The organism is Colwellia sp., assembly GCF_013215345.1.
Classification (GTDB): Bacteria; Pseudomonadota; Gammaproteobacteria; order Enterobacterales; family Alteromonadaceae; genus Colwellia.
In genome coordinates this window covers 6462-55134 of the sequence record NZ_JABSOV010000017.1, presented here as the reverse complement: position 1 = coordinate 55134, position 48673 = coordinate 6462, and the positions used below count along the sequence as shown (strand labels likewise).

The following is a 48673-nucleotide window of genomic DNA, read 5'->3' as shown; positions in this document are numbered from 1 at the left end:
GCATTAATTCTTCGCCCTAAGACAACGTGACGCTGTTTAACCTTATTATCTGCTCCGACAACTAAGACAAATTTACCTTGCTGATTTTCTTGTACTGCTGCTTGTGGTATTAACGCCATTTCCTCTTTATCTAACGTTTCAACAATCAAGGTAACAAATAGCCCTGGTAAAATAATATTATGAGGGTTAGGGAAAACGGTTCTCAATTCAACGGTACCCATACCTTGGGCAATTTTAGTATCAGAAAAGTTTAACTGACCCTTTTCTGGATATTCAGTATTATTTGGCAAGCGTAGAGATAGCTCAAATTCAGCTTCCTTGGCAGTTCTTGCACCCTGATGTTCTTGTAAGTAAGTAATATAGAAACTCTCTTCAACCTGAAAACTTACAAAAATTGGGTCACTGATAATCAAGGTTGCTAAGGGGTTACTTGTTGGACCAACAATATTACCAACGTTATAATTTACTTTACCAATTCGACCGCTAAAAGGCGCTGTGATTGTGGTATAACTTAAATCAAGTTCCGCTTTTTCAAGTGATGCTTCTGCCGCTTTAACCGCTGATTTAGCTTGCGACTCTTCAGTAGTTAAACGGTCATAATCAGATTGAGAAATATAACCATCATCAATAAGGTCATTGGCACGTTTTAAGTTACGCTGAGCATTTTCTTCGCCTGAGATTCTAGAGCTTAAGTCAGCTTTGGCTGCTGATAATGCTGCCTGGTATGCTGCGGGGTCAATTTTTAATAATACTTGTCCCTTTTCAACATTACTGCCTTCTCTAAAATGGCGTTCAATTAACTCACCTTCAACACGAGCGCGTAAGTCGGCTTCTTTGAAAGCTTCTGTTCGTGCAATAAACTCGCGATATCCGCCAATAGGTTGTGCTTTAATTGAGTATACCGATACCGCTGGCGCTGGTGGTTTTACCTTAACCTCTTCTTTGCTGCAAGCAGTAAGTGTGAGAGATAAAAGTCCAAATATTGCGAGTTTACTCGTTGTAATTTGGCAGGTATTGGATTGTCTTAAAAAGCGTTTGAGCATCAAAAAATTCCTTGTGAGGTTAATGCTTTAAATATTAATGGCTTTGATTATTACACAGCGAGTCTGCAATGCAGTAATTATTTGTACGAATTAAAAATAAGTTATAAATTTGATAAAAAAAAAGCTGCGAACAAGGTTCAACAGCTTTTCTAGTTTGAAGATTATAGGATTATAGGAGAATTATGATAGGTTCATCTCTTGCACCTTTTCATGGGCAATTTCAGGAGTCGTTGCACCTGGTTTGGTGTGCATATTAGCTTTCAATTGCCCTTTTCTATGTTTAAGGGCTGCATCGAGTTTTTTTGCGGCATTGGCAATAGCCGGATACATAACACCATCTAAACCGGTAGCTGAAATTCGTCCACCTTCATAGTTTGTCGTTAGCTCGACTTGATATTGATGATGTTCTTTAGAGACAATTACGTCTAGAGATATTAATGTTGGAAAGTGGTTGGCAATTTTAGAGAATTTTTCTTCGATATGCTCTTTGATTGAATCATTAACTTCTACATGATGACCAGAAAGATTTATTTTCATAGGTATTCCTTTTTTACTGTTACTTAATGACTATTTCATCTAAATGACTATTTTACCTAATTGATAATGTGTCACTTAATAATAGACCTGAGGGCAAGTGTTGATAAAAACAAGTAAGATGACTAAGTATTTTACTATCAAATTCATTATCCATCATTATCGGCACTTATGACCTAGTTTAAACGTAGCGTAAATGTGGTTAAATTACTATTGTTCTAAAGTAAAGAAAGGTGAAAATAATGCAGGATTTACTGAAACATTAACCTCTACCGTATGATAAAGGTTAATGATAAAAAGTCTTAATTAATTAGAAAATAAGGTGCATGATGGCAAGTGCAAAGAGACCCGCTAGTACATCGTCAAACATGATACCAAAGCCACCCGTTAGCTTTTTATCTGCTAGTGATATTGGCCAAGGTTTAGCAATATCAAAGATTCTAAATAAAACAAAGCCGACCAAGACACTCTGCCAACTCACCGGGACCATAAACATAGTGATAAAAAAGCCTGCAAACTCATCCCAGACAATTGCACCATGGTCGTGTACACCAACATCACTTGCCGCTTTACCACAGATATAAATACCCGCAATACAAACCACTAAGACGACTAAACCATAAATTAAGGGCGTTAAACCACTCATAAGTAAAAATAGTGGCACGGCAGCAAGCGTACCAAAAGTACCAGGAGCTTTTGGCGCCAAACCACTGCCAAAGCCTAAAGCTAAAAACTGTATTGGATTCGCCAGATTAAAATTAACCTGTGTATTTTTACCCGACATATAATTAAGTGCTTAATTTGTTAGTGGTTCATTTTTAATTGATAAGTAAATTGCTTAGGGTGCTATTCGGTAAAATGCTCGAAACCAGCAGTATTAATTGGAATAGGCTTATTGTTCAAGGTTGTAGTGATAGTTTGGGAGGCATTCAATTGTCCTATACAAGTAACAGGTGTACCGGCATGAGACATTGCCGTCTCCATTCCTACTTTGTTATCTTCAGAGACAGTGAACAAAAGCTCATAATCATCCCCACCCGATAGTGCCAAAGCGATAGCATCTTCGGAAAGTAAGCTATCACGCATTATCGTAGAAAGAGGTAGGGCATCAAGCACTACATTAGCACCGACATTGGATGCTTGGCATATATGTCCCAAATCGGCTATTAATCCGTCAGAAAGATCTATTGCTGCTGAAGCATATTCACGTAACGTTTGCCCGGCTAAAACTCTTGGCTTTGGATAATCAAGCTTATTTCTTATGATATTTATAAATTGAGGCTCAATATCGACTTTACCGGTAATTTGTTGTAAAGCTAAAGCCGCGTCACCAAGTTCACCGGTAACATAAAGCCAGTCACCTGCTTTAGCACCAGAACGTGACAAGTAACTACCTTGAGGGGTTAATCCCTGTGCGGTAATAGTTATACTTAATGGTCCTTGCGTAGTATCTCCACCGATGAGTTCTACATTATAAAACTCACATAGTTCAAAGACACCTTCACAAAACTCATTTAACCAGGCTTCATCGACATCAGGCAGCGTTAATGCTAAAGACAACCAACTTGGCTTAGCGCCCATTGCAGCAATATCAGACAAATTTACCGCAACAGCTTTATGGCCAATAGCTCTGGGGCTAGTCTCAAATGGAAAGTGTACTCCAGCTACTAATGTATCTGTCGTTACCACAATATTTTGATTCTCAATAGGCGCTAAAACAGCGCAATCATCACCAATACCAAGTTCAACGTCTTTACGTTTAACTTTTTGTTTGGTGAAGAAATGCTTAATTAACTCGAACTCTTTCATGCTAAGCCTTTAGTTGCTAATAAATTGGTACTAATAGGTTATTCTTCAGGACGAATTAATTTTACTGTTTTATCTAAAACACCGTTAACAAACTTATGGCTATCATCAGCTGCAAATGACTTAGCTAACTCTATAGCTTCGTTTATCACTACGCGATAAGGCACATCAGTGCAGTCTTTTAGTTCAAACACTGCTACACGCAATATCGCCTTTTCCACTTGATCTATATCATTAAGTGGACGGTCTACATACGGCGAAATTGCTGCATCTATATCACTAATATTGGCGGTAACACCACGTAATAACAATTGAAAATATTCAATATCAAACCGACGTTTGCTGTTATCGGCAATAAAGTTAACTTCAATATCATTTACTACGTTTTGACTAACTTGCCATGAATAGATTGCTTGTACGGCCAACTCACGGGCTTTTCTTCTAGGAGACGGTTTCACAATATGTTTCCACTTTTCTTATGTTGAGAATTAAGTTTAAAAATTAAATTTTAGCTAATACATTAACCATTTCTAATGCGCCAAGAGCTGCTTCAGCACCCTTGTTACCAGCTTTAGTACCAGCTCGTTCAATAGCTTGTTCGATAGAGTCTGTAGTAATCACACCAAATGAAACAGGGATTTCACAGTCTAAGCAAACTTGTGCTAAACCTTTGTTAGATTCACCAGCAACGAAATCAAAATGAGGAGTACCACCACGAATTACCGCACCAATTGCAATAATGGCATCAGCTTCGCCTTTTTTAGCAATTTTTTTAGCTGCTAGCGGTAACTCATATGCTCCAGGTACACGGACGACAGTAATATCGTCATCATTAACATTACCATGACGTTTAAGCGCATCGATTGCGCCTGCTAATAAACTATCAACAATAAAGTGATTAAAACGTGATACTACAATAGCAAATTTTTTGCCTTTTGCTTCAAACGAACCTTCAATAATATTCATTTAATTATTCCAATATAGTGTATCTAAAAAAATTGCCGCAATTCTACCAAATTGTTATCAGCATAGGTACTCGTTTATTTTATTTATTCTCTGAAATAATATGAACTAGTCCATATCATCAAACTCATCGAGAAAGGCATCTATTTCGTCTTCTTCCGCTTCATTAATTATAATGGGTGGGTTGCCATCAAAAAGTTTATAATTCATGTTTTGAAAGTAGGCATTTTTAATAAACTCATAAGGATCTTCAGATTCAGCAACAAGCTGCTCTTGATCTCGAACTGCCGCCCTTTTCTCCAAGGCTAATATGCCTAAGCGAGCAAGATTCGGCCAAAAATCAATAACAACCATGGGCCAATAAAGACTGTCAACATAATCACCTACCTCTTCTCTGACTGAGCTTGGACCTAAACCTGGAATAACAATATAGGGGCCATCGCCCACCCCGTAACTACCAAGTACCTCGCCAAACTCTTCTTGCTCTCCTGACCAATCAAAATCACTGGCGGGATCATAAAAACCAAAGAGACCTATGGTTGAATTAAGCACAAACCTGCCGGTATTTTTTGCTGCTGCTTCAAATTTAAGCTGCAAGACATTATTAATAATACTAGCCGGCTCGTTTAAATTTAACGCTATATTATATAAGCCAGCACGTAAAAATGGTGGTGTGTAAGTTGTGTAAACTTCTGATGAGGGTTTAGCAATATACTTATCTACATAATCCCAAGTAAAAGTCCAAAAAGGTCTATTGATAGCTTCAAAAGGATCTCTAGGCTCAGTTACGCTGGTTTCATCAGTAAAATCTGTTTGTTCTTGTTGACTTGGTGTCGACGAACAACCAGCAAGAGAAACGATGACAATAAGTATAAAGAGTCGAAAATATGGGGTTATGGCTGAGCTCACGGGGCGAAGGTCCTTGCCGTTACATAATAATGTATGAGAAAACGACGGCAGTCTAACATGAAATCAATTGTTGGGTGAATAACGTTTCAGCGCAGTTTCACTATATCTAGTTTCATTAAGTAAAAGCTGGTGACAATTATTTACTGAGAGCGAGCGCGTTGCTGATAGACAGAAAGCAACATTTCAACTTCTGCACGGGGTAATTCACATTCACTGATGATTTCCTCTATACCTGCTCCTTTTGCTGCTAGCTTAAAGGCTCGATTATAAAATTTATCTTGTCCTTGGTTTTCTTGCCATTGTGTCAATAACTGTTGTTGCTCACTTGCTTGGAGCGTAAGATTTTTAATACGATGTTCTAATTGTTTTGATACCTGACGATTTTCTATAGCAAACTGCTCATTGTCTGTCGCCAAGCGATCCAACTCTTGCTGTAGCTTACTATTTATACTTTGTAACTCATTAACTAATAAAACAGTACTTTGCATTTGTATATCCAGCATAGATAACTTACGTTTCAACTTAGTTAAAAATAGATAAAATATCGTACTAGAAAGCACTACTAGGAATAATGCTAACACTGAAATTATTGGGACAGCTAACAATGACATTGATGATTTTTGCCTTAAATAAATCTAAACGCGTAATTGAATTTAATTGAATGTAATAATAGTTAAGTCCGTATATACAGACTTAATCTTGGGCAAAAAACATTTCCCGTTTCGAAATAAGATAATTAGAACTGCTTGAGTTCATCCCACTCGTCGTCAGAAAGTAGTTGATCTAAATCAACTAAAATAAGTAATTCACCATCGCGGTTTGAAACACCTTGGATAAACTGAGCACTTTCTTCGTTGCCTACGTTTGGCGCATCATCAATTTCTGAGGACTTTAAATAAACAACTTCAGCGACACTGTCAACCAAAATCCCTATGACTTGTTTTTCTGACTCGATAACCACCACACGGGTATTGTCAGTAATATCACAAGGCTCTAAACCAAATCGAGAGCGGGTATCGATAACGGTGACAACATTACCGCGCAAATTTATAATACCAAGTACATAAAGTGGAGCACCTGGTACCGGAGCAATTTCACTATATCGTAAAACCTCTTGCACCTGCATAACATTGATACCATAAGTCTCATTTTCTAATTTAAAGGTAACCCATTGCAACACCTCATCATTAGCCTCACTTTTATCACTTGCACTTCGTCTTACATTTGACATATTACTTGCCTCTCAAATTACTTATTTTAAGCTGCCTATAAGCTAGACAGGAATAGTTTTACTGTGCTTGATAGATATCACTACCCTTATCAAGCAATTCAATCAAAGCACTTACATCGAGTAAGGCACACATTTTTTCTTTGACTAATCCTGCCAGCCATGGCCTTTTGTTCTGTGAATTTACCCATTTCACTTCATCTTGACGTAAGATGACGGTATCAATTAAGTTTTCAGCCATCAGTCCCCAAGGGCTGTCATTTAGCATGATAATATATTGATAGTTTAGCGATTTTTTTAAAGTTTCGTCACATTTTTCTGGCATTATCCATAAAGCAGTATCGACAACATTAATTTTTTCATCCCGATAAAGCATAACGCCTTTAAACCAATCGGGCTTGCCCATTAAACTATTAGTTTTCTCAACTTTGTGAATACCGCCTAACTCAATAAGAGGAACGGCAATAGTTAAACCCGCGACATCAAAAAACATTGCTTGAAAGTCACCTTGACGATAGCTTTTCGGCGTCTTAGTTATAGATTTAGCACGGCTTTTATCAGTAGAAACTGGGACTGTATTAACCTTTATCTCGTCAATATATTCAACTGTTTGACCCCTTACTTCTTTAGGTTCACTAACAGTTTTAAGTAATTTTTCTAATGATTTATTGTCGTCATTTACTTTAAGCGCTAAAGGTTTTCTAGCCAGCTTTTTTTCTATGCGCTGGTGTGATAACTCTTCAGCAACTTCGGGTTCTGTTAGCAGTTCTGATAGGTAAGTTTTCATTACCTTTTTACTCGCTGTTAACGAATTACTCATTTAGCGTTCAACCTCATTATGCGTCATACCTTGCTTGACTAAATAATTCAAAAGACTTTTGTAGGCTAATGTGCCTCGAGAGTTCGCAGCAAAGTCTGAAGGCACTTCTTGAGCGAGACTGGCATTTCTCAAGTTAGTATCAACGGGGACTACACCGGGCCATATCTCATTAGTATAGACTTCTTGTAGTTTTTTAAACGCTAAAATAGAAGCTTTTGTTCTTTTGTCAAACATAGTTGGCACTATTGTGTATTTAAAAGGACTATCTTGCTCGCCTTGCATGATTTCCATCGTTTTGACCATACGCTCTAAGCCTTTTAAGGCCAGAAATTCTGTTTGCACAGGAATAACAATACGATCTGCCGCTGCGAGAGCATTTACCATAAGTACGCCCAGTACTGGCGGACAATCTATTAATACATAGTCATAACTGTCTGTTAATTTTTGTACTGCTTTTTTTAATACTAAGCCCATACCACCTTTAGTGCCTAAGGAGCGATCTAACGTCGCTAACCCCATAGTTGCAGGTAAAATATCTATATTAGGGTACTTGGTAGGACATAAGGTTTGTAAAATTTGTTCTCTTGATGATACTTGAATAAATAAGTCATAAACACTCAAGTCTAAATCTTCTGATTCAATACCAAAATAGTAACTTAATGAAGCATGTGGATCCGTGTCAACCAATAATACCCGATGCCCTTGCTCTGCTAATACCCCGGCAAGAGCTATAGTTGTCGTGGTTTTACCCACACCACCTTTTTGATTTGCTATTGTCCAAACTATCAAGAGCAATACTCACTTACTTTCATTTAATATTATCATTAATTTTGATGGTTAATTTATTCGATAGCATCATTAGCTTTTTTTTCTTTTGAGGTTTTATTCTCTTCTAAGGTTTTTTCGGTGTCTTCATTATCACCTCGGGTAGTAATACGTATACCACCGCTATCAAGACGAATTACTTTGATTTTGTTCAACGGCTCAGTGCCTTTTTTATTTATGCCGTTAATTTGGGTGATTTCTTCAACGCTTTTTAAATCAATGGTTGGGGTTACCAGTAAATTAGCTCTCTCTAAACCATATTTAGAAATAGCGACAACAACTTTTCTATTTTGCGCCCTACCCTCTACGGTTAAATTATCAGCGCTTGGGTAATATTGGCCATAGCCTTCAATAGCCATACGAGCAGGGTTTAAACCGAGCCTTTCTAATACTCTTAATACAGCTGTTGCTCTAAAAACAGATAACTCCCAATTTGAAGAGAATATTTCATTATTTATCACTTGGTTATCGGTATAACCACGTACACGAATAAAGTTACTGGCTTTACCTATAACATCATAAATAACCGATAAAATCGCCTCGGCAGTATGTGTGGCTGAAGATGAACCACTGGGAAATAATAAGGCACTATTTAACTCTATCTCTAGCCAGTCACCATCTATTTGTAATTGTGCAAAACCCGACTCAACCAAGTCATATAAAGCAGTGTGTAACTCTTCTTCTAAGGAGGTTAAGTTGTTTCCTACTTGCGCATCGGAGATATTAGATAAGTTTTGTTCGTTATCCAGAACTTCAGGGCCAGCAACCTCTAAGATGCCATTACCAAATAGCTTTTTATTCGTTTTACTGGTGTTAACCATCAAAACACTATCACCATGGCCTTGATTTTTTGTTTCATCTTCATAAGCTTGGAACACACGGCCAAAAGATTCAGTAATAGTTTCAAAAGGCTTTTCGTTTACCATAGCCATTGCATACAACACCACAAACAAGGCAAACATTAATGTCATATAGTCCGCATAAGAGACTAGCCAACGATGAACATTATCATGCTCTACCGTGTGTCTTCTATTACGCAGTCGATTCATCTATCTAACCTAAATGCCGATAGCTTGTTCTCTATCGCATGAGGGTTTTCTCCTTGAGCAATGGATACCAGCCCTTCACAAATCATTTCACGATACATAGTTTGTTGATGAATAATAGCTCGAATTTTATTGGCTACCGGTAAATAGAATAGATTAGCGAAACCGACACCGTATATAGTGGCAATAAAAGCGGTTGCTATGCCCTGCCCTAATAATTCTGGCTCAGTTAAGTTGCTCATAGCATGAATTAAACCAAGTACTGCGCCTAATATACCAATTGTAGGACTGTAACCTCCCATAGCCTCAAATACATTGGCAGAACGTAAGTTATGCTCTCGATATATATCTAAATCTAACTCTAACGCGACTCTAAAACTTTCAATTTCAACGCCATCAACTAATAAATTGCGACCTTTTTTGGGGATAACTATCTTCTATTTCTAATGCGGTATCTTCTAAAGCAAGATATCCTGACTCTCTCGCTTTCGTAGCCCAATCGACAATCTCACTTATACCCCGTTCAATATCGTATTTAGGCGGAGAAAAAACCCACTTAAGTAATGAAATAGCATGGGTAAACTGCATCATTGATGATTGCAGCATAACCGCACCTAAGGTGCCGCCAAAAACAATAATAAAAGCCGGTAGTTCAAATAAAGCAGACAGGTGACCACCGTCAAGAGTAAAGCCAATGTAAACAGCTAAAAGGGCAATAAACAGCCCTGCGACACTTAGCTTATCCACGGCCAATTTCCTTAACTAGGGAAGCTGCCATTGAATCGAGTGGCAAAGACAACTGAGATAAGCCAGCCTTATCTATAGCTTGAGGCATACCATAAACGACACATGACTGTTCATCTTGCGACCATATGGTTGAGCCTTTAGCTTTTAACATTCTTGAGCCTTCTTTGCCATCAGAGCCCATTCCCGTAAGAATGATTCCTAAGACTTTACCGGAAAACGTTTTAGCGGCTGAGCCAAAACTGATATCAACGCTTGGCTTAAAAGTAATTTTGGGTGAATCATCATCGAGGATTTTTATTTTTGCGCTACTCTCGCTGCCACTAATAATCATTTGTCGACCACCAGGAGCTAAATAAGCACAACCAGGTTTTAATATGTCACCATCGGCAGCCTCTTTAATCGATATTTTACACAAGGTATTTAAACGACTGGCAAATGCAGCAGTAAATGCCGCGGGCATATGTTGAACAATAATAATGGGTAATGGGAAGTTCTGTTCAAGTTGCACCAATATTTTTTGCAGTGCAACGGGCCCACCTGTCGAAGTACCAATAGCTAGGAGTTTGTATTCCTTACCAGAGCTTCGATTAAGCGTTTTTCTATCTTTAGCTGTAGGGGCAAATGATGGCGTTGATAAGGTTGACGTTTTAGTAAAACGTGTTGTTAACCTGTTTTTTTGTAAAGGGGGGCGTGTTACTCCAGTTTGATTAGCTGCTCTTGGTTTTGCAAAGCTAGGCTTTCGTGCTATTTCAACAACCCGTTGACGCAATAAGCTACCGGCTTCATCAGTATTTTTTGCAATTTCACTAAACTTTTTAGGTAAAAAGTCTAAAGCTCCTGCATCAAGTGCATCTAGAGTTGCTTTAGCACCTTGGTGTGTTAATGATGAAAACATCAAAATTGCCGTGGGGGACTTCGCCATAATTTGCTTTACAGCGTCAATACCATTTAATACCGGCATTTCAATATCCATAGTGATGACATCAGGCTTAAGCAACATAGCTTTCTCAACCGCTTCTTTGCCATTCACTGCAACATCAATTACGTTTAATTTTGGATCTTTATTAAGAATGTCCGTAACTCTACGCCTAAAAAAGCTAGAGTCATCAACAACAAGTACCTTGTAGGCCATTTAACCTCTCTGATAACGCTACTTTAATTCACGCTAAATAGTCACAGTTGGTAATACACTAAAGCATATTACCTTAGAGAATCACTAACTGCGTAATTTCTTATTAACAGGTGATTTTTTTGCATAAAATTTTAGTAAATTCGCTATATCTAAAATGAGAGCAATACCACCATCGCTAGTAATCGTTGCACCAGCCATTCCTGGTGTGCCATGAAGTAACCTATCAAGTGGCTTAATTACAACTTCTTCTTGACCAATTAAGCTATCAACTACAAAGCCAACTTGTTGATTACCCAATTGCACGATAACAACATGGCCTTTATCACGAGATTGCTCAACAAAATTACGTACCAGCCATTTATCTAGATAAAATAAGGGTATTGCTTTATCTCGAACTATAATTGTCAATTGCCCATCAACACTGTTAGTGCTAGATAAATCTAAATGAAATATTTCATTTACAGACGCGAGTGGTAAAGCAAATGTTTGCTTACCTACAACAACCATTAATGTCGGCAATATAGCCAAGGTTAGTGGTACTTTGATTTCAAGTACTGTTCCTACACCTAACTCTGAATCAATGTTGACAGTACCGTTCAGCTGAGTAATTTTAGTTTTAACCACATCCATGCCGACACCACGGCCTGAAACTTCAGAAATTTCAGTTTTAGTGGAGAATCCAGGGGCGAAAATAAGACTAAACGCTTCCTTATCTGGCATTCTAGCGGCAGCTTCGACATCTAGTACACCACGTTCAATAGCAATGTTTTTTAATTTTTCAGGATCCATACCTGCACCATCATCTTTAATGGTAAGCAGTATATGATCGCCTTCTTGCGAGGCAGCAAGAACAACGGTACCTTCTCTAGGTTTTCCCATAGCTTCTCGGACATCCGGAGCTTCGATACCATGGTCGACTGAATTCCTGACTAAATGTACTAAAGGATCAGCAAGGGCTTCTACTAAGTTTTTATCTAAATCTGTCTCTTCGCCTTCTAAAACGAGTGATATTTCTTTCTTCAAACTACGGGCTAAATCGCGAACTACACGAGGAAAGCGACCAAACACTTTTTTAATTGGCTGCATACGTGTTTGCATTACAGCACCTTGAAGGTCCGTGGTTACCGCATCTAAATTAGTAACCGCTTTATTCAAGTCTTCGTCATCTGAAACTAAGCCTAAACTTGTTAGCCGGTTCCTTACTAGGACTAATTCTCCGACCATGTTCATTATTTGATCAAGTCGTTTAGTATCTACTCGTACAGTGGTTTCACCTTGGGGAGGAGGCACTGCCTTTTTAGGGCTGGCTTTCGAAGAGGCTTCTTTAGCTTTTACCGGCGCGGCTTTTTTAGGAGCAGCTTGAGGAGGACTTGCAGGTACCTCTCTATTAGGTACGGCAGCAGGCGTACTTACCTTCTGATTAGAGCTAGATGCATCGGTAGCTTTTGGTGCATTACCTTTGCCATGGAGTTCATCCAATAACTTTTCAAACTCTAAATCGTCAATATCATCACTTGAGCTAGTAAGAGCACTGCTTGTTGTATCTCCAGCGTCAGCAGAAAAAGCACCTTGACCATGTAATTCATCTAATAATGATTCGAATTCATCATCAGATATTTCATCACTCGAGCCAACAGAGCTAATAGAAGATGTCGACTCTGTTACCGTGGGGGTTGTCGGAACGCTACCTGAACCATGTAATTCATCTAATAGACGCTCGAACTCATCTTCACTCATTTCATCACTCGAGCTTTCGACCACAGCTTCATTTGCCTGTTCAATAACTTCAGGGGTATGAGTGCTAGTTTGCTGGGGTGTTTTTACACCTTCAGGTTCACTCAGTTTTTTAAGCTCAGCTAATAAACTATCATTTGCAGGAACAAGAGGTTCACGACTTTGTACCTGTACAAACATATCATTGACAGTATCAAGTGCCGATAAGATGGTATCCATTAGCTCAGGATTAACCGTACGTTTACCCGTGCGTAATAGGTCGAATATATTCTCAGCCCAATGGCATATATCAACTAATGCCCCTAGGTTTAAAAAACCAGCGCCACCTTTGACTGTGTGAAAACCACGGAATATCGAATTTAATAATTCAGCATTACCTGCATCATTTTCGAGCTCAACCAACTCTTCTGAAAGCGACTCTAAGATTTCACCCGCTTCAACTAAAAAGTCCTGTAAAATTTCTTCATCTGCTTCGAAAGACATGCAGTAACTCCCATTAAAATCCTAAACTTGACAAAAGATCGTCGACATCATCTTGATCTTCTACTACATCATCTCTATTTTCTGTATTTACAATTGGCCCTTCGACAAGGTTTTCACCCACTTTAGGTGTTGTTTTACCTTGTACCTTTTCAGCGGATATTCCGAAGGCCGTTAACATATTGATTAAACTTTCTTCCACTTCCCGTACTAGTTCAATGACTTTACGAATGACTTGACCGGTTAAATCTTGAAAGTCTTGCGCCATTAATACATCCGTCATTAAACTATGTATATGTTGGGTTTCTTTTCCTGTGTTTTTTAACAGGGTATCAATATCAAGGCACAATGATTTAAACTCTTTTAAGTCTAAATCATTGTTCATCAACTTAGTCCATGAGGGATTTACCGCTGCAACTTGTTCAGCAAGAGTATCTACAACAGGGAAAATAGCCTCAACTGCATCCATAGTTTTATTCGCGGCATCTTCTGTCATGGTGATAACATAATTCAACCGTTCTTTGGCATCGGGGATATCTGCTGTAGCTAGATCTGACAACCTAGAGTCTAGCTGGAAATTGGTCAATGAGTCATGAAGTTGGCGTGTTAATTTACCAATTTCAGCAAAAAGTTCTGAATTGATTGGGTTTTGAATTTCAGCAATAATAGCATCCGCTGCTGCTTGCTGACCTGATTCTAGAAACTCAACCACAGATTTTGCTTGCTCTAATGAGATCTGCCCTGTCATAGCTATAGTCATGCAAAATCCTTAATACAATATTTATCAAAACCTTACTTTAGCCAAACACTCATGTGCTAGCTAAAAATCGCAAATTAAGCTAAGCGCGCAAAAATCTTATCTAACTTAGTTTTTAATGTTGCGGCGGTAAAAGGTTTTACAATATAGCCATTAACTCCTGCTTGAGCTGCCATCACGATTTGTTCTTTTTTGGCTTCTGCAGTAATCAGTAATACCGGAATATGTGATAGGCTTGCATCTGCACGTATTGCTTTAAGCAAATCGATACCTTGCATGCCTGGCATATTCCAGTCGGTTACCACAAAATCAAAGTCACCACCTTGAAGCATAGGTAATGCTGTACTACCATCATCAGCCTCTTGAATGTTGGTAAACCCTAAATCACGCAACAAATTTTTCACTATACGTCTCATGGTTGAAAAATCATCAACAACAAGCACTTTCATATTTTTATCCAAGGCACCCTCCGGCGAAACATTCAAATTAATTAGTTTTTATGTGTTATTTTTTACCTAACAAGGTAGTTTTTATAGCAAGTTGTCTGTTGACAAGTCTGCTAACTTTGCCAAGAATGCATGCGTGCTTTTAGCCGATGCATCGCTTGACTATGTATTTGGCTTACCCGTGATTCACTCACATCAAGCACTTTACCAATTTCTCGTAAATTCAATTCTTCATCGTAATATAGAGACAGTACTAAAGCTTCTCTCTCTGGTAAAGAGCTAATGCATTGAGCTAAGCCTTTTTTAAAAGCGCTGTGTTCAATACTTTGATAGGGATCATCGCCTAGATAATCATCACCTACCTTTATCGCATCTTCATTAACACCTAAATCGTCAATACCGAGTATTTTTCCTGTACTGACTTCTCTTAATATATGATGGTAGTCATTTAATGAAATATCAAGTTTTTCAGCAACTTCAATATCAGAAACATCTCTACCAAATTGCGCTTCGAGTTGTTTAATGGCTTCACTTATCATTCGGCTATTTTTGTGTACCGAACGTGGTGTCCAATCTCCTCGACGTATTTCATCTAGCATAGCACCGCGAATTCTAATCCCGGCAAACGTTTCAAAACTAGCACCTTTACTGTTATCAAAATTATTGGCTGCTTCAAATAAGCCAATCATACCCGATTGAATTAAATCGTCTACTAACACACTCGCTGGCAACCTTGCCAATAAATGATAGGCAATGCGCTTTACCAAAACAGTGTGTTGTTCAAGCAAAGCTGATTTATCAATTAGACTATTGTAGCTATTTGCTTTTACCACGTATTATTGCTCTCATTGAAGACATGCTTAATTGGTCAGTTATTTAGTTCGCGAGTAACTGCTCAATAAAGAATTCTAAGTGCCCTGAAGCTTGCTTAGGAATTGGCCATTGGCTTACTTTTTTAGCTAAATCAATATAAGCTAACGCTGCTGGAGATTGCGGATAAGCTTCCACAATAACTTGTTGCTTACGCACAGACTTTCGCATATTTTCATCGAAGGGAATGACCGCGACTAACTCTATAGCCACATCTAAAAATCTATCGGTTACTTTTGTTAGTTTGGCAAACAGTTGTTGTCCTTCTTTTGGACTTCGAACCATATTAGCAACAACTTTAAATTTGAAGACACCGTGATCACGGCTAAGTAATTTCATTAAAGCATAACAATCAGTAATCGAGGTAGGTTCATCACAAACAACTAACATCACATCTTGCGCCGCCCGGGTAAAGCTCAATACCATATCGGAAATACCGGCAGCCGTATCAATTATCAGCACATCAAACTGTGCTTGCATTTCACTAAAGGCTCGAATGAGGCCGGCATGCTCTGATGGCGTTAAATCCACCATAGATTGCGATCCTGATGTTGCCGGAATAATGTTAATCCCGGCAGGACCTTCAATAATAATATCATCGAGCTCACATTCGCCTGACAATACATGAGATAAGTTACGTTTGACTCTGAGTCCTAGCATCACATCTACATTAGCAAGGCCTAAATCGGCATCAAGCACTAATACTCGTTTACCCTGTTGTCCTAAGGCAATAGCAGTATTAAGGGCGGTGTTTGTTTTACCAACACCACCTTTTCCGCCTGAAACTGCTACTACTTTAACTTGCTGTAGGTCTTGCATCTTTCTTAAGCCGCTCGCTTGATCTATCATTTAATTATTTCTTCTAATCATATCTGTTTAAGCTATTAGCTAGAACCTTATACTATTGCGGCGGGCGCAACTGGCATTGGCCGCAATATACTTACGTTGTTGTTAGCTGACTTAGTTGCCATCTTATCTGCAAGAGTAACTAACTTCTCAGCATTTGCAACTTTAATATCTTCTGGAACTCTTTGCCCATCAGTAAGATACCCTATTGGTAAGCCATTTTGAATCGAAGTTGTAATTATTTCACCAATACTGATACTTTCATCAAGTTTAGTATAAATACAACCCGATAATGGTACTTTTTTAAAGCGATCTACATTTTCTTGCATCACGCCTTGCTGCGTGTTAGCCGCTAGAACCAAGTAATTTCGAATTCTAACTCGAGCATTAGTCACTAATGCGGTTAATTGTTCTGCTAAACGTATGTCACGTTGCCCCATGCCAGCAGTATCAATTAAAATTAATTTCTTCTTTGAGTATTGCTGTAACAGAGCATCTAATGCTTGGCTATCTTTGGCAAGGCTCACCTGACAACCAATAATCTTGCCATAGGTTGCTAATTGCTCAAAACCAGCAATACGGAAAGTATCCGTAGAAATAAGAGCTACTTGATCGCTACCATGTACTTGAGAAAATCCTGCGGCAAGTTTAGCTATAGTAGTAGTTTTCCCTACCCCTGTTGGCCCAACTAGCGCAACAACACCGCCACGATTAATAATATCATTTTGTGTAGTATTAATTTGCTTAGCGATAAGTTGAGTTGCTTGTGACCATGCTTCTTTTTCATGACAATGCTCTGGTACATAGCCGGCAATTTGATCGGCAATTTGTTCATTCAGACCCAAAGCGAGTAATCGATTTACCAGTACTGCTCGTTGCGGGTCTTTCTGCGCCATATCTTGCCACATCAACCCTGAAACTTGGTGTTCTAGTAATGAGCGTATTGAGGCCATTTCTTGCTGCATTTTGGCAAAATCTTGTGATGACACCTGTGCATCATTATTAACATCCATAGCAATAGGACTAGCAGATAATATATTCTTTGATACGTTAGCGGTTATTTGGTCATCATCCTGGACATTTGCCGAGCTTCCCATCTGTTGTTGGTATGTTGAGGGTAAATTATTCGGATTCGGATGACTGAGGCGATCGGTAAAACTTTTCATCTGCTGCTCGATAGTTGATTCATCGAGATTGTTAGCAACTTGCTGATGTTGCTGAGTCGCTTGCTGGATTGGCTGCTGCTGAGCAGACTGTTGAACTTGACGATTGAGTAATGCTGATAAACTATCTACCGGTGCATGGTCAGCGCTATTATCGTTTTCTGCTACTGGTAATGCTGATGCTGAAATATTATTTTGTGGCTGTGTTCGTTGACCCAGGCTAACGACATCATTACTGACTTCTCTTGAGCTTGAAGCATTTAGCCTCTCTTGACTATTTTTTTCAGGAAACTTAGCAGGTGGCACGGCTTGGTTATAATCTACAGCAGCCATTAATTCCACACCTTCTGGAATCTTTTTATTAGACATAATAACCGCATCAACGCCAAGTTCTTCTTTGATCTGTGTTAATGCGGTGCGCATATCTTTGGCAACAAAACGTCTAATTTTCATAGCTAACCTCTACCTTTGCTCTTAGTTAAGCTATGACCTGCATAACTTTGACTTGTTGTTACTGCCCGATAGCACTAACGATTTTAATTTGTTTATCATCAGGTATTTCTTGATAAGAAATCACGCGTAAACTTGGTATTGTGTATTTAACAAACTTAGCCAATACCTGACGCAATATTCCCGACGTTAATAATATAGGAGTATCACCTGCCATTTCTTGCTGGTTTGCTCCTTCAGTTAATGATTTTTGTAAGCGTTCCGCTAAGCCAGGTTCAATACCAGCGCCATCATCTCCTGCCATCTGCATAGACTGATGCAACATTTGTTCCAATTCTGGAGCCAAAGTTATGACGGGCACTTCTTTTGCGCTACCAACTAGATCTTGGATAATAAACTTTCTAATACTAATGCGTACCGCGGCGGTTAGCACTTCAGCATCTTGGCTTTTTGGACCGTATTCAACAAGCGTTTGCACTATAGAACGCATATCACGTACAGCAACACCTTCGTTCATTAGGCTTTGTAGTACTTTAACAACCGTGCCCAAAGTAAGCGTATCGGGAACAAAACCTTCAACTAACTTAGGGTAATTTTTAGCAAGTAAGTCCAATAAGTTTTGTACTTCTTCATGGCCAAGCAGTTGAGCGGCATTATTGGTTAATATCTGACTTAAATGCGTAGCTAATACCGTTGCTGAATCAACTACGGTGTAACCTAGTGTTTGCGCTTGATCTCGCTGATTTTTATTAATCCAAGTAGCATCTAAACCAAAGGCAGGGTCTTTAGTGGCAACACCATCAAGGGTACCAAAAACCTGCCCAGGGTTAATGGCTAGTTCTTGGTCGTGACGAATTTGCGCACTGCCAACTACAACGCCCATAAGCGATATCTGATAACTGTTTGGATCTAAATCTAGATTATCTCGAATGTGTACTGCAGGTACTAAAAAGCCAAACTCTTGCGATAACTTTTTACGTACACCTTTAATACGACTGAGTAATTCACCACCTTGCGCTTTATCTACCAGAGGGATTAGACGATAACCTATTTCTAGACCAATAATATCGACATGATTGACATCATCCCAGTCCAACTCTTTCACGTCATCTTCTTTTTGTTGATGCTGTACTTGCTCATCTTGTTCTATTTTTGCCAATTCAACCGCTTTACTTTCTTTATTTTTAGCGCCGAAAAAGGCAGTGGCAGCAATAAGAAATGCAAATAATATAAAGACAAAATGTGGCATGCCAGGTATTACGCCCATAACAAACATGATACCCGCGGCAATATAAAGCGATTTCTCTTGGCCTAATTGGCTGCTCACTTGCTCGCCCATATCTTGGGAGGTATTTTGACGAGTAACGACTATAGCCGTACCAACCGATAACAACAACCCAGGAATTTGCGCAACAAGACCATCTCCAATAGTAAGTAGAGTATAAATTTCAACCGCATTACTGAATGTTAGGTCATGCTGCACCATACCGATTATTAAGCCACCAACAATATTAATAAAAAGAATAAGAATACCCGCTATGGCATCACCTTTTACAAATTTACTGGCACCATCCATTGAGCCATAAAAATCTGCTTCATTGGTTACTTCAGTACGGCGCTCTTTTGCTTCCTCTTGGGTGATGAAACCCGCATTTAAATCGGCATCAATTGCCATTTGTTTACCCGGCATGGCATCTAAAGTAAAACGGGCTGTCACTTCAGCAATCCGACCCGCACCTTTAGTCACCACAACGAAGTTAATAATAATTAAGATTAAGAATACCACTAAACCGACAGCATAATTACCTCCAATAACTACCGAGCCAAATGCTTCAATAACTTTACCTGCCGCCTGAGGGCCTTCATGCCCTTCTAATAGCACTACTCGAGTACTGGCGACATTCAGGGCTAAACGTAAAATAGTTGCCACCAGTAAAACGGCCGGAAAGGAGCCAAAATCTAGGGGTTTCAAGGTATAAACGGTAATCAGTAACACCACAAGAGAGAGTGCAATATTAAAGGAAAACAGAATATCTAATAACCAAGGTGGCATGGGTAAGATAACCATACCTAAGGCTGCCATAACCAAAATTGGAGTACCCAACCCGGAGAAATGACGTAACTTCGATTTATCAAATTGATTAAAATAAGCGGCTAATTGCATTACTACTTCATGATGTTTTTTTGACAGTTAGCATGAAGTAGCAATTCTTATACCAAAATAGGTGGTTAGCGGTATTTACTTCTCTATTTACCAGCGAGAACTATTGGCAATGAAAGGTTGAGCTAATATCTGAAATCATCTGGAATAGGCAAGTTTTTAGCTACCGGGATGGGTTTTTTAGCATTACCTTTTTTATGTTCGTTAAGCTGAAAGATAAAGGCCAACACTTGGGCTACAGCGGCAAATAGCTCTTCAGGAATATCATCACCAACTTCGGCAGTATAATATATTGAGCGTGCTAAAGCCGGTGATTGAATTATTTCAACTTGATGCTCTTTAGCAATGGTGCGGATATGTAGCGCCATTTCATCAACACCTTTTGCCACCAGCACAGGCGCTCCCCCAACTGCGGCATCATACTTGAGTGCGATAGAAAAGTGCGTCGGGTTTGTTATCACTACATCTGAATCTGGAACGTCTTGCATCATACGTCGTTGTGACATTTCATATTGCGTTCGACGAATTCGCTGTTTTATTTCAGGGCTACCTTCTGTGCCTTTATGCTCATCTTTAATTTCTTGCTTAGTCATTTTTAATTGGCGGTTATGATTCCAAACTTGGTACGGCGCATCAATAACCACAATAATGCCTATCGATAAGGCCAACACTAAAAACATCCACAGTAACATAGTCGTTGAATGTTCGAAATTAGTCGGAATGGTTTCTCGACTCAAGCCTAAAATTTGCTCAAAAAGGCCATTAAGCAGTAAATAAGCGACAATAAATACCACAAAAAACTTTAATATTGATTTCAGCAACTCAACCGCAGCTTGTACGCCAAACATTCTTTTAAAGCCAGCTATAGGAGAGAGTCTACTTGCTTTTGGCATCATCGCTTCCCACGAAAAACTCATACCGCCAAGCAAGGTATTACCGATAAATGCCGCTAACATAACAATAAAAAAGATCCACATTAATGGTGGTACAACCTGGTAAATACCATCATTGACCACTTTAAAAAGCGCATTGACATCCATGGCTTCTTCTCGACTTAAGCTAAACATATGCGTCATCATATTAGCCATAGCGGTAGCTAAAGACTTCCCCATGAGCAACATGGCACAAGCACTACCTACTAAGACAAAAAACGTACCTAAATCTTTAGAGCGGGCAATTTGACCCTTTTTTCTGGCATCGGTGAGTTTTTTTGCCGTGGGTTCTTCAGTTTTTTCACCACTATCAGAATCAGCCATTTATCTTGCCTGACAGTCAATAAGGTAACAGCTAAAATCCAGTGCGCGTTGCCACTGTATTTCAAAATGAGTAAAGAAATTACCGAAGGTTAGCCACATAATAAGTAAACCGGCCATCATAGTGATAGGAAAACCAATAGCAAAGATGTTCAATTGTGGCGCGGCTCTGGTCATTATACCAAAAGAGAAATTTATCAATAACATCGCTGTTACCGGTGCTATAGCAAGAGAGAGCGCAGTAGCAAACATCCAACCGCCCCACTCAACGACTTCTCTATATTTGATGCTAGATAGATGTTCGGTGGGAATAGGTAAGGTTTCAAAACTAGCGACAATGAAGTGCAGATAAGCCAGATGTCCGTCCATTGCCCAAAATAGCAGTGAGGATAATATTAAAAAGAATTGCCCAATGGCAGGGACATTCATGCCACTAGCGGGATCAATTAATGAAGCGAAACCAAGACCGGACTGCATAGCAATAATTTGCCCGGCCAAGGTAAAGGTATTGACTACCATAATGGTGACAAAGCCAAGCATAATACCGATAATCATCTGTTGTCCCAGTAATATAGCGGTAGTGAGTGACATTAAATCAATCACTTTAACGGGTGGGATGGCCGGCATGATAGCGACGGTAATGGCTAAGGATAAAAAGAGTTTTACGCGCCCTGGAATGGTTTTAGAGCTAAAACCTATCATGGTCATAATCAAGGCAGAGACGCGGCTAAATGGCAAAATAAGGTCTGCCATAAATTGGTTAATAATGGTCTCAGTAAATTCCATGTCTAGAGTCCGCTAACGGTTGTGTTAAAGACCATAATCAGAGGTGATACAAAGCTAACCATTAGATAATAACACTGGGAATACTAGCAATAAGGCGAATGGTATAGTCCATAATTTTTTGTAATAGCCAATGCCCACCAATAATCAAAGAAAGTAAGGTGACAATTAATCGCGGTAAAAAACTTAAGGTCTGCTCATTAATTGAAGTAGCCGCTTGAAAAACAGCAACCATTAACCCCACCGCAAGACTGGGCAAGATGATAGCACTTACTAGTATGATAACGAGTAATAATGCATCACCGAGTATATCTACATAGATTTCAGGTCCCATAAGCTACTCTCTTGTCTACCCTATTTATTAAATGTTAGTGAATCACTATTGCAGCAGAAATAGCTTCGCAGTTTCACTAACGTCCCATACCATAGCTGGTTGCGATAGTACCAATCACTAAGTTCCAACCATCAACCAAAACAAATAACATCAGTTTAAAAGGTAAAGAGACAATCATAGGCGATAGCATCATCATACCCATTGCCATCAAAATACTGGCGACAACTAAATCAATGATTAAAAAAGGAATAAATAATATAAAACCAATTTGAAAAGCGGTTTTTAATTCACTGATTATAAAAGCAGGGATGATTACCGTCATAGGTAAATCAGTTGGATTGTCTACCGCTTCAATACCAGCCATACCGGCTAAGGTATCAAGATCTTTAATACGAGTTTGCTCCAACATAAAAGCACGCAACGGTATCTTGCCAAGGTTGATAGCTTCACTAGAGGTTAACTGCTCTGCTATATAGGGCTGAATGGCCGTTCTATCTATTTGATTATAGACTGGCGTCATAATGAACAGCGTCATAAAAAGCGTTAAGCCGATAATGACTTGATTCGACGGTGTTTGCTGAAGACCAAAAGCTTGTCGTAAAATAGCCATAATCACCACGATGCGGGTAAATGACGTCATCATTATAACAGCAGCAGGAATAAAGCTGAGCGCGGTCATAAAAATGAGTATTTGTAAATTTACCGAATACTCCTGCGAGCCATCGGGGTTCGTGGTGAGTGTTAATGCTGACAATGATAAATCTTCGGCAAATGCGCCAAAACTCACAGTGAGTAAGGATAAAGCTATGATGATGAATAACGAAATTCTTTTCATGGTTCCCTGAACATCCTAAATTTATAAGCCTAACTTATACCAATCGGACTAATTAATCGATCACTTAACGAGAATTAAAGGCTTAGAGGCAAGGCATTGATTGTAGAGAATGGTTGTTCCCTTGTCAAAATCAATAACGCTGCCTATATGCCTTTTAAACTCGCCCTTTGGGAGCTCAGTAGCAAACTGATAACTTCACAAAACGAATGAAATATAGAGTAACTATGTTTAACTCATTTTGTTTGTTCTAAGCTCGCTATTGAAGTTCTAAGTTGGTCGATTTATTAATCCATTTGGTATTAAAGGCAAACTTTAATAATATAATGGTAATCTAACTTTTAAAACAATAGCCACTACGACTTTTTAGCGGATAAAAAAGACAATATATTTTTTGGCAAAGCTGCAGTATTAATACCTTGCTTAGTTAGTGGCTCTGCTAACGTTTCCAATAAGGTGATTTGTTGAGCAGTTACCCCAAGCAGTAATTGTTGCTCACCTACTTGCACCACTATCAATCGCTCTTTAGTACCTAAGGACAGACTGGTGATGACTTTAAGCTGGCTAATGCCTTGCTGGGAAAGATTAAAACGCTTGAGCACAAAGGCACAGATAATAATTAACGCCAAAACCATCAACAAAGATAAAATCATACTGCCAGCATTCATGTTAGACATCACATGTTTGCCAACCTCAGGAGTGTTATTGACCGTTCTACCATCTAAAGATACTGGTGCATTCAAACCATCCTCAGCCATGCTTTCATTAGCCTTGTCTTTATCAACTATGCTGTCATGACCAGCAACCTCTGCAATTATAGCTTTGTGAGCTGAGTGGTTTTCAGTGACAGTACTATCAACAGTGCTATCGACTGTACTATCTTGTGCTAGCGCCAGCAAAGATAGTAAGTAACAGCTAATAGCAAAAAAAACACGCATTATTTTTATTATCATAGATTAAATATCTTTGTTCATGTCAGAGTAACTTTATAAGCTTAATAGCTTTATCTATTTTAACTTTTTAATACGTTCAACTTGGCTAATCACATCTGTTAAGCGAATACCAAACTTATCATTCACCACTACCACTTCACCGTGAGCAATCAAGGTGCCATTAACTAAGACATCAAGTGACTCACCAGCAACTCTATCCAATTCAACTACAGAGCCTTGATTCAATTGTAATAAGTTTCGAATACTAATATGACTTCGGCCAACTTCCATAGAAATAGTCACAGGAATATCTAAAATAGCATCAAGCTTACGCTTTTCTGCACCGGTAATAGGTGCATCTTCCTCAGTGAGTTCTTCTAGCTCAACAGTTTCAGCACCTTCACCGGCAACTCTGGCTTCGGCTTGTTCATCTAGCGCCTCATCCCACATACTTAAATCTTCGTCTTTATCGTCACTCATACCGCTGGCCTCAATTTATAAATTTGGTTCAAATAGGTCGACTTACTTTATTCTGAAAAATAGTTTATAAGTCATCTTCTAGCAGATGAAGCTCTGCATCACTATCAAGGCGTTTTCCACCTTTAGTTAAAATGGTTAATTCAGATTTAACCGACTCTGGTCGCTTAATTTTCGATTCGATTTTCAAGGCTATATTATCTCGACTGCGCCCTAGTTTAGCTCTAAAAGTAGGTAAGTCTTCAATTAACACAGTAATGTGTTCAGGCATTTCAATAGGGATAATATCACCGGCTTGTAATTCCATAAGTTGACTTAAAGGAATATCAACCTCAATAAATTTAGTATTGATGGCGACGGGCACATCCATAATCTCATCACGAAGCGCCTTTGACCAACGCATATCGGTGTCTTCTTTATCACTTTGCACACCAGCATCAAGTAACTCACGAATGGGCTCGAGCATTGAATAAGGCAAAGCAATATGGAAATCACCACCACCACCGTCTAACTCAATGTGAAAAGAGCTTATAACCACCACTTCTGTTGGACTAACAATATTTGCCATCGATGGGTTAACTTCTGAGTCTAAATACTCAAACGAAACATCCATTACCGGCGACCAAGCTTCTTTGTAATCTTCAAAAATCAGCTTTAATAGCATTTGAATAATGCGGCGTTCTGTCGGGGTGAATTCTCGACCCTCTATTTTTGCATGATAGCGGCCATCACCACCAAAAAAGTTATCGACTAGAATAAAAACTAAGCGAGCTTCCATGGTGATTAATGCTGTGCCTTTTAATGGACGAAAACGTACCATATTCAGACTAGTGGGGACAAACAAGGTATGTATGTACTCACCAAACTTAATCATCTGAATGCCATTAATAGAGACTTCTGCTGTACGGCGCATCATATTAAATAAGCTAATACGCATATGGCGAGCAAAGCGTTCGTTGACCATTTCCAAGGTTGGCATGCGACCACGAACAATACGATCCTGTGAAGAGAAGTCATAATCAGAGGTGCCGTCTTTCGATTGAACGACATCCTCAACATCCTCTTCGTCTTCAACATCATCAACACCATGTAATAAGGCATCAATCTCGTCTTGGGATAATAAATCACTCACTCGATAGTCTCTTCTTAATTATCAATACAAACATCAATGTAAGTGTTAATTTAACTCTTATATTGATGATTAATTTAACGTTATCTTTTACTGTTAACTTCTACTGTCAACCTGTGCTATTAACTTTTATTGCTAACTTATTGCGGCTATGCTCTGCTAGCTATTGCATGACAAAACCAGTAAAAAGTACCTTTTCTACGGTTTTATCACCTTCTACATCTGTCATTATTTTCTGAACAGCCGCTAACGACTGCTGCTTTAAGGAAGCCTTCCCGGCACTTGTTGCCAAATCATCGGCGTTAGCTTGAGAGAAAACCCCCAGTAAAGTACTTTCAATTAGCGGAATATGCATTTTAGCATTCTCTTCATTATCGCCACCACGAACCAGCAATTGCACCCGTATTTCGACAAAACGGTCACGGGCAGCGCCAGGTACATTAAAGCGAAACGGTCTAGGCATTGGTACGTATAAAGCAGAGCCCAATTGTGCACCTGAATCAGCTTCAACCACTGCAGCTTCGCCGCTATCACTATCTAATGCCGCATCGATATCTACTTGACTGGTACTTGTACCGCTATCGCCCATTAAGAAGAAGTAACCTGCACCACCACCGCCGAGCAAAACAACAACCGCAATGATGATAATCATCATTTTTTTCTTTTTTCCTGAGTTATCTAGCTCTAACTCGCCGTCTTTACCATTTTCTTTTTCGTCTGCCATGAGAATCCTTTAAATTTACCGCCATAAAAAATCAAAATAATAGTGACTAATTAATGACATAGTATTTATTGATAGACTATATCCTTGAATACTCTTTGAGCCAATGTGTTTTCATCAACTTAACTTCATTTTAGCCAATTAAGCATAGTAATCTACGCCTGTTGCAGAAGAATCAAACAACTTAGCCGATAAAGCGTGCTCTACCGTATCATCACCTTCATCTAGGCTTGTTGATAATGATGCTCTATCATTATCAGAGTTTGCATTATTTTCATCATTACTTTGCTGCTGATTTTGTTGCTCAACATTAGCTTCGCCGACATCGACGCCCTGCTCTGCAAGCATATCCCTTAATTTAGACATATTCTGCTCTAATGCGTCTTTGGCTTGTTGGTTTTGCACAACAAAATTAACGCTTGCTTGCTCACCTTGTAAATTAACACGCACTTGCATATTGCCAAACTCAGGCGGATCCAGAGTGATATCAAATTGCTGTAGCTTCTGGTTAATCATCAGCATAACTTTGTCTTTGACTGCATCGGCAAAGTCTTTTCTAAAGATGGCTATGGTTTCTTGCTGAAGTTGCACATTATTTTTCTGAATTTGCGCAGTATCGCTAGCAACGGTATGACTGAGTACTTCGGATGCTTGATGCTCAACATAGGCATCATTGCCTTGTTTAGTTTGTGTAGCTTGCATGGTTAGTGCTTGTGACTCAGCGAAAGAACGTGTGCTAATATTGTCGCTCACCTTACTCGTTACTTTTACCCCCTGCTCCACTGGTTTTTCTTGTGACAACAGCATAGCTTCATCATATTCAGCACTAGTATCATCAATGGCTTGCTGTTCACTGCTTACTGATTGACTTTGCTGCTGAGCCTGTTGCAATGCTTGTACTTGGGCATTGGTCAACAAGGGTTGTTTTATTTGTGTATCTAAAGGCTGCTCTTTCGCCGTAACGTCATTAGTAGCTAGTGTTTGAGAAGCTCGCTCTGTCATCACCTTATCTAAATCCACCTTGCTTAGCTGTGCATTCGTTGCATTAATGGCATTAGCTGATTGGTCCAATTTAGACTTACTAGGACTAGCCTTATTAGTCATTGCTGCAAGTGCATTGTTAGCGTTTTTAGTTGCCTGTTCACTTGCTTCAGCGGCATCACCTGCCAATTCGACATTGTTCTCACCTGAAGGTTTAGCTGCTGAACTGGCATTACTTTCACTTATGGCCGCTTTAGTTTTAGCTGCAGATTCTTTCACTAATGCCTCTTTAGCCAAAAGCAACTCACCTCCAGCGGTCAACTTTCCTTTGACAATAGGTTCAACGGGCAATTGGTATAAACCTGAGTCTACCTGCTCAGAAAGTTGGCCTTTACTGGCTACTGCAACGCTCGCCGCTAAATCGGTGACTTTATTATTTTTCAGCTGTTCGACAGTTAATTTGGCATTCATTAACTGCTCGCTAGTGATACTTTGGCTTTTAATAGTGCTTTGCTGTGACTGTAACAATTGTTGGTAATCTTTTAACACTTTATCGCTAGGTTGCAGCGCTAAAGCCCCCTCTTTTAACTGAGCTCTGGCGAGTAAGTCTTCTTTTGAAAAAGCTTTAAGTTTATGCTCGCTAGATTGCTCATCAGCGTCTAGGCTAATTTTTTCACTTTGATTCTTAACATCAGTAATGTCGGCGGTACCATTAATGGCAGGGTTAATTTGTTTGCTATTAGCCTGCTCACTCTTGTTTGATTTGTCCGCGGCATTAGTTAACGTTTGATCGCTATTATAAAGTAGCGCAATAAACTGCTCAGATTCAGTTAATGCTTTATTGTTGGCTGGATTATCTTCATCTTTCTCACCCTCTTTCGCCAAGGGGTTAGTTGCCGGCGACTGCTCGGTATTATCTAAATTGGTATTGTCTTGATTGCCATGACTTTCATTGGCAGTACCTTGTGCCGCAGGGTCACTTTCTTGGCGGCTATTGACTTCATCGGTGTCATTTTTGCCGTCAGCGGCAATAGCATTACCATGCGTTGCCGAAGATAATGCTGCTTTTCTTTGCGACTCCCGGTCAGTTGTTACTTTACTTTCATCGCTGACATGTTGTTCAACCAAACGAGAAAACTCAGCCTCTTTATCTCGACTTTCTGATGAAGTAGAAGAGCCTTTAGTTTTTAAATCAGTATCTTGTGATACAAAAACAGGTAAAACACTTGCTGATTGCATAGTCATTCCAATTGTCGAAATTAGCTAAAATAATAAAATTCATGCGGCGTATTACTAAACATTCTCGCCTTAAAACGCTCATCTAAACGCTATATAAGCCCTTTGCTAGTTATTTGTTAGTGCTTTACTAGCTATGTATAAGTTAAGTACAGCAATAATCATTCCAATAACTCAATTTAAAACTTAGCATGTCGCAATATAACTAACGCTTTGGGCGGCGTACAAATTGCTGAGTGGCGATTTCGTCAAACATCTTCTGTTCCGCTCTGTCTGCTGCTACTGCCAGTTTTTGTAAACGCTTATCACGTAATAGTTCAACTGCTTTCACCTTTTGCCTTTGTTTAAGCCAAATACTTTTACTTTGAACAACTAATGCTTTTGCTTGATTCATCGCTATTTCTACTTGCGCTGAAGCGGTATCAAGTTTAGCGATAAAGGCATGGTAATGGCTGTAAGTAGCGCTGTCTAAGCCTTGCTCTGCGCGTTGACTTAATCGCTTCATATACTCTAAGCGGTAATCTGCCACACCTTGTAAGCGGGTAATATTTTGTTGATACTCATTTTCAGCAATTTTTAACTGATCGGCACAGCGTTGCTCGTTATCTTTTTCAAACTTTAATATGGTATTTAGTTGCTTCATTGCCATTAAATTTACTCTTTAAATCAATGCTCTTATATCAAGTGAGCTAAATAAAAACCTACGCTTTCTGTTGATTATGAGCATGGGCTGCAGCAATAATTTCTTGTAGCTGAGCAATACTTTGATCATAGGGGATCACTTCATTAATCTTTTGCTGTAAAAAGAAGTTAATCACTGGTAGCACGTTGATTGCTTGATCAATGCGTGGATCATTACCTTTGGTATAAGCTCCGATAGCAATAAGATCTTTATTTTGCTGATAAAGGGCATACATTTGTTTTAGCTGCTTTGCCAATTCTTGGTGTTCATCACTGGTTACCGCAGGCATAACCCGTGAAATAGAGCCTTCAATATTTACCGCGGGATAATGTCCTGCATCGGCTAACTCTCGAGACAAGACCACATGACCATCTAAAATAGCACGCGCCGCATCAGCAATAGGGTCTTGCAAATCATCACCTTCGGTTAATACCGTATAAAAGGCGGTGATAGAGCCTTGTCCTTCGCCGCCATTACCGGCACGTTCAACTAATTGCGGTAATTTTGAAAACACTGACGGCGGATAACCCTTGGTTGCTGGAGGCTCACCTACCGCTAAGGCTATTTCACGCTGTGCTTGGGCGTAGCGCGTTAAGGAATCAAGTAATAACAAGACATTTAAACCTTGATCACGAAAATACTCACTAATTTGTACTGCCGTTTCACAGCCTTTTAGGCGCATTAACGGTGAATTATCTGCTGGAGCAGCGACGACAACGGCGCGCTTAAGCCCTTCTTCTCCTAAAATTTCTTCGATAAATTCTTTTACTTCACGGCCACGCTCCCCCACTAAGCCAACAACGACAACATCAGCTGTAGTGCCGCGAGTCATCATGCCCATAAGCACACTTTTACCAACGCCTGAGCCAGCAAAAAGCCCCATTCGTTGACCTTTACCAATACTAATAAAACTATTAATGGAGCGAACACCCACATCAAGTACTTCGGTGATGGCTCGTCGAGACAGTGGGTTCATCGGTTTACTATCATGATGGTAATCATCATCTGATTTAATCGGCCCTTTACCATCGAGGGGTTTGCCGACACCGTTAATTACCCGGCCGAGTAAGTCCATAGATAAAGGTACCTTAAACTTACTGGAAATAGGTAATACTCGCGCACCTGGCATAACACCACGAAGACTTTCTTCTGGCATTAAATAAGTAATATCTTGGGCAAAACCAACCACCTCAGCAAGTAAATCACCATGTGCGGTTTCAACCAAACATTGGCTACCAACATGTGCTTTTACGCCAACCGCTTCTAGCGTTAAACCAACAACACGTACTAAGCGACCGGCAACAGGTGCCTTGAAGTCATGAATAAATTGTTGGCTTTTTTTTAAACGCTCAGTTAAACGTAAGCTATCAACCATAGGATTGTTTACCTTTAGAAAAAAATTTCAAACTTAAAAAGTATTAAACTATAAACCATCAAGCCCCAATAAATTAAGAACTTTGATGTAAGGCTTCTTGCAAGAAAGGTTCCAGCACTTGTTTTAGTCTTGCTTTCATTTGTAAGTCGATATTTGAGGTGCTGTTTTCTATTTGACAGCTACCTTGAGGGAGTTGAGGTGCCGGCAGTAAACGCCAGCCTTGCTCGGCAATATGCTCTGCGCCAAATTGCGCTTCGACTAAATTAATATCGTTTGGATTTAAACATATTTGGGTTTGTGCATCGCTGCTAGGTAAACTCTTGATGCCGGTAGCTATTGCCGTCATTAAAATGTCGGGGTTGGTTTTCGCTTCATGTAACACCACAGCTTCTGTTAGCTGTAAAACTAAATTAAGTAACTGCTCTTCGACATTTTTTTCCACGCTAGCCAGTGGCTGGTGTAATTGTTCAATTAATTTTTGCCATTTATCACTTTGTTGCTCAATTTGCTCTTTACCTTGAGCTAATCCTTGTTCAGTACCTTCTTTAATACCTTGTAGCTGCCCTTCTTCTAACCCTTTAGCTTTACCTTCTTCATAACCTTTGCTGAAGCCTTCTTCTTTGCCCTGATTAAAGCCCTCTTCACTGGCAGCTATTCGAATATCGTCAATCTCTTGTGCTGTCAGTGGCTGTGGCTCAGCTTCTTCCGGCTCAGGTGGTTCATAGACCCAGTTACTTTTTTTACCAAAAGCATTGGTTTTATCTTTATCTGCTGAACTAGGTTGACCTTGGACATCTGGTAAAGACCAAACATCGGTGACATCCTCTGATGACGCTTTTATAATACGAATGGGTAGTTTTGACATGAGTGTACCTTTACTGCGCTAATTCAAGCTAAGCTCGGTAAAACAGAGCTTAGCTAATTTGGGATGAGCTTACATGAAATGAGCTAAGCTAGCTTGATGTTATAAGAACTCATCGCCACCGCCACCGCCGCCCAGCATAATTTCGCCTGCGTCAGATAATCGTCGAGCAACTGACAGAATTTCTTTTTGCGCCGCTTCCACTTCACTTATGCGTACCGGCCCCATAGCTTCTAAATCATCAGCCATCATTTCCGCAGCACGTTTAGACATATTACTCATTATCTTATCTTTTAGTGCTTCATCCGTGCCTTTAATCGCTTTCATTAAGGCTTCTTGCTGTACTTCACGTAAGATAGCTTGCATACCGCGATCATCCACATCGGCAAGGTTTTCAAAGACAAACATCAAGTCTTGAATTTGTTGACTCATTTCTTCATCATTTTCACGGATTGAGTCCATTAACATACCTTCAACATTAGTATCTAGGTAGTTCATTATATCTGCAGCCGCTTTTAAGCCGCCCATTTTCGCCGCTTGAGCGCCCGCTTGACCGGCGAACTGTTTCTCCATAATCTCGTTTAATTCTTGCAAGGCTGCCGGTTGTACTTCTTCTAAATTGGCAATACGCATCATCAAGTCTAATCGGACTTTATCGGTAAATTGACTCATGATCTCAGCAGATTGCTCTGGCTCAAGATATGATAAAACAATGGTTTGTATTTGAGGATGTTCATTACGAATAATGTTGGCTACTTGCTTAGAGTCCATCCACTTCAATGAATCAAGACCTTTAGCACCACCACCCATAACAATTTGATCGATTAAATTACCGGCTTTGTCTTCACCTAATGCCGCAGTTAACGCTCTACGAACAAACTCCTCACTTTGGAAACCAATGGTAGAGAAGTTTTGTATTTCATGAATAAAGAGTTTATGCACAGCAGTGATTTTTTCTTGCGTAAAATCTTGCATTGCCGCCATAACTGTACCTACTTGCTGTACTTGTTTTGGCTCAAGGTGCTTTAATATTTGCGCAGCATCTTCTTCCGATAAGCTAAGCAATAGTATTGCCGCTTTTTCAGAGCCTTCTAGCTTTTCTACATCGAAGCCTGCAGGGGCTGCGGCTAATTCGCCGACTTCTTGTTCATCACTCATCTTCGTTCAACCAACTTTTCACTACTTGCGATGATAATTCTGGCTCATTTGCTACTAGCGCACGAACCGCCTTAAGTATGTCTTCGTCTCGATGTAGATCAGGTAACTGTAAACTGCCATCTGGAGCAAATCCTACCGCACCTGCATCAAAATCTGAGGTCAGCATATCCATAGTTTCATCACCTAAATCAATATGGCTGTCTAGTGACTTATCACCATAATCATCAGGGGTTTGGTCTGGGTAGATTAAACGTTTCAGCATAGGGCGAACAACCGCTAATATTAAAACGATAATAACCAAGGCGCCTAACACTAATTTTAGCACTTTAACAAACCAAGGTTGTTGCCAGATAGGTATTTCTGCTACCACACCAAAATCAGGACGGTTAAAAGGAATGGTAAGCACTTCTAAAACATCGCCACGCTGTAAATCAAAACCAATACTACCTTGTAATAACCGGCGAATACTAGCAACCTCAACCGCCGAGCGAGGTACAATGGTAGCTACTGGTGCATCGACACCCGCTTCAGCAGGGGTAGTTGCTGCGCCGGCAACATAATCAAGAGCCACAGAAACACTAACCCGTCTGATAATGCCTGTTTGCGATTTGGTATGACTAATCGCTTCATCAAGCTCATAATTTTTTGTCGACTCTGAATGTTTGCGACTCGGCATACTTTTCTTTTGACCGCCAACAGCATTTTCAGGAATAACCGACTCAATAGGCGGCTGGTTAGTTAACGCGCCAGGAATGCCTCCTAAAGCGCCACCTATATTACTGGTTTCAATACTCATCTCACTACGTAGCGCGGGTAAATCAGCATTATAACGGCGCTGGGTTTCTTCAACATTAGTGAAATCCATAGTGACATCTACTTGCGCGGTATAGTTACCAAGACCTACCACGGGAATAAGAATACTATCAATTTTATTCAGGTACTCTTGTTCGCGCTTTTGTTCAATCTCAAACTCATTACGAGAGCGGGATGAAAAAGAATTTTGCGAGCCAGAATTAAGTAAACGACCATTTTGATCGGTAACTGTGACACGATTTGGCTTTAAACCTTGTACTGCCGAGGCAATAATATCGACCACAGCATCAACTTCTTCATCGGATAAAATTTTTCCTCGACGCATGGTTAACACCACAGTAGCGGATGGGCTTTTTTCGCGACGAGCAAAAACATTTTCACGTGGGATAGCTAATAAAACTTTAGCACGACTAATACTTTGCAGTTGCGCTACGGTTTTGCCCAGTTGTTGCTCTCGGCCATATTGTAATCGCTCTCGTTCAAGGCGTTGGCTAACGCCAAAGCCCATGTCTTTCATTAGAATATCTTCACCTTCTGAAAGCTCATCGTTCAAGCCTTCGCGTGCGAGTAATAATTTAACATTTTGATATTCATCGGTAGGTACTGAAATAGTGTTGTTTTCTTGACGGTATTCCACTTGATTAGCATCAAGGAAATCCATGGTGGTAATCAGTTGTTTCGTTGGCAACTTCGACAAGAAGCGATACTCCGGCTCATTGGCTAGCATAATGACAAATACCGCAATAGCCAAACAAATAGCCAAGGCAACCACTATGGTCATTTGCCTTAAAATATCAACATTGCCTAATGAGGCAGCGAATCCTGATTTTTGCTCTTCCATCGCACCACTATCGGCTTCGCTGGCAAGCATATCACCGCTATCAGTTGCTACCATTGCGTTTGTATCAGACACTTTACTTCTCCGCTGTACTGTTATTTTAACAAGGTATTCTATCGACGAATAATACCAATAATATTGTTATTTAGTTGAGGAAAAACCATCAAAAGCAAGGCACTTGAATGAGATATAGCTCGTCTATTTCGATTGAAAGTAACGCAGCTATTGCTGCGTTTAGGCCAACTAAATTAGACTGGCATGCTCATTATCTCTTTATATGCTTCAACAAACTTATTACGTATTTGTATGGTGGCATCCAGGGCAATACCTGATTTAGATGAAGCAATCATCACCTCAGCCAGGGTGACGTTAGAGTCACCCATCTCAAAAGATCTTTTCAGGTCACCTGATTCTTTTTGCAATTCATTAACGCTTTGTAAGGCATCCGTTAGCATGCTACCAAAGCTACTGCTTGAGTCATTGATTTTGCCGACACTGTTACCATTAATACCATTGACACCTATGGCATCAGCTGAAGGTAATTTGTTACCCATGGCTTGTAGCGACATATTTTGCATTTGGCTATATAGAGAGTTGCTTTTGATATCCATAGTGCGCTCACTTTTGTCAATATTTTTACGTTAAACAAGATATATCAGTGAGACTGCAAGCATAGTGCCAATAGCGTTATTTATACCAAGAGGGGGGATAACTAATAGAAAAAGCCATTTTACTAGTAAATAGCAATAATGGCTTTTGATTTTGTTAGCGGTATTTTTCTGCGTAGTTGTCACTATCCGTTAGTGATAACTAAGCAGGGAAAAGTGAAAAGACTATGCTGGGATTTCTATACCTGAGTCGCGCATTTTTGCAATTTTATAACGTAAGGTACGTGGGCTAATACCTAAGCGCTCGGCAACCGCTTTGCGACTACCATGGCAAGCTTGTAAGGTATCAAGAATGATTTGATGCTCTTGCAACTTCAATTCACTGCCTAGCTTATCTTCCTTGTGAGTGATTTGCTCCGACTCTATCACCAATGCAGTATCAAAGTTTTCAATCATTAAGTCGCTCGCATCAATCAGCTGGTCCGTATGTAAGATAAGTGCTCTTTGGATAACATTATCTAATTCACGAACATTACCAGGCCAATGGTAAGCGTTAAGTTTACTCCGGGCAGCACTCGAAAACTCGGGGATACACTCGCCATTTTTTTGACAATGACGGGAAACTAAGTGTTCAGCTAAGACAAATATATCATCAACTCTCTGCGCTAAAGATAACCATGTAAGTGGGAAAACGTTAAGGCGATAATATAGATCTTCTCGAAAGCTCCCATCACTTACCGCAGCTTTTAAGTCTCTATTACTGGTCGCTATAACACGGACATCGAGGCTAATGATTTTTCTGCCACCTAAACGCTCGACTTCACGTTCTTGTAATACCCGTAAAATTTTGGCTTGTAACCCTAAGTCCATTTCGGTGATTTCATCAAGCAAAATAGTGCCGCCCTGAGCTTGTTCAAACTTTCCTGGACAGGCTTGGATAGCACCAGTAAAAGCGCCTTTTTCATAACCAAATAAGGTAGCTTCCAGCATGTTTTCAGGAATTGCCGCGCAGTTGATAGCAATAAAAGCTTGCTCACTTCGTTTAGAGTGGTTATGTACATATTGCGCTAATACTTCTTTACCTGAGCCACTGGGTCCAAGGATCATCACAGAAGCATCTGTACTGGCGACTTTCTTAGCTAAAATGAGTAGTTCTAATGAGCGTTTATCGGCAACTATAGGCTCATTTTTATTAACCTTTTTCGGCGGGATATATTGGCTAACCATATTGAGTAACACTTGCGGAGCAAAAGGCTTAGCAATATAGTTACAAGCACCATCTCGCATAGCTTGTACCGCATCATCAATAGTGCCATATGCTGTCATCAATAACACCGGTAAGTTTACCTGGTGATTTTTAATGCTTCTAAGTAACGATAAACCCGACATACCACCCATTTGCACATCACTGACAACAATATCAACTTGCTGGTTTTTCAACTGTAATAATGCCGCTTCACCGGAGTCAGCCTCTATACAGCGATAACCCGCTAATGACAAGGTATCAACTAAGGCTTCACGTAAACCGGCATCATCTTCAACCACAAGAATTTTATGTTCAGTCATTAGCACTCTCCCACTGGACTATCGTTCATCACGCTACCCTGCTCGAGTAGCGGTAATTTAATAACAAAATGTGCACCTGTATCGGCCTGGTTAAGTAAATTCACCTCACCTTGATGAGCGTTTATCACGGATTTGACCACAGCTAAACCAAGACCTGTGCCTTTACTGCTTGAGGTATAAAAAGGCTGAAAAATTTTATCGCTAAATTTAGCGTCAATGCCAGGCCCATTGTCCTTAACACTTAAATAAAGATGGTTACTTTGGCTATACACTTGAATATTTATCATGGGAGCAATGATTTTAGTACCTCTGGTCGCTGGTAAAGCGCTCGTGGCATTTAAGGCGTTGTGCAATAAGTTTTGAATAGCGCCTGTTAAGGCATTTTTATTACCTAAGATATAAAGCTCGTTTTCAGAGACCTGTACTTTGACTTCTGCGCCAGCTTTACTTATTAGCGCGTCCATAGAAGTAACCGCATCATCAATCAAGGCATTAACGGCGATAGGCGCAACAACTTGCTCCTTACCACTTTTAGAAAAAAGCAGCATATCATTAACTTGCTGCTCTAAATCATGCAAACGGGCGTTTAATTTCTCTTGAAAGTTAACCCGTGCTGTTTCTGGTAATTTATTGCTAGTTAAGTTTTCACCATACAAAATCGCAGCAGATAAAGGCGTTCGAATTTGATGAGCCAGGGTGGAAACCATTTTCCCTAATGAGGAAAGACGCTGCATTTGCGCTATTTTATCTTGTAATAAACGGGTTTCGGTGAGGTCGGTGATCATGATTAACTGTCCAGGCTGAGCACCTAAACTGGTGATTTCTAATTTAACCCGGCGACCATCTTTCAGAGAAATTTCATGCCAATCACCTTCACGTGGATTAAATGAACGGGCTATAACATTAAACCAAGGTTGACCTAGTATTGGCTCATCAAGTAAATCTCTAGCTACCTGGTTTATCTTTACCACAATCCCATTACCATCAAGCATAACTAGGCCTGTTGGCATTAATTCTATCAGCTGATCGGCTAATAAAATATCACTAGGACCCTGCTTTTCTGTGCTTAATTTTGGTGTATGGTTAGTGTTAACCAGAGTACGTGGTGAGAAGCTATGCTTTTTACTCTGTATTACTTGTACTCGCAAAGCAGCTAATTCTCCGGGGAACTTTTCTTGCTCCAGCAAAGACGATTTAGTAGCCTCGGCACCATTAACAGAGTTAAGCGCAGCAATGGCGCTTGACTCTATCATAGGGGGGGATGCTGCAGGTATTGCTTGTGCCATAACTTGTGCCATACATAAGTACTCAGAAAAACTATCTAATACTTACAAAGCATTTAGTATGCCACTATTTTACCTTTATATTTCAAATAGATAAAAGTAGAACTAACAAGAAAAACTAAACAATACTGTCAATCTATTGACCTTATACTAAATACTAAGTCAAATTATTCACTTGGCTTTTGTAAATCATATTTACGCATTTTTTCAACTAAGGTAGTTCTGCGCATGCCAAGGGTTTCAGCCGCTCGGGCAACGACAAAGTCATGTTTAATTAATGACTGTTTGATTAAAGATACCTCTAAATCCGCTAGGTGCTCTTTTAAGTTTAAACCGTCGGTCGGTAACAAGGCAGCATCTACAGAGTTTTGCGCTTCATTGGCCACATGTGTCTCTACTTGAGGTTCATCACTAAGGTCTTCATCATCATCGTCATAATCAAAGCCCGAGAAAAGCGCATTGATGACATCTTGCTCTTGTAACTCTTCAGGGTATTCAGGATTATAAACTTGTACATCAATATGTTGATATTTAAAGGGCAGCTCTGCTACATCGACAATTTGCTCACCGTACATAATCAGCATACGCTCAATTAAATTGGATAGTTCACGTACGTTACCAGCCCATGGATGTTCCATTAGTGACTCGATGGCTTTTTCGGTAAAACGCAGTGTTTTCCCTTGTTCGTGTTCAAAACGTGTCAGTAGCTCTTTTAATAGCAACGGGATATCTTCTTTGCGCTCACGCAATGCCGGTGTTTCTATAGGGAAGACATTCAAACGATAAAACAAGTCTTCTCTAAAACTGCCGGCTTTGATCATTTCTTCAAGATCTTGATGAGTAGCCGCAATAATACGGACATTGGCTTTGATGCTTTTGCTACCGCCGACACGTTCAAAAGTACGCTCTTGTAATACCCTGAGCAATTTTACCTGCATAGGTTGTGGCATATCACCAATTTCATCTAAAAAGAGTGTGCCGCCTTCAGCTAATTCAAAACGCCCTTTACGGGTAGAAATCGCGCCAGTAAAAGCGCCCTTCTCATGACCAAACAATTCACTTTCTAGCAGCTCTGCGGGAATGGCACCGCAGTTAAGAGGGACAAAAGGCGCTTTTGCGCGTTCAGATAAATTATGGATATTACGCGCAACCACCTCTTTACCTGTGCCTGATTCACCGAGCACTAAAACACTAGCGGGGGTTTTCGCAACTTGTTCAATTAAAAAACGTACCTGAGCCATCATCTCACTGCTACCAATAAGTGAGCGAAACAAGGCACTGCTGCCTAATTTCATCGCCTTGCGCGGTAGTTTATTATGGTATTGATGGCAATGATGAATAAGCTCGGTTAGTTGAGCATAGTTAAGTGGGGCAAAAAGCGTACCGATAACATTAACACTGCTCGCTAGCTCATTGGCATCTAAGACATCATGCAAAATAAAAGGCACACTGGGATTGGCTTTAATTAAGCTAACGCAATCGATACTGACATTGCCGGTTAATATTACCGTAAGAATATGACTAGTGTCTGACAGCATTTTACCTGCTTGCTCTTGTGAGCAATGGATATAGTGCTCACCGACAAAGGCGAGTATGGTAGTAAGCTGCTGACTTCTTCCTGCGTCATTATCTACCACTAAAATTTGTTTGTGGCCAATTAATGTTGCTGTTTCATTCATAACTGATTCTTCACTGCTAATGCTAACGTATTATTTTTAATGTCGTTTTATAGCGACAGTGGCAATTTTAGCCGTAAATTAAATTTAAGCAACAAAAAGTTGACGCCTAGTAGTCATTTATTTGTCGTCAAGGATAAGTAAAAACATAAAAAATGGTGCAACATCTACTCAAGGAATAATTACGGCTGCCGATAAACAACTATTGCCACACTATGAAGATGATATTTGCGTGATTAGTATCAATACCAACACAACAAGCTTGTTTCTACAGCGCCAGCTCACAGATAATTCTAATAAATTATCTGTGTCTTTCGCTCGCTTGTCATCTGGTATGCGCATTAATTCAGCCGCAGATGATGCCGCAGGTTTACAAAGATCAAATAAGCTTACCTCACAAGTTAATGGTTTGGCGGTTGCTCAGCGTAATGCCAATGATGGTGTATCTTTGGCGCAAACCACGGAAGGCGCATTGGAAGAAGTGACTAACATTCTTTTTAGATTACGCGACCTTTCACTACAAGCCAGTAATGGCGTATTATCACCCGATGATAAAGCAGCGTTGAATAAAGAAAGCGAGCAGTTAAAGCAAGAGCTTGACCGTATTAATAAAACCACCACCTTTGGTGGTAATACTGTTTTTGACCAAACCGATAGAGTTGGCCTAGGTGGCGCCAATGAGGCCGAAAGAAATATTCTGGGTGTATTACAAAGTGGTGTTTTGGCAGAATCTGAAAATATCATTCAGAGTGTTTTAGGTCTATCTGGAGATGGCGCAAAATTTAAAATCGACCTTGAAAATGTCGATGGCGTCGGTGGCAAGCTTGCATCGGTTTCCTTTCTCGGTGGCGCGACTGGCACTGAATTAGTAATGACCATAGATTTAGATGATTTTTCAACACTCGATGCCAATAAAGTAAAACAATTAAAATCCACCTTATTGCATGAGATGACTCATGCGGTAATGGCTAATCAAATGGATCTAACCTCAGTACCTATATGGTTTTCTGAAGGCACCGCTGAAGCTGTTAGTGGTGCTGATGATAGAGTAGCTGCCGACATTGGCGCTTTTGGTTTGACCGCTTTAAGAAATCAAACAAATGCCATTTTTACCGCAATACCTGGCGCGGCACCAACAACGGGGATTCAAATAGCAGGCGTATATTCTGGTGGCTATATCGCTATGCGTTTTTTAGAAGATCAAATAGGTGAAACCGGTGTTAAAGATATTATGGCCAGTTTAGCCGCTGGCAATAGCTTTGATGGCGCGCTTGCTGCACAAGGTGCCTTTGCTGATATTACCACCTTGCAAACGGCCTTAATGACAGGCACTAACTTTGAAGACTTTGTTACCGCCAATATCAATACAGCAAATGCTGATAATGGTGCCTTTGGCGGTTTAGATGCTGCTGGCGGACCAAGTAGAGAAGAAACCATTGTTGGTGCCACTAGTGCTAAAACCACGGTGAATTTTGATAGTTATTTTGTCAATGGCGATGATGATACTACCAATGCTGACTTTGGTCCCGGTAATAACTGGGATCCAACTAGCTTTAATGAAGTCGCCCTAGAAGACTACAGCACAGCAGTAACGATTAGTGGTAAAACAACGTCTTTTCAAATAGGTGCTGATGCCGAGCAAACTTTAAATGTAAAAGTTGCCGGTTTTTCCAGTGATAATCTTGGTTTAGACGCTGTTGATCTGGTCGCTGATTCACAGTTCTCTACCACCCTGATAGATACGGCACTACAATTTGTCGATAATCAGCGTTCACACCTTGGGGCTTTTATCAATAGACTTGAGCACACCATGAGTAACCTAAATAACATCCAAGTAAATGTTATGGCAAGTCGCTCTAGAATTCAAGATACTGACTTTGCCTATGAAACTGCACGGTTAACATCACAACAAATTAAACAACAAGCGACCACTGCTATGATGAGCCACGCTAATGCTATGCCGGAATTAATGTTAAAACTATTAACTTAAAATAATTAACTTAAAACAAGCAAGACGCCTGTAATACTGCTGTGATGAATCCCCGCTAACCGCCCTTTTAATTACACTTTAAATTGTCCTGCTGTAAATGTTAATCTATGCGTCAAAAAAAAATGGCACAATTTATGAATGGCTGATTATAGACCTATAAAATAATTGGAAAATATAATGCTAATATTAAACGGCAGTGCTGAATATATGTTGACAAGTGGCGAACAAGTTAAAGGTAATAGACACGGCTTTAATATGTTTGTAAAACATGATGAATTAACCACCCAATTGCAAGATATTGAACAATATCTTATTGCTAGAGGCTGGGATAACATTGAAATTACCGATAATGGCCTTATTGAAAATATTGAAGGCATAAACCATGCAGTGTTAATTGAAGCATTTAAAAAAGCACAAAATGAAGGGCTATCTGTTGTCGTTAACAATACTGCAATGAATACCGCAGTGGCAATGAGTTAACCCTTGAAGACAATACTAAGACAAGACTAATATAATAAGAATACTATCACCGTCATCGACGGGCAAAGCAGCGCTTGCTTAAAGTGACAAAAGTATGCTTTTAATATATAACACATAATAGGTGTTATTATTTTTTGGAGTAAATAATGGCTCATTTATCATTAAAAAAATATCAACAAACAACGGTAAGCAATGCCGGTGAGGCTTCCCCATATCGCCTTGTGGCAATGCTATTTCAAAAACTACTGGATAATATAGCAACGGCTAAGGGCGCTATCAGCCAAAAGGACTACGCGAAAAAAGGCGAGCAGATATCGAATGCTATTGCTATTGTCGGGGTGTTAGAAGGCTCTTTAGACCATGAAAAAGGCGGTGAGATCTCAGGTAATTTATCGGCATTATATAATTTTTGTTCTGAAAAATTATTTGAAGCGAATACCAATAATGACATTGAATTACTCAATGAAGTTGCCCAGATCATTATTCCGATAAAATCAGGTTGGGATGCAATTCCACCCGCAGAGCAAGGTAAAGTGAGCTTTTAGTGACTAATAACATAAAAGCTAGCCTTGAAACGATCAATAAACTATCGCAATTATTAATAGCGCAACTTGATGCTCGAATCGAGAATACTGAGCGTGATAACAGTCAGCAAACCTTAACTGTCGCTTCATCAACTAACGACACAGACCAAGATAGTGAGCAATATAGTGACCAACAGCTGGCAAAATTAGTAACTGAGCGGCATGCTCTCATTAGCCAGTTATTTAACACGTATACGCAAGAGCAATTAAGTGTAGAACTACCGCTTATCAATGAGCTGGTATCACTTGATAATCAATTAACGTCAAAATCACAGCACAATAAACAAACCCTTGCAGCGAAAATTTTAAAGTTAAAGAAAAGCAAGAAAGTCTCTAAGCTCTATCAGAAGTATTAAATTAATCTATACTTAGGTTAAGATTTAGACAGCGAAGATAGTGTTGAGGTGCTTATGTCTATTATTAACCCACTGACTGCAGGTAGTGATATAGCACGTGCTCTGTCTCAAACAAGTACATCCCCTCCTAAAGAATCACCTTTAAAGCCTGAGCTAGGTAGTTTCGCTACTGATGTGGTAAAAATTTCTAGATTAGGCTTAGAGAAACAACAAAAAGAGATACACATTGAGGCATCAAGGAAAATTGAAGATATTGCCAATGAGGTTATCAGAATAAGCTCAACTATTGGCAGAGCTCGCTCAATAGGTAATTTAACCCCACACCAAGCCAGTGAGTTGTACAGTAAGATTGCCAATTTGCTTTAATGCAAAACTCTATGTTCTAGTGGCTTGCAACTAAAAACAAATAAAACCAACTTAGTTAGAATTATTTACTCTTTCTCACCACACCCGGCATATTATCAAGCTGTGCCATTAAATACGAACTAGTGTTGTTCATTTGAGCGACCATCAAATCCATAGCATTGTATTGCGCAAAGAGTCTTGCTTCTAGCGAGTTCATTTTAAATTGAAAGGCTTCCAAATCACTGCTTAGTTTGTCAATCTGGGTATTTTTACCATCAATTCGTTGTTGAATGACACCGTCTTTATCGGTATAAAAGCCAATAAAGGTACTCATATCATTAACAAAACCGTTGTCGCCGTCGGCACCTAAGAGAAAAGTTTGCACGGCATCTGGATCTTGCTCTATCAAATCATCTAGAGTCTCTTGCTCAAAACTTAATTTACCATCACGTTCGGTGCGAACGCCAAGCTGAGACAAGGTTAAGGTATTACCATTACCCGAATCAAATGCTTTATTAAACTGGCCGCGAATTTTACTCATTACGCCACGGAGCATGGAATCTCCCGCCAAGACACCAGTACCACCTTCACCCACTTGACCCAGTTGATTACTTAAATCAACCAAAGCATTAAAGCTTTCGATGAAAGTATTGATGCCACTAGCCACGTTTTTATTATCTTCAGTTATTGATATTTTACTAATATCATCATCAACACCATGAATTTTCTTAGCCGTTATATCAATACCGTCAATTACACCTTTAAACTCATTGGTACTACTGGTTGCTGTAATAGTACCATCAATAGTAATTTTGGCATCTGTCGCAGTGCCAGTTTCAGCCATGTTTTCAACATTAGCACTGGCGATCATATTAGTCGTAGTAAATTGAGAAATGCCTAAGCCGTCTACGTTATTTGTATCATCATCTGCAGCTGTAACAGTAATTGCATGTGCAGCACCGGGCTCTATACTACTAAAAACCAAATAGTCACTGGTACCGTCATTAACAATACTTGCTCTTACAGAGTTGTTATTACTGTTACTATTAATTGTCTCCATAATGTCAGACAAAGTATCTGCAGCGTCAATAGTCACAGTAAAATCGTTGTCATCTGAATTAAAGGTTAGTGTTCCTGAGCCCACGGTATCAGAGGAAGAAAAACCATTAGCAGAGGTGAGTTTATTTGTAGCATCAAATGCTAATCGTGATAAACCAAGGTTGTCGGCATTATTACCATCACTAATATCATCTACCGTCACTTTAATGGCATTGGCGACGCCAGTTTCTTTACTATTGAGCACCAAATGTTGCCCTGAGGCATCTGTGATTATGGTCGCTGAAACTGATTTGTTATCACCACTGTCATTAATGGCATCACGTATTTCACTTAAAGTTGCTGTGGCAGAAACACTGACATTAAAGTTGTTACTGCCCGACTCTATGGTTAAAGTGCCTTCACCGACAGCTTCAGTATCGGTTATGGCACCAGACATCAACTTATGAGCACTGGCTAACGCCTCAACTTCAATTGAATATTTACCAATTTCCGCTTCTTTATCTGAGCTGAGACCGATAAAATCATCGCGACCGGTGGCGGTGCGTTGTTGGTATTGGTCAACGTCACCTAGGCCTTCAAAAGAAGCGGTTACGGCTTCAAGGGCAGACTTTAAGGCACCCACGGCTGAAATATCTGTGGTGAATGCACCTTGTTGACGAGCTAAGCGAGACTCATAAGGAATCTTTTCAGCATTAACAATAGCTTCAACAATATCGCTTACTTGTAAGCCAGAGCCAATACCTGTAAATGAAATACTTGCCATAAGAGTCTCCTTAACCTATATCCTGCTAATATAAATAATATACCTAGCTAAACTGCATTAAATTTAATTTTACTTTGTTAAGCTTAGCTAAACTCAGCTAAACTTTAGCATCAATAAACCCGCCAACCATGTCGGACAGTTTAGACACTAATGTTAGCACTTCTTCAGATGGAAACTGCTTTAACAAGTCACCTGATTCTCTATCGAAAACTTTAATGACATCACGGCCAGAGTCTTTATCAACAGAAAATTCTAAACTACGATTTAAGTCCCCAACAAAGTCTTGCAATTGTTGCGCCACCTTCTCTAACTGTTTGGTGGTCAATGGTTGAGTAACCTCGTTCTCTTCAGTAACTTTTTGTTCAACATTAACTTTATCTTGCTGCTCGCTCTTAGTTATAGCACTGCTATTTGCACTAGCATCACCAGCACGTTTAAATTCAGACGCTAAGCTAGTTAACCCTAGGTCAGTACCATTTTGGACTACACTCATGGCATGCTCCTTGTTTAAATTACACCACGTACTTTTACAATGAATCAGTTACGCTATTAATCAGTATAAATTGTCGTGGTCAGTTTATCAAAACACAAAAAGGAAGGAGTATTGGCTCCTTCCTTTTTTACTTTTTACTTTAGGTCGAACCTGGGCCTAAACCTGAACCTTAAGTATACTAACCAATTAGGCTTAATGCAGCTTGTGGTAACTGGTTAGACTGAGCCAAGATTGACGTACCTGCCTGTTGCAAGATTTGGTTTTTAGTCATTATTGCAGTTTCTGAGGCGAAGTCAGTATCTTGAATTCGGCTACGAGATGCTGATACATTTTCAGATACGTTAGCTAAGTTACTAATAGTATGTGAAAAACGGTTTTGTACCGCACCTAAATCAGCACGTTGACTATCAATTTGTGCTAATGCCGCATCAATAGTTTGTAAGGCTGACTGTGCACCTGTGCTATCACTACCTGATATATCTATAGCTTCAACACTATTTAATGCGGCCGTACCACCTGTTGCCGCCATACCACCACCTAGGATTTCATTAACCGTTGCACCTGAAATACCAATTTTATCTGGTGAACTTAATTCTAAGCTTGACGAAACTGAGTGAGCAGCACCTGCTGTACCGCCACCTAATGAAGCAGTACCAGCAATTGTACCTGCGATTTCAATACCATTTACACCACTAGCTTTAATTGATAATGCGCCAGTAGCTGCATCGGTAACTACTACATCATAGCCATCAGCAACCATATCTTCTGCTAAACGCGCTGAATCACCGCCGTAAGTAGCTAAATCGTATGTGTCTGTACCGATATTTAAATCACCCGTTGAGGCAGAATCTAAAGTAGTAAGCGTGGTAGATAATATAGCTTCTGCGTTTACACCCGTTGCTGCACCATTAATTGTCGTTGCTATATCAGCGGCACCTTGACCAGCACCAATAGCAATTGCTGTACCATTTAAACTTAAAGTATCAGCCGTAGTACCATGGTTAGCTGCTAACGCTGTATCTTCTGCATCCCCTAAAGAGGCTGCCGCTGCTGCAGTACCAGGACCAGTAACACTAAAGGCACCAATAGCATCGGCAGACGTATTGGTTAAAGAAACATTAATGGTTTCATTGGCGTTAGCACCCACTTGAAACTGCTTAGTACCAAAGGTACCGTCAAGTAAGCTAGTTGCACCAAACTTGGTAGTTTCAGCGATACGGGTTAATTCTTGTTGTAAAGCACCAACTTCTTTTTGTAGCGCTTTACGGTCATCGGCAGAGTTTGAACCGTTAGCCGATTGTAGAGATAAATCACGCATACGTTGTAAGATGTTTGAAGATTCCTGCATCGCGCCTTCAGCCGTTTGCGCCATTGAAATACCGTCATTGGCATTTCGTTGCGCTACACCTAAACCATTTACTTGAGACGTTAAACGGTTAGCGATTTGCATACCAGCAGCATCGTCTTTAGCACTGTTAATACGCATACCAGATGATAAACGTTGCATTGAAGTTTGTAAGCCTTCACTTGACTTACTTAAGTTACGTTGAGCGTTAAGTGACGCGGTATTCGTGATTACTGATAAAGCCATGGTAAACTCCTGATTACAAAATGTAATTGTTTAGTTAGTTGTATTAACCAGGAGCCGTTAATCAACCGATAAGGTTATCAACATATCAATCAAAGCAGCTCCGTTCTAAACACCTTAACGGCAGCGGAGAAATTAACTTTAATCTTTTTAGTAAAAAAGATTAAAGAATATACACCGCCATTTTACCCGGTGCACTTTGACAAGCTAAGAACATAAAATACAAATACTAATTTATCAGTAACTTAAATATAAAAATCTAGCTAAACATAAGTTGAAAACTTAAGGTTGTGGACATAAAAAAAGCTAAACATTAACTGCTTAGCCTTGTATTCCAGTACTTTTTTTACCTTTCTTAGCCACCGAGTAAACTAATTGCCGCTTGCGGAATTTGGTTTGCTTGCGCCAAAATACTGGTACCCGCTTGTTGAAGAATTTGATTTTTAGTCATTTCTGCGGTTTCTTTGGCAAAGTCAGTATCTTGAATACGACTCCGTGATGAAGAAACATTCTCTTGCACGTTTGCCAAGTTACTGATTGTATGAGTAAAACGGTTTTGCACCGCACCTAAACCAGCCCTTGCTGAATCTATTTGTGCTAAAGCCGCATCAATTACCTCTACCGCTGATTGAGAATTTTCCGCGGTGACGCCTGAAATATCTATAGCCTCAACCGAGTTCAACGCACTTGCCCCGCCGCTAGCGGCAACATTACCACCAGCAAAACCTTGCCCGAGTATTTCATTTACTGTGTTACCTGAAATACCAATTTTTGCCGATGAGGATAGCTGTAACTCTGCTGAGTGAGAAAGTGCACCTACTCCTGAAGTCAATAGACCACCTGGAGGCCCCATCTGAATAGTACCACCGGCAGCAGCTGTTACTTCAAAGCCATCTATATCTGTTGCGACAACATCTATACCGCCAGCACCAGCATTGAGGTCTTTGTCAAATACAGCGTTATAACCAGCGGCTTGTAAGTCTTCAGCAAGACGCTCCATATCACCGCCGTAAGAGGCTAAGACAAAGGTATCTTCTACTGCACCTTCTTTATAGATATTAAAGGTACCAGCATCTGAAGCTGACAAGCCTTGGATGCGGGTAGAAAGCACAGCCTCGGCATTAACCCCGGTAGAGGCATCGGTAATGTTTTTTGCGATAGTTGATGCGCCATCACTGTTAGCAAAGGCAACATTAGTACCATTGATATTCCAGGTATCTGCGGTAGTACCCATATTCGCACCTAGCAGTGATGCTTCAACATCACCAAGACTATTAGTCGGCGCGGCTGTACCGGCCCCTTGAATTTGATGGGCACCGATAGCATTTGCCGCCATATTACCTAGGGTGACATTAATTGTTTCATTGGCGTTAGCGCCTACCTGAAACTGTTTAGTGCCGAAGCTACCATCAAGCAAGCTAGTTGCACCGAACTTTGTAGTTTCAGAAATACGGGTTAGCTCTTGCTGTAAAGCCCCTACTTCTTTTTGTAGTGCTTTTAATCGACTTATTTCATC

Annotated in this window: 47 protein-coding genes and 1 pseudogene; 5 read left to right on the top strand and 43 right to left on the bottom strand. The window is 39.9% G+C overall.

Features of this window, described 5'->3' with window-relative positions; all coding sequences use genetic code 11:
• The 39 genes and pseudogenes from HRT50_RS03785 to HRT50_RS03595 all read right to left on the bottom strand — a co-directional run.
• Window positions 1-1043: efflux RND transporter periplasmic adaptor subunit (locus HRT50_RS03785; RefSeq protein ID WP_291611485.1), on the bottom strand; the 1043-nt coding region annotated here is incomplete at its 3' end.
• 180 nt (window positions 1044-1223) lie between these two features.
• Window positions 1224-1580, bottom strand: a complete 357-nt coding sequence (gene raiA / locus HRT50_RS03780) for a ribosome-associated translation inhibitor RaiA (protein WP_291611483.1) — start codon at window positions 1578-1580, stop codon at window positions 1224-1226.
• A 307-nt stretch (window positions 1581-1887) separates the two neighbouring features.
• Entirely contained in the window at window positions 1888-2361 is a 474-nt protein-coding gene (locus HRT50_RS03775) for a phosphatidylglycerophosphatase A (protein WP_291611481.1), read from the bottom strand.
• A gap of 62 nt (window positions 2362-2423) precedes the next feature.
• Window positions 2424-3386 carry a thiamine-phosphate kinase gene (gene thiL, locus HRT50_RS03770; protein WP_291611479.1) on the bottom strand — a complete coding sequence of 321 codons (963 nt, stop codon included), beginning with the start codon at window positions 3384-3386 and terminating at the stop codon, window positions 2424-2426.
• Window positions 3387-3424: 38 nt separating this feature from the next.
• The gene (nusB, locus tag HRT50_RS03765) at window positions 3425-3841 is read right to left on the bottom strand and encodes a transcription antitermination factor NusB (RefSeq protein WP_291611477.1); all 417 of its coding nucleotides are present in this window, start codon (window positions 3839-3841) and stop codon (window positions 3425-3427) included.
• A 43-nt stretch (window positions 3842-3884) separates the two neighbouring features.
• Window positions 3885-4349, bottom strand: a complete 465-nt coding sequence (ribE, locus tag HRT50_RS03760) for a 6,7-dimethyl-8-ribityllumazine synthase (RefSeq protein ID WP_291611475.1) — start codon at window positions 4347-4349, stop codon at window positions 3885-3887.
• A gap of 105 nt (window positions 4350-4454) precedes the next feature.
• Entirely contained in the window at window positions 4455-5255 is an 801-nt protein-coding gene (locus tag HRT50_RS03755; protein WP_291611473.1) for a VacJ family lipoprotein, read from the bottom strand.
• Between the two features lie 140 nt (window positions 5256-5395).
• Window positions 5396-5743 carry a DUF2802 domain-containing protein gene (locus HRT50_RS03750; protein WP_291611471.1) on the bottom strand — a complete coding sequence of 116 codons (348 nt, stop codon included), beginning with the start codon at window positions 5741-5743 and terminating at the stop codon, window positions 5396-5398.
• A 248-nt stretch (window positions 5744-5991) separates the two neighbouring features.
• On the bottom strand, window positions 5992-6486 hold the full coding sequence (locus tag HRT50_RS03745) for a chemotaxis protein CheW (protein WP_291611469.1): 495 nt from the start codon (window positions 6484-6486) through the stop codon (window positions 5992-5994).
• Between the two features lie 58 nt (window positions 6487-6544).
• The gene (locus tag HRT50_RS03740; protein WP_291611467.1) at window positions 6545-7303 is read right to left on the bottom strand and encodes a chemotaxis protein CheW; all 759 of its coding nucleotides are present in this window, start codon (window positions 7301-7303) and stop codon (window positions 6545-6547) included.
• Window positions 7304-8092: a ParA family protein gene (locus tag HRT50_RS03735; protein ID WP_291611465.1), complete on the bottom strand. Its 789-nt coding sequence runs from the start codon at window positions 8090-8092 to the stop codon at window positions 7304-7306.
• 53 nt (window positions 8093-8145) lie between these two features.
• Window positions 8146-9177 (bottom strand): flagellar motor protein MotB, encoded by a 1032-nt coding sequence (locus HRT50_RS03730; RefSeq protein WP_291611463.1) that lies wholly within the window; start codon window positions 9175-9177, stop codon window positions 8146-8148.
• A pseudogene (locus HRT50_RS03725) lies at window positions 9174-9921 on the bottom strand (flagellar motor protein). Before HRT50_RS03725 ends, HRT50_RS03730 begins: the two are co-directional and overlap by 4 nt.
• Window positions 9914-11053, bottom strand: a complete 1140-nt coding sequence (locus HRT50_RS03720; RefSeq protein WP_291611461.1) for a chemotaxis response regulator protein-glutamate methylesterase — start codon at window positions 11051-11053, stop codon at window positions 9914-9916. Before HRT50_RS03720 ends, HRT50_RS03725 begins: the two are co-directional and overlap by 8 nt.
• An 84-nt stretch (window positions 11054-11137) precedes the next feature.
• Window positions 11138-13270: a chemotaxis protein CheA gene (locus tag HRT50_RS03715; protein WP_291611459.1), complete on the bottom strand. Its 2133-nt coding sequence runs from the start codon at window positions 13268-13270 to the stop codon at window positions 11138-11140.
• A 13-nt stretch (window positions 13271-13283) separates the two neighbouring features.
• The gene (locus tag HRT50_RS03710) at window positions 13284-14027 is read right to left on the bottom strand and encodes a protein phosphatase CheZ (RefSeq protein ID WP_291611457.1); all 744 of its coding nucleotides are present in this window, start codon (window positions 14025-14027) and stop codon (window positions 13284-13286) included.
• 74 nt (window positions 14028-14101) lie between these two features.
• Window positions 14102-14485, bottom strand: coding sequence for a chemotaxis response regulator CheY (gene cheY / locus HRT50_RS03705; RefSeq protein WP_291611456.1), 384 nt, complete (start codon window positions 14483-14485; stop codon window positions 14102-14104).
• Between the two features lie 98 nt (window positions 14486-14583).
• On the bottom strand, window positions 14584-15303 hold the full coding sequence (locus HRT50_RS03700; protein ID WP_291611454.1) for an RNA polymerase sigma factor FliA: 720 nt from the start codon (window positions 15301-15303) through the stop codon (window positions 14584-14586).
• 43 nt (window positions 15304-15346) lie between these two features.
• Window positions 15347-16189: a MinD/ParA family protein gene (locus HRT50_RS03695; protein WP_291611452.1), complete on the bottom strand. Its 843-nt coding sequence runs from the start codon at window positions 16187-16189 to the stop codon at window positions 15347-15349.
• Between the two features lie 47 nt (window positions 16190-16236).
• Complete coding sequence (gene flhF, locus HRT50_RS03690) at window positions 16237-17802, bottom strand: flagellar biosynthesis protein FlhF (RefSeq protein ID WP_291611449.1); 1566 nt, start codon at window positions 17800-17802, stop codon at window positions 16237-16239.
• Between the two features lie 58 nt (window positions 17803-17860).
• Window positions 17861-19963, bottom strand: a complete 2103-nt coding sequence (gene flhA, locus HRT50_RS03685; RefSeq protein ID WP_291611447.1) for a flagellar biosynthesis protein FlhA — start codon at window positions 19961-19963, stop codon at window positions 17861-17863.
• Window positions 19964-20085: 122 nt separating this feature from the next.
• Entirely contained in the window at window positions 20086-21216 is a 1131-nt protein-coding gene (flhB, locus tag HRT50_RS03680; RefSeq protein WP_291611445.1) for a flagellar biosynthesis protein FlhB, read from the bottom strand.
• The gene (fliR, locus tag HRT50_RS03675; RefSeq protein WP_291611443.1) at window positions 21217-21999 is read right to left on the bottom strand and encodes a flagellar biosynthetic protein FliR; all 783 of its coding nucleotides are present in this window, start codon (window positions 21997-21999) and stop codon (window positions 21217-21219) included. It lies immediately after the preceding gene.
• Window positions 22000-22060: 61 nt separating this feature from the next.
• Window positions 22061-22330 carry a flagellar biosynthesis protein FliQ gene (gene fliQ, locus HRT50_RS03670; RefSeq protein WP_291611441.1) on the bottom strand — a complete coding sequence of 90 codons (270 nt, stop codon included), beginning with the start codon at window positions 22328-22330 and terminating at the stop codon, window positions 22061-22063.
• Between the two features lie 76 nt (window positions 22331-22406).
• The gene (gene fliP / locus HRT50_RS03665) at window positions 22407-23165 is read right to left on the bottom strand and encodes a flagellar type III secretion system pore protein FliP (RefSeq protein WP_291611439.1); all 759 of its coding nucleotides are present in this window, start codon (window positions 23163-23165) and stop codon (window positions 22407-22409) included.
• Window positions 23166-23518: 353 nt separating this feature from the next.
• Window positions 23519-24115, bottom strand: a complete 597-nt coding sequence (fliO, locus tag HRT50_RS03660) for a flagellar biosynthetic protein FliO (RefSeq protein ID WP_291611437.1) — start codon at window positions 24113-24115, stop codon at window positions 23519-23521.
• Between the two features lie 54 nt (window positions 24116-24169).
• The gene (gene fliN, locus HRT50_RS03655) at window positions 24170-24574 is read right to left on the bottom strand and encodes a flagellar motor switch protein FliN (protein ID WP_291611435.1); all 405 of its coding nucleotides are present in this window, start codon (window positions 24572-24574) and stop codon (window positions 24170-24172) included.
• Window positions 24575-24638: 64 nt separating this feature from the next.
• Window positions 24639-25703 carry a flagellar motor switch protein FliM gene (gene fliM / locus HRT50_RS03650; RefSeq protein WP_291611433.1) on the bottom strand — a complete coding sequence of 355 codons (1065 nt, stop codon included), beginning with the start codon at window positions 25701-25703 and terminating at the stop codon, window positions 24639-24641.
• Window positions 25704-25863: 160 nt separating this feature from the next.
• Window positions 25864-26424 carry a flagellar basal body-associated protein FliL gene (gene fliL / locus HRT50_RS03645; RefSeq protein ID WP_291611431.1) on the bottom strand — a complete coding sequence of 187 codons (561 nt, stop codon included), beginning with the start codon at window positions 26422-26424 and terminating at the stop codon, window positions 25864-25866.
• Between the two features lie 138 nt (window positions 26425-26562).
• Window positions 26563-28641, bottom strand: coding sequence for a flagellar hook-length control protein FliK (locus HRT50_RS03640; protein ID WP_291611429.1), 2079 nt, complete (start codon window positions 28639-28641; stop codon window positions 26563-26565).
• Between the two features lie 202 nt (window positions 28642-28843).
• A complete protein-coding gene (fliJ, locus tag HRT50_RS03635; protein WP_291611427.1) occupies window positions 28844-29287 on the bottom strand; it encodes a flagellar export protein FliJ in 444 nt (147 codons plus the stop codon).
• Window positions 29288-29339: 52 nt separating this feature from the next.
• Complete coding sequence (gene fliI / locus HRT50_RS03630) at window positions 29340-30695, bottom strand: flagellar protein export ATPase FliI (protein WP_291611425.1); 1356 nt, start codon at window positions 30693-30695, stop codon at window positions 29340-29342.
• A gap of 73 nt (window positions 30696-30768) precedes the next feature.
• Entirely contained in the window at window positions 30769-31560 is a 792-nt protein-coding gene (fliH, locus tag HRT50_RS03625; RefSeq protein WP_291611423.1) for a flagellar assembly protein FliH, read from the bottom strand.
• A 99-nt stretch (window positions 31561-31659) separates the two neighbouring features.
• Window positions 31660-32715 carry a flagellar motor switch protein FliG gene (gene fliG / locus HRT50_RS03620; RefSeq protein WP_291611421.1) on the bottom strand — a complete coding sequence of 352 codons (1056 nt, stop codon included), beginning with the start codon at window positions 32713-32715 and terminating at the stop codon, window positions 31660-31662.
• Window positions 32708-34399, bottom strand: a complete 1692-nt coding sequence (gene fliF / locus HRT50_RS03615; RefSeq protein WP_291611501.1) for a flagellar basal-body MS-ring/collar protein FliF — start codon at window positions 34397-34399, stop codon at window positions 32708-32710. The genes fliG and fliF overlap by 8 nt, the downstream gene beginning before the upstream one ends.
• 215 nt (window positions 34400-34614) lie before the next feature.
• Window positions 34615-34977 carry a flagellar hook-basal body complex protein FliE gene (gene fliE, locus HRT50_RS03610; protein ID WP_291611419.1) on the bottom strand — a complete coding sequence of 121 codons (363 nt, stop codon included), beginning with the start codon at window positions 34975-34977 and terminating at the stop codon, window positions 34615-34617.
• Window positions 34978-35199: 222 nt separating this feature from the next.
• Complete coding sequence (locus HRT50_RS03605; RefSeq protein ID WP_291611417.1) at window positions 35200-36540, bottom strand: sigma-54 dependent transcriptional regulator; 1341 nt, start codon at window positions 36538-36540, stop codon at window positions 35200-35202.
• Window positions 36540-37826: a PAS domain-containing sensor histidine kinase gene (locus tag HRT50_RS03600; protein WP_291611415.1), complete on the bottom strand. Its 1287-nt coding sequence runs from the start codon at window positions 37824-37826 to the stop codon at window positions 36540-36542. Before HRT50_RS03600 ends, HRT50_RS03605 begins: the two co-directional genes overlap by 1 nt.
• A gap of 164 nt (window positions 37827-37990) precedes the next feature.
• The gene (locus HRT50_RS03595; protein ID WP_291611413.1) at window positions 37991-39502 is read right to left on the bottom strand and encodes a sigma-54-dependent Fis family transcriptional regulator; all 1512 of its coding nucleotides are present in this window, start codon (window positions 39500-39502) and stop codon (window positions 37991-37993) included.
• Between the two features lie 121 nt (window positions 39503-39623).
• Here HRT50_RS03595 and HRT50_RS03590 point away from each other — a divergent pair, with 121 nt between their 5' ends.
• The 5 genes from HRT50_RS03590 (at window position 39624) to HRT50_RS03570 (ending at window position 43275) form a co-directional block, all read left to right on the top strand.
• Window positions 39624-41489, top strand: coding sequence for a flagellinolysin (locus HRT50_RS03590; RefSeq protein ID WP_367238760.1), 1866 nt, complete (start codon window positions 39624-39626; stop codon window positions 41487-41489).
• A gap of 177 nt (window positions 41490-41666) precedes the next feature.
• The gene (locus tag HRT50_RS03585; protein ID WP_291611411.1) at window positions 41667-41969 is read left to right on the top strand and encodes a hypothetical protein; all 303 of its coding nucleotides are present in this window, start codon (window positions 41667-41669) and stop codon (window positions 41967-41969) included.
• 146 nt (window positions 41970-42115) lie between these two features.
• Complete coding sequence (gene fliS, locus HRT50_RS03580) at window positions 42116-42514, top strand: flagellar export chaperone FliS (RefSeq protein ID WP_291611410.1); 399 nt, start codon at window positions 42116-42118, stop codon at window positions 42512-42514.
• Window positions 42514-42909: a hypothetical protein gene (locus tag HRT50_RS03575; RefSeq protein ID WP_291611408.1), complete on the top strand. Its 396-nt coding sequence runs from the start codon at window positions 42514-42516 to the stop codon at window positions 42907-42909. The genes fliS and HRT50_RS03575 overlap by 1 nt, the downstream gene beginning before the upstream one ends.
• A 54-nt stretch (window positions 42910-42963) precedes the next feature.
• Window positions 42964-43275, top strand: a complete 312-nt coding sequence (locus HRT50_RS03570; protein ID WP_291611406.1) for a hypothetical protein — start codon at window positions 42964-42966, stop codon at window positions 43273-43275.
• A 61-nt stretch (window positions 43276-43336) separates the two neighbouring features.
• On the opposite strand, the gene fliD is transcribed toward HRT50_RS03570, so the two are convergent.
• From fliD to HRT50_RS03550, 4 genes are all read right to left on the bottom strand, one after another.
• The gene (gene fliD / locus HRT50_RS03565) at window positions 43337-45076 is read right to left on the bottom strand and encodes a flagellar filament capping protein FliD (RefSeq protein ID WP_291611404.1); all 1740 of its coding nucleotides are present in this window, start codon (window positions 45074-45076) and stop codon (window positions 43337-43339) included.
• 97 nt (window positions 45077-45173) lie between these two features.
• A complete protein-coding gene (locus HRT50_RS03560; RefSeq protein ID WP_291611402.1) occupies window positions 45174-45569 on the bottom strand; it encodes a flagellar protein FlaG in 396 nt (131 codons plus the stop codon).
• Window positions 45570-45747: 178 nt separating this feature from the next.
• Window positions 45748-47160, bottom strand: a complete 1413-nt coding sequence (locus tag HRT50_RS03555; protein ID WP_291611400.1) for a flagellin — start codon at window positions 47158-47160, stop codon at window positions 45748-45750.
• A 352-nt stretch (window positions 47161-47512) separates the two neighbouring features.
• Window positions 47513-48673 (bottom strand): flagellin (locus HRT50_RS03550; protein ID WP_291611398.1); only part of this gene is annotated, 1161 nt, incomplete at its 5' end.

Bases quoted from the DNA above. Each gene is read 5' to 3' on its own strand.
- raiA (WP_291611483.1), bottom strand. From the start codon at position 1,580: ATGAAAATAAATCTTTCTGGTCATCATGTAGAAGTTAATGATTCAATC.
- HRT50_RS03775 (WP_291611481.1), bottom strand. From the start codon at position 2,361: ATGTCGGGTAAAAATACACAGGTTAATTTTAATCTGGCGAATCCAATA.
- thiL (WP_291611479.1), bottom strand. From the start codon at position 3,386: ATGAAAGAGTTCGAGTTAATTAAGCATTTCTTCACCAAACAAAAAGTT.
- ribE (WP_291611475.1), bottom strand. From the start codon at position 4,349: ATGAATATTATTGAAGGTTCGTTTGAAGCAAAAGGCAAAAAATTTGCT.
- HRT50_RS03750 (WP_291611471.1), bottom strand. From the start codon at position 5,743: ATGCAAAGTACTGTTTTATTAGTTAATGAGTTACAAAGTATAAATAGT.
- HRT50_RS03745 (WP_291611469.1), bottom strand. From the start codon at position 6,486: ATGTCAAATGTAAGACGAAGTGCAAGTGATAAAAGTGAGGCTAATGAT.
- HRT50_RS03740 (WP_291611467.1), bottom strand. From the start codon at position 7,303: ATGAGTAATTCGTTAACAGCGAGTAAAAAGGTAATGAAAACTTACCTA.
- HRT50_RS03730 (WP_291611463.1), bottom strand. From the start codon at position 9,177: ATGAATCGACTGCGTAATAGAAGACACACGGTAGAGCATGATAATGTT.
- HRT50_RS03720 (WP_291611461.1), bottom strand. From the start codon at position 11,053: ATGGCCTACAAGGTACTTGTTGTTGATGACTCTAGCTTTTTTAGGCGT.
- HRT50_RS03715 (WP_291611459.1), bottom strand. From the start codon at position 13,270: ATGTCTTTCGAAGCAGATGAAGAAATTTTACAGGACTTTTTAGTTGAA.
- HRT50_RS03710 (WP_291611457.1), bottom strand. From the start codon at position 14,027: ATGACTATAGCTATGACAGGGCAGATCTCATTAGAGCAAGCAAAATCT.
- HRT50_RS03695 (WP_291611452.1), bottom strand. From the start codon at position 16,189: ATGATAGATCAAGCGAGCGGCTTAAGAAAGATGCAAGACCTACAGCAA.
- flhF (WP_291611449.1), bottom strand. From the start codon at position 17,802: ATGAAAATTAGACGTTTTGTTGCCAAAGATATGCGCACCGCATTAACA.
- flhA (WP_291611447.1), bottom strand. From the start codon at position 19,963: ATGCAATTAGCCGCTTATTTTAATCAATTTGATAAATCGAAGTTACGT.
- flhB (WP_291611445.1), bottom strand. From the start codon at position 21,216: ATGGCTGATTCTGATAGTGGTGAAAAAACTGAAGAACCCACGGCAAAA.
- fliR (WP_291611443.1), bottom strand. From the start codon at position 21,999: ATGGAATTTACTGAGACCATTATTAACCAATTTATGGCAGACCTTATT.
- fliQ (WP_291611441.1), bottom strand. From the start codon at position 22,330: ATGGGACCTGAAATCTATGTAGATATACTCGGTGATGCATTATTACTC.
- fliP (WP_291611439.1), bottom strand. From the start codon at position 23,165: ATGAAAAGAATTTCGTTATTCATCATCATAGCTTTATCCTTACTCACT.
- fliO (WP_291611437.1), bottom strand. From the start codon at position 24,115: ATGATAATAAAAATAATGCGTGTTTTTTTTGCTATTAGCTGTTACTTA.
- fliN (WP_291611435.1), bottom strand. From the start codon at position 24,574: ATGAGTGACGATAAAGACGAAGATTTAAGTATGTGGGATGAGGCGCTA.
- fliL (WP_291611431.1), bottom strand. From the start codon at position 26,424: ATGGCAGACGAAAAAGAAAATGGTAAAGACGGCGAGTTAGAGCTAGAT.
- HRT50_RS03640 (WP_291611429.1), bottom strand. From the start codon at position 28,641: ATGCAATCAGCAAGTGTTTTACCTGTTTTTGTATCACAAGATACTGAT.
- fliJ (WP_291611427.1), bottom strand. From the start codon at position 29,287: ATGGCAATGAAGCAACTAAATACCATATTAAAGTTTGAAAAAGATAAC.
- fliI (WP_291611425.1), bottom strand. From the start codon at position 30,695: ATGGTTGATAGCTTACGTTTAACTGAGCGTTTAAAAAAAAGCCAACAA.
- fliH (WP_291611423.1), bottom strand. From the start codon at position 31,560: ATGTCAAAACTACCCATTCGTATTATAAAAGCGTCATCAGAGGATGTC.
- fliG (WP_291611421.1), bottom strand. From the start codon at position 32,715: ATGAGTGATGAACAAGAAGTCGGCGAATTAGCCGCAGCCCCTGCAGGC.
- fliF (WP_291611501.1), bottom strand. From the start codon at position 34,399: ATGCTTGCCAGCGAAGCCGATAGTGGTGCGATGGAAGAGCAAAAATCA.
- fliE (WP_291611419.1), bottom strand. From the start codon at position 34,977: ATGGATATCAAAAGCAACTCTCTATATAGCCAAATGCAAAATATGTCG.
- HRT50_RS03605 (WP_291611417.1), bottom strand. From the start codon at position 36,540: ATGACTGAACATAAAATTCTTGTGGTTGAAGATGATGCCGGTTTACGT.
- HRT50_RS03600 (WP_291611415.1), bottom strand. From the start codon at position 37,826: ATGGCACAAGCAATACCTGCAGCATCCCCCCCTATGATAGAGTCAAGC.
- HRT50_RS03595 (WP_291611413.1), bottom strand. From the start codon at position 39,502: ATGAATGAAACAGCAACATTAATTGGCCACAAACAAATTTTAGTGGTA.
- HRT50_RS03585 (WP_291611411.1), top strand. From the start codon at position 41,667: ATGCTAATATTAAACGGCAGTGCTGAATATATGTTGACAAGTGGCGAA.
- fliS (WP_291611410.1), top strand. From the start codon at position 42,116: ATGGCTCATTTATCATTAAAAAAATATCAACAAACAACGGTAAGCAAT.
- HRT50_RS03570 (WP_291611406.1), top strand. From the start codon at position 42,964: ATGTCTATTATTAACCCACTGACTGCAGGTAGTGATATAGCACGTGCT.
- fliD (WP_291611404.1), bottom strand. From the start codon at position 45,076: ATGGCAAGTATTTCATTTACAGGTATTGGCTCTGGCTTACAAGTAAGC.
- HRT50_RS03560 (WP_291611402.1), bottom strand. From the start codon at position 45,569: ATGAGTGTAGTCCAAAATGGTACTGACCTAGGGTTAACTAGCTTAGCG.
- HRT50_RS03555 (WP_291611400.1), bottom strand. From the start codon at position 47,160: ATGGCTTTATCAGTAATCACGAATACCGCGTCACTTAACGCTCAACGT.